General features: G+C 69.9%; 40 protein-coding genes and 5 pseudogenes. 16 read left to right on the top strand and 29 right to left on the bottom strand.

The genetic code is table 11. From position 1 onward, the window contains the following. The 4 genes and pseudogenes from V7793_RS08365 to V7793_RS08350 form a co-directional block, all read left to right on the top strand. Nucleotides 1-1,166, top strand: a 1,166-nt coding sequence (locus V7793_RS08365) for a KR domain-containing protein (RefSeq protein WP_336003775.1), incomplete at its 5' end; no start/stop codon positions are given. Nucleotides 1,167-1,221: 55 nt separating this feature from the next. Beyond that, nucleotides 1,222-4,998 (top strand): annotated as a pseudogene (locus tag V7793_RS08360) (type I polyketide synthase); the annotation flags it as partial. Beyond that, entirely contained in the window at nt 4,995-6,227 is a 1,233-nt protein-coding gene (locus V7793_RS08355; protein WP_336003772.1) for a cytochrome P450, read from the top strand. The pseudogene V7793_RS08360 and the gene V7793_RS08355, both read left to right, overlap by 4 nt. Nucleotides 6,228-6,947: 720 nt before the next feature. Then, a complete protein-coding gene (locus V7793_RS08350) occupies nt 6,948-8,054 on the top strand; it encodes a hypothetical protein (protein WP_336003771.1) in 1,107 nt (368 codons plus the stop codon). A gap of 443 nt (nt 8,055-8,497) precedes the next feature. Here V7793_RS08350 and V7793_RS08345 read toward each other — a convergent pair whose 3' ends face one another. Then, complete coding sequence (locus tag V7793_RS08345) at nt 8,498-9,556, bottom strand: EF-Tu/IF-2/RF-3 family GTPase (protein ID WP_336003770.1); 1,059 nt, start codon at nt 9,554-9,556, stop codon at nt 8,498-8,500. Nucleotides 9,557-9,988: 432 nt separating this feature from the next. On the opposite strand from V7793_RS08345, the gene V7793_RS08340 reads away from it, so the two are divergent. Continuing rightward, nucleotides 9,989-10,846 carry a DUF4231 domain-containing protein gene (locus V7793_RS08340; protein ID WP_336003769.1) on the top strand — a complete coding sequence of 286 codons (858 nt, stop codon included), beginning with the start codon at nt 9,989-9,991 and terminating at the stop codon, nt 10,844-10,846. A gap of 79 nt (nt 10,847-10,925) precedes the next feature. Here the strand turns inward: V7793_RS08340 and V7793_RS08335 are convergent, their stop codons facing one another. The 4 genes from V7793_RS08335 to V7793_RS08320 all read right to left on the bottom strand — a co-directional run bounded on the left by V7793_RS08335 (nt 10,926) and on the right by V7793_RS08320 (nt 12,596). After that, entirely contained in the window at nt 10,926-11,060 is a 135-nt protein-coding gene (locus V7793_RS08335) for a hypothetical protein (RefSeq protein ID WP_336003767.1), read from the bottom strand. A 135-nt stretch (nt 11,061-11,195) separates the two neighbouring features. Then, the gene (locus V7793_RS08330) at nt 11,196-11,636 is read right to left on the bottom strand and encodes a hypothetical protein (protein WP_336003766.1); all 441 of its coding nucleotides are present in this window, start codon (nt 11,634-11,636) and stop codon (nt 11,196-11,198) included. Nucleotides 11,637-11,760: 124 nt separating this feature from the next. Next, nucleotides 11,761-11,901 carry a hypothetical protein gene (locus V7793_RS08325; protein WP_336003765.1) on the bottom strand — a complete coding sequence of 47 codons (141 nt, stop codon included), beginning with the start codon at nt 11,899-11,901 and terminating at the stop codon, nt 11,761-11,763. A 62-nt stretch (nt 11,902-11,963) separates the two neighbouring features. After that, nucleotides 11,964-12,596 (bottom strand): type III effector protein, encoded by a 633-nt coding sequence (locus V7793_RS08320; protein ID WP_336003763.1) that lies wholly within the window; start codon nt 12,594-12,596, stop codon nt 11,964-11,966. Nucleotides 12,597-12,724: 128 nt separating this feature from the next. Here V7793_RS08320 and V7793_RS08315 point away from each other — a divergent pair, with 128 nt between their 5' ends. The 3 genes from V7793_RS08315 (at nt 12,725) to V7793_RS08305 (ending at nt 14,146) form a co-directional block, all read left to right on the top strand. Further along, nucleotides 12,725-13,156, top strand: coding sequence for an Hsp20/alpha crystallin family protein (locus V7793_RS08315; RefSeq protein WP_336003761.1), 432 nt, complete (start codon nt 12,725-12,727; stop codon nt 13,154-13,156). Between the two features lie 101 nt (nt 13,157-13,257). Further along, a complete protein-coding gene (locus V7793_RS08310; protein ID WP_336003760.1) occupies nt 13,258-13,653 on the top strand; it encodes a DUF2267 domain-containing protein in 396 nt (131 codons plus the stop codon). Between the two features lie 55 nt (nt 13,654-13,708). Further along, a complete protein-coding gene (locus V7793_RS08305; protein ID WP_336003759.1) occupies nt 13,709-14,146 on the top strand; it encodes a DUF2267 domain-containing protein in 438 nt (145 codons plus the stop codon). A 133-nt stretch (nt 14,147-14,279) separates the two neighbouring features. On the opposite strand, the gene V7793_RS08300 is transcribed toward V7793_RS08305, so the two are convergent. Next, nucleotides 14,280-15,002, bottom strand: a complete 723-nt coding sequence (locus tag V7793_RS08300; protein WP_336003757.1) for an SDR family NAD(P)-dependent oxidoreductase — start codon at nt 15,000-15,002, stop codon at nt 14,280-14,282. 174 nt (nt 15,003-15,176) lie between these two features. Continuing rightward, on the bottom strand, nt 15,177-15,341 hold the full coding sequence (locus V7793_RS08295; protein WP_336003756.1) for a hypothetical protein: 165 nt from the start codon (nt 15,339-15,341) through the stop codon (nt 15,177-15,179). A 98-nt stretch (nt 15,342-15,439) separates the two neighbouring features. Between V7793_RS08295 and V7793_RS08290 the strand changes: the two genes are divergently transcribed. After that, on the top strand, nt 15,440-16,528 hold the full coding sequence (locus V7793_RS08290; RefSeq protein WP_336003754.1) for a helix-turn-helix domain-containing protein: 1,089 nt from the start codon (nt 15,440-15,442) through the stop codon (nt 16,526-16,528). 133 nt (nt 16,529-16,661) lie between these two features. Further along, the gene (locus tag V7793_RS08285) at nt 16,662-17,213 is read left to right on the top strand and encodes a hypothetical protein (protein ID WP_336003753.1); all 552 of its coding nucleotides are present in this window, start codon (nt 16,662-16,664) and stop codon (nt 17,211-17,213) included. A 610-nt stretch (nt 17,214-17,823) separates the two neighbouring features. On the opposite strand, the gene V7793_RS08280 is transcribed toward V7793_RS08285, so the two are convergent. The 3 genes from V7793_RS08280 to V7793_RS08270 form a co-directional block, all read right to left on the bottom strand. Continuing rightward, a complete protein-coding gene (locus V7793_RS08280) occupies nt 17,824-18,066 on the bottom strand; it encodes a hypothetical protein (RefSeq protein ID WP_336003751.1) in 243 nt (80 codons plus the stop codon). Between the two features lie 2,754 nt (nt 18,067-20,820). Further along, a complete protein-coding gene (locus V7793_RS08275) occupies nt 20,821-21,225 on the bottom strand; it encodes a hypothetical protein (protein WP_336003749.1) in 405 nt (134 codons plus the stop codon). A gap of 1,230 nt (nt 21,226-22,455) precedes the next feature. Then, nucleotides 22,456-24,129 carry a TIGR03767 family metallophosphoesterase gene (locus tag V7793_RS08270; RefSeq protein WP_336003747.1) on the bottom strand — a complete coding sequence of 558 codons (1,674 nt, stop codon included), beginning with the start codon at nt 24,127-24,129 and terminating at the stop codon, nt 22,456-22,458. Nucleotides 24,130-24,452: 323 nt separating this feature from the next. On the opposite strand from V7793_RS08270, the gene V7793_RS08265 reads away from it, so the two are divergent. Further along, nucleotides 24,453-25,073, top strand: coding sequence for a CBS domain-containing protein (locus V7793_RS08265; protein WP_443057866.1), 621 nt, complete (start codon nt 24,453-24,455; stop codon nt 25,071-25,073). Nucleotides 25,074-25,852: 779 nt separating this feature from the next. Here the strand turns inward: V7793_RS08265 and V7793_RS08260 are convergent. Next, nucleotides 25,853-26,437 carry a TetR/AcrR family transcriptional regulator gene (locus tag V7793_RS08260; RefSeq protein ID WP_336003745.1) on the bottom strand — a complete coding sequence of 195 codons (585 nt, stop codon included), beginning with the start codon at nt 26,435-26,437 and terminating at the stop codon, nt 25,853-25,855. A 70-nt stretch (nt 26,438-26,507) separates the two neighbouring features. Here V7793_RS08260 and V7793_RS08255 point away from each other — a divergent pair, with 70 nt between their 5' ends. The 3 genes from V7793_RS08255 (at nt 26,508) to V7793_RS08245 (ending at nt 28,918) form a co-directional block, all read left to right on the top strand. Next, the gene (locus tag V7793_RS08255; protein ID WP_336003744.1) at nt 26,508-27,401 is read left to right on the top strand and encodes an NADP-dependent oxidoreductase; all 894 of its coding nucleotides are present in this window, start codon (nt 26,508-26,510) and stop codon (nt 27,399-27,401) included. An 84-nt stretch (nt 27,402-27,485) separates the two neighbouring features. Then, nucleotides 27,486-28,112, top strand: a complete 627-nt coding sequence (gene ku, locus V7793_RS08250) for a non-homologous end joining protein Ku (RefSeq protein WP_336003777.1) — start codon at nt 27,486-27,488, stop codon at nt 28,110-28,112. Nucleotides 28,113-28,504: 392 nt separating this feature from the next. After that, a complete protein-coding gene (locus tag V7793_RS08245; RefSeq protein WP_336003743.1) occupies nt 28,505-28,918 on the top strand; it encodes a hypothetical protein in 414 nt (137 codons plus the stop codon). Nucleotides 28,919-28,946: 28 nt separating this feature from the next. Here V7793_RS08245 and V7793_RS38155 read toward each other — a convergent pair. The 3 genes and pseudogenes from V7793_RS38155 to V7793_RS08230 form a co-directional block, all read right to left on the bottom strand. After that, nucleotides 28,947-29,111: pseudogene (locus tag V7793_RS38155) on the bottom strand (IS630 family transposase); the annotation flags it as partial. A 624-nt stretch (nt 29,112-29,735) separates the two neighbouring features. After that, nucleotides 29,736-30,719 (bottom strand): hypothetical protein, encoded by a 984-nt coding sequence (locus V7793_RS08235; RefSeq protein ID WP_336003739.1) that lies wholly within the window; start codon nt 30,717-30,719, stop codon nt 29,736-29,738. Nucleotides 30,720-30,722: 3 nt separating this feature from the next. Then, the gene (locus V7793_RS08230) at nt 30,723-30,902 is read right to left on the bottom strand and encodes a hypothetical protein (protein WP_336003737.1); all 180 of its coding nucleotides are present in this window, start codon (nt 30,900-30,902) and stop codon (nt 30,723-30,725) included. Nucleotides 30,903-31,398: 496 nt separating this feature from the next. Here V7793_RS08230 and V7793_RS08225 point away from each other — a divergent pair, with 496 nt between their 5' ends. After that, a complete protein-coding gene (locus V7793_RS08225; protein ID WP_336003735.1) occupies nt 31,399-31,638 on the top strand; it encodes a phosphatase PAP2 family protein in 240 nt (79 codons plus the stop codon). A gap of 332 nt (nt 31,639-31,970) precedes the next feature. Here the strand turns inward: V7793_RS08225 and V7793_RS08220 are convergent, their stop codons facing one another. The 9 genes and pseudogenes from V7793_RS08220 to V7793_RS08180 all read right to left on the bottom strand — a co-directional run. Continuing rightward, nucleotides 31,971-32,843: a hypothetical protein gene (locus V7793_RS08220; RefSeq protein WP_336003734.1), complete on the bottom strand. Its 873-nt coding sequence runs from the start codon at nt 32,841-32,843 to the stop codon at nt 31,971-31,973. 10 nt (nt 32,844-32,853) lie between these two features. Further along, nucleotides 32,854-33,417 (bottom strand): papain-like cysteine protease family protein, encoded by a 564-nt coding sequence (locus V7793_RS08215; protein WP_336003732.1) that lies wholly within the window; start codon nt 33,415-33,417, stop codon nt 32,854-32,856. Between the two features lie 316 nt (nt 33,418-33,733). Next, nucleotides 33,734-33,952 (bottom strand): ATP-binding protein, encoded by a 219-nt coding sequence (locus V7793_RS08210; RefSeq protein ID WP_336003730.1) that lies wholly within the window; start codon nt 33,950-33,952, stop codon nt 33,734-33,736. After that, nucleotides 33,912-34,619: pseudogene (locus V7793_RS08205) on the bottom strand (DUF6518 family protein); the annotation flags it as partial. The gene V7793_RS08210 and the pseudogene V7793_RS08205, both read right to left, overlap by 41 nt. A gap of 537 nt (nt 34,620-35,156) precedes the next feature. Then, nucleotides 35,157-35,309 carry a hypothetical protein gene (locus tag V7793_RS08200; RefSeq protein WP_336003729.1) on the bottom strand — a complete coding sequence of 51 codons (153 nt, stop codon included), beginning with the start codon at nt 35,307-35,309 and terminating at the stop codon, nt 35,157-35,159. Nucleotides 35,310-35,446: 137 nt separating this feature from the next. Next, nucleotides 35,447-35,578 carry a hypothetical protein gene (locus tag V7793_RS08195; protein ID WP_336003728.1) on the bottom strand — a complete coding sequence of 44 codons (132 nt, stop codon included), beginning with the start codon at nt 35,576-35,578 and terminating at the stop codon, nt 35,447-35,449. 250 nt (nt 35,579-35,828) lie between these two features. Further along, a complete protein-coding gene (locus tag V7793_RS08190) occupies nt 35,829-36,134 on the bottom strand; it encodes a resolvase (protein WP_336003784.1) in 306 nt (101 codons plus the stop codon). Nucleotides 36,135-36,313: 179 nt separating this feature from the next. Beyond that, on the bottom strand, nt 36,314-36,547 hold the full coding sequence (locus V7793_RS08185) for a hypothetical protein (protein ID WP_336003782.1): 234 nt from the start codon (nt 36,545-36,547) through the stop codon (nt 36,314-36,316). A 157-nt stretch (nt 36,548-36,704) separates the two neighbouring features. Further along, nucleotides 36,705-37,889 (bottom strand): annotated as a pseudogene (locus V7793_RS08180) (IS110 family transposase); the annotation flags it as partial. Between the two features lie 251 nt (nt 37,890-38,140). On the opposite strand from V7793_RS08180, the gene V7793_RS08175 reads away from it, so the two are divergent. Continuing rightward, nucleotides 38,141-38,752: a DUF4158 domain-containing protein gene (locus V7793_RS08175; RefSeq protein WP_336003726.1), complete on the top strand. Its 612-nt coding sequence runs from the start codon at nt 38,141-38,143 to the stop codon at nt 38,750-38,752. Between the two features lie 131 nt (nt 38,753-38,883). Here the strand turns inward: V7793_RS08175 and V7793_RS08170 are convergent. From V7793_RS08170 to V7793_RS08145, 6 genes and pseudogenes are all read right to left on the bottom strand, one after another. Then, nucleotides 38,884-39,012: pseudogene (locus V7793_RS08170) on the bottom strand (helix-turn-helix domain-containing protein); the annotation flags it as partial. A 96-nt stretch (nt 39,013-39,108) separates the two neighbouring features. Beyond that, nucleotides 39,109-39,990 carry a terpene synthase family protein gene (locus V7793_RS08165; protein ID WP_336003725.1) on the bottom strand — a complete coding sequence of 294 codons (882 nt, stop codon included), beginning with the start codon at nt 39,988-39,990 and terminating at the stop codon, nt 39,109-39,111. 477 nt (nt 39,991-40,467) lie between these two features. Further along, on the bottom strand, nt 40,468-41,640 hold the full coding sequence (locus V7793_RS08160) for an acyltransferase domain-containing protein (protein WP_336003724.1): 1,173 nt from the start codon (nt 41,638-41,640) through the stop codon (nt 40,468-40,470). 225 nt (nt 41,641-41,865) lie between these two features. Next, nucleotides 41,866-42,933: an acyl-CoA dehydrogenase family protein gene (locus V7793_RS08155; RefSeq protein ID WP_336003723.1), complete on the bottom strand. Its 1,068-nt coding sequence runs from the start codon at nt 42,931-42,933 to the stop codon at nt 41,866-41,868. Beyond that, a complete protein-coding gene (locus tag V7793_RS08150; protein ID WP_336003721.1) occupies nt 42,933-44,102 on the bottom strand; it encodes an acyl-CoA dehydrogenase family protein in 1,170 nt (389 codons plus the stop codon). The genes V7793_RS08155 and V7793_RS08150 overlap by 1 nt, the downstream gene beginning before the upstream one ends. 127 nt (nt 44,103-44,229) lie before the next feature. Then, nucleotides 44,230-45,420 (bottom strand): CaiB/BaiF CoA transferase family protein (locus tag V7793_RS08145; protein WP_336003720.1); only part of this gene is annotated, 1,191 nt, incomplete at its 5' end.

Below are 45,420 nucleotides of genomic sequence, written 5' to 3'. Positions count from 1 at the left end.
TCGCCCGGCGGGACGACGTGGCCCGGGTGCTGGCCGAGGTGCCCGCGGCACACCCGCTCACCGCCGTAATCCACGCGGCCGGTGTGCTGGACGACGGTTTGGTGGAGTCACTGACCGATGGGCAAGTGGAGAACGTGCTGGCGCCGAAGGTCGACGGAGCCTGGCACCTGCATGAGCTGACCCGGGAGCTCGACCTCGCCGGGTTCACGTGCTTCTCCTCCGCCGCCGGCGTGTTCGGCACCGCGGGCCAGGGGGCTTACGCCGCGGCGAACGCCTTCCTGGACGCGCTCATGAACCAGCGGGCCGCCGCCGGGCTCCCGGCCCGCTCGCTGGGCTGGGGCCTGTGGGCGCCGGACAGCGGGGCCGGCACGACCGACGGGATGGGCGGCGGGCTGGCCGCCGCGGACCGGGCCCGGATGGACCGCACCGGGATCCGCGCGCTGACCGTCGCGCAGGGCCTGGCCCTCTGGGACACCGCGAACGGCTCGGACAGGGTCCACCTGGTGCCCATCGGGCTGGATCCGGTCACCGTGGCCGGTCTGGGAGAGGAGGGCATTCCGCCGTTGCTGCGCGATCTGGTCCGCCCGGCCCGCCGCCGGCGCTCCGCGCGGTCCGCCGCGCCCGCCGAGTCCCCGGCGGACCTGGCCCGCAGGCTGGGCGGGCTGAGCCCCACCGAACGGGACCGGCAGCTCCTCAACCTGGTGCTCGGGCAGATCGCGGCCGTGCTCGGCTACCCGTCCGCGGACGGGGTGCCCGCGGACGGTCCGTTCGGAGACCTCGGATTCGACTCACTGAGTTCGGTCGAGCTGCGCAACCGGCTCAACACCGCCACAGGCCTGAACCTGCCCGCCACATTGGTGTTCGACCACCCCACTCCCGCCATCCTCGCGGCGCACCTCGGCACGGAGGTCGCGCCGGATGCCACCGGCGCGGAGGAACCGGCGGACGGCCCTGCCGAGCGCGGCCCGGATCAGCTCTCCGGACTCGCGCAGGCGGTCGAGGAGGCGCTGGCCGGCGAGGACGCGCAGCGCGACGCGCTGCGCGGACGACTGCGGGCGGCGCTGCGCGCGCTGGACGGCGAGCCGGGGCCCGGGATGGACGAGCTGAGCTCGGCCTCCGTGGACCAGCTCTACGCCTTCGTGGACCGGGAACTCGGCGATGCGTGAACCAGCAGCCGGGGCCGCCCGGCCGACCGGAGAGGAATCGAAAGCTGTGGGCGAGGATCCGAAGCTCGTCAAGTACTTCCAGCGGGTCACCGCGGAACTCCAGCGCACCCGGGAGCGGTTGCGGGAGCTGGAGAACCCCGTCGACGACCCGGTGGCCGTGGTCGGCATGGGCTGCCGGTTCGGCGGTGGGGTCGGCTCGCCGGAGGAGCTGTGGGACCTGCTCGCCGCGGAGCGGGACGTGATCACCGGGTTCCCGGCCGGCCGCGGCTGGACCGAAGACCAGATCTACCACCCGGAACCGGGCACGCCGGGCCGCTCCTACGTCCGGCACGGTGCCTTCCTCGACGACGCGGCCGACTTCGATGCCGAGTTCTTCGGCATTTCGCCGCGCGAGGCGCTCGGCATGGACCCGCAGCAGCGGATCGCGCTGGAGGTCACCTGGCAGGCGCTGGAGTCCGCCGGCATCGATCCGGCCGGGCTGCGCGGCAGCCGCACCGGCGTGTTCCTCGGACTGTCCAACGCGGACTACGCCACGGCGGTCCGCGAGATGCCCGAGGACATGCTGGGCCAGCTCTCCATCGGCAACGCGGGCAGCGTGACCTCCGGTCGGCTGGCCTATGTGTTCGGCCTTCAGGGACCCGTGCTCACGGTGGACACCGCCTGTTCCTCGTCCCTGGTCGGGATCCACCTGGCCGCGCAGTCGCTGCGCGCGGGCGAGTGCACCCTGGCGCTCGCGGGCGGGGTGACCGTCCTGTCCAGCCCGCTGCTGTTCATCGACTACGCCCGGCAACGCGCCTTGGCGCCGGACGGGCGGTGCAAGCCCTTCTCCTCGGCCGCCGACGGCACCGCGTGGGGCGAGGGTGCCGGGATGCTGGTGCTGGAGAAGCTTTCCGACGCGCGGCGGCACGGCCATCAGGTGCTCGCGCTGCTGCGCGGATCGGCGATCAACTCCGACGGCACCTCTTCCGGGCTGACCGCCCCGAACGGAACCGCCCAGCAGCAGGTGATCGCCGACGCGCTCGCTTCGGCCGGCCTGTCGCCCGCGGACGTCGACGCGGTGGAGGCGCACGGCACGGGTACCGCGCTCGGCGACCCGATCGAGGCGCAGGCGCTGCTGGCCGGGTACGGCCGCCACCGCGGCGACCGGCCGCCGCTGCTGGTCGGCGCGGTGAAGTCGAACCTCGCCCACACCCAGGCCGCAGCCGGAGTCGCCGGCGTGGTGAAGATGGTGCTGGCCATGCGGCACAGCACGCTGCCCAGGACCCTGCACACCGGCACGGTGACCCCCCGGGTCGACTGGGCGCAGGGCGGGGTCGAACTGCTCACCAGCGCAGTCCCGTGGCCGCGCGGCGGGCGTCCCCGGCGGGCGGGCGTGTCCGCGTTCGGAGTCGGCGGCACCAATGCGCACGTGATCCTGGAGGACCCGGGGCCCGACCCGGACACCGAGCCCGGCGACCGGGCCGTCCCGCCACTGCTGGCCTGGACCCTGTCGGGCAGTACCGAACAGGCGCTGTCCGCGCAGGCGGCCGCGCTGCACGAGTACCTCGACCGGGCGCACCCGGATCTGCTGGACCTGTCGTGGTCGCTGGCCACCACCCGGGCGCACCTGCCGCACCGCGCGGTGGTGTTCGGCTCCCGCCCGGCCGACCTCGCCGCCGGCCTGACCGCGCTGAGCACGGGCCGGAACGACACCGGGAGCGCCACGGTGGCGGTCTCCGGCACCGCCGTGCGCAACGGCACCACCGCGTTCCTGTACCCGCACGAGTGCACCCCGGCCGTGGTGCGCGCGCTGGCCACGCAGTACGCCGAGGCCGAGCCGTTCGCCGAGCACCTCTCCGCATGTGCGGCCACGCTGGCCGGGCTGGTCGGCTGGTCGCTGACGGACGTGCTTCGCGGCGCCCCGGACGCGCCACCACTGGACCGGCCGGACGTGCTGGCCCCGGCCACGCTGGCCGTGCTGACCGGCGTGACACGCATGTGGTGCGCGTCCGGGGTGCGCCCGGCGGCGTTGGCGGGACACGGATCCGGCCGGCTGGCCGCGTCCTGGGCGGTCGGATGGCTCTCCCTGTCCTCGGCGCTGCGGATCGCGGCCGGGTGCCCCGCGGGCGTTGAACCCGACGTCGTGGATGTCCCGCCCCCCGCGCCCGGTGTGCCGGTGCTGTGCGGGGACACCGGCCGTTGGCTGCGGGACCGTCCGGCCGAGGACGACTACCGCACGGTGCCGGCTGCCGCATCCGACTCGGTCGCCCGCGAGCTGCGGGCCGACGGTCACCGGCTGCTGCTCGTGTTCGGTGGGGACACCGCGGGCATGGCCGCCACGCTGTCCGACGGTCCCGCCGTGCTGGCCGTGCCGGAGGAGACGGAGAGCGCGGTGACCGGTTCAGCGGCGATCGTGCGCGCACTGGGCCGCGCGTACGTGATGGGCGCGGCGGTGGACTGGCGTGCCGTGCTGGCCGGCGCCGGTGCGCGGCGTATCCCGTTGCCCGGCTACGCCTTCCAGCGCAGCCGGTACTGGATCGAACGCGAGTGGACCATGCCGGTGCTGATCTCCGACGACCCCGGGACGCGCGAGCCCGATCGCCGCTCGCCCGCGGCTCTGCTGTGGGCACTGCCCGAGCAGGAGCGCAACCACCACGTCGAGACGCTGGTTCGTGAGTGCCTGAACCGGGCGCTGGGCAACGGACCGGATGACCAGGTCGACGCCGAGGACACGTTCCGCGATCTCGGGATGGACTCGCTGGGCGCGGAGGATCTGCGCGATCAACTCACCACCGATGCCGGTGTCGAGATCGAACTCGCCGACGTCCTGAACTATCCCACGGTGGCCGACCTCACCGAACGCGTGCTGGAAAAGCTGGCCGCCCGCGCCGAGGAGGGCACGCTCGACGAGATCGCGGGAACCGCCCGGCCCGGGAACAAGGTCCCGGAATCCGGCACCGGGCCGGTGGACCCGGCACCCGAGAACGCCGACGAAAACGACGGCAGCCTGGCCTCGTTCTACATCCGGGCGATCCGCACCGGCCGGATCAACGTCGCCCTCCGCCTGGCCCGCGCGGCCTCCGAGACCCGCGACACGTTCGACCAGGACGATCCGCGCGATCTCGCCGAACTGCGCCAGGTGGGGGCGGGCGCGGGTGGCCCCACGATCGTCGGCCTCACCCCGCCGATCTTCCCCAACCTGGACCTGCCCTACTCCTACCTGCACGCCGGGCTGGACCCCGCGTCCGACGTGTGGTCGCTGTGGTCGCCCGGATTCGCGGGCGAGGCCCCGCTGCCCGCCGACCGTGCCGCCCTGATGCGGATGCTGGCGAAACCGCTGCACCGTGAGCTGGCCGGCACCCCGTTGATCATCGCGGGCTACTCCTCGGGCGGCTGGCTGGCGCACGAGCTGGCCACGCACCTGGAGCAGACCGGCGTCCCCGTCACCGCGCTGCTGCTGCTGGACTCGTACCTGCCGGAGGAGGAGATGGACCAGACCGAGACCCGCAGCGAGTTCATGCGCGAGCAGATCCGGCGACGTGACCTCATGGGCATGTCGCTCGACCGTCCGGACCGGACAGTGACCACCAGCGGCCAGATCGCGGCGATGGGCGGCTACAGCAGGATCTTCAGCGGCTGGCGGCCCGGCCCGCTGAAGGCGCCGATCCTGCACCTGCTCGCCAGCGAGGTCGTCGCGGGCATGCCCACCAGCTCGGAGGACCACCCGTTCCCGGCCGAACTGGCGCACCGCGTGCGCACGCTGCCCGGCGATCACTTCACCATCCTGTCCCAGCACGCCGACCTGATCTCGTCCAACCTGCACGACTGGCTCACGGAGGTGCAGCCCCTATGACGACCGTTCCCGATCTTCCCGACCTACCCGACGCCGCAGAGGCACTGGAGCACTTCCCCTTCGATGAAGGCCGCGGCATCGAGGTCCACGAGCGGTTCCGGGAGCTACGGCAGCGCAAGGGGCTGCTCCGGGTGCGGCTCGCCTACGGTGAACCCACCTGGCTGGTCACCCGCTACGAGGACGCCCGGCTGGTGCTGGGCGATGAGCGCTTCAGCCGCGCGATGTCGGTCGGCCGGGACTATCCGCGCCCGGACGAGGCGACCGACCTGGCCGGGCTGATCACCCTGGACGCCCCCGAACACACCCGGCTGCGCAAGCTGTTGATGAAAGCCCTCAGCAAATCCCGTATGGAAGCGCAGCGCCCGACGGTGCACGCGGCGGCGGACGACCTGCTGTCGTCGGCGATGAACGCCGGGCCGGGCATGGACATCGTGGCGGACTACGCGCAGCAGATGAGCGTGCTGTCCATCTGCGACCTGGTCGGCGTGCCGGCCTCGGACCGGGAGGTCTTCGAGTCGACCAGCGAGGCGCTGATGCCCGGCAGCGCCGTCGGCCCCGAGGACATGATGCGGCGGTTCGGTGCCCTGCGCGCCTGCACCGAGCAGCTCATCGCCGAGCGTCGGGCCCGCCCCCGCGACGACCTGATGTCGGCGATGATCCAGGCCCGGGACGAGGATGACCGGCTCACCGACACCGAGCTGATCGACATGGTCGTCGGCCTGCTGCTGGCCAGGTTCGAGGCGGTCACCACCCAGATTCCGAACTGCGTCTACGTCCTCACGCGGGGCGACCGTGCGCTCTGGAACCGCCTGCGTGCGAATCCGGCCGAGCTGCCGGCGGCGGTCGAGGAACTGCTGCGCTACAACGCCTCCGCCGGGCCCGGCCTGTTCGTCCGCTATGCACGGGAGGACGTCAACGTCGGCGGCACGCTGGTGCGCGCGGGCGAAGCCCTGACCGTCGCCAACGAGTCGGCCAACCACGACCCGGCCCGATTCGAGGACCCCGACGCGATCGACTTCACCCGGCCACCCGGTGGACACCTCAGCTTCGGCCATGGCGCGCACTACTGCGTCGGCGCCCAGCTCGGGCGCATCGACCTCCAGGAGGGACTGCGGGTGCTGCTCACCAGAACCCCGGAACTGACCGTCCGCGACCTCAAGTGGAAGGAACGTCCGCACGTCCGGGGCCCGGAGACGATGCGCGTGACCTGGCAGGGCGGCCCGGAATGACCACCACCGGCACCGGGGGTCCACCGGCTTCCGGTGGGTAGCGGCAGGTCGGCCGGATCCGGCGCGGCTGAGACTTCGACGCTCGGAGGGGGCTTGCTGTAGGTGCCGGTAGGGCGTGAAGGCTCGGCGCATGTTCGTGCCGGTCAGGACCTGTTTGTGTTGACCGGCGGGTGGGGTTGCCGACGGCGGGGGCGGTGGTGGGTTTCGGCGAGGTGGCCGAGGCGGACGGCTTCGAGTGATGCCTGCCGCCCTGAGTACGTCTGAGGGACCGCACCCCCGGCCGACCCAGCTCGAACTCCTCACCGGCCCCCTCCAAGGCCTGTACGACCCGACCCGTCAGGGCATGGCGCCGCCCTGTTCGCGCTTTTCGCCGGCATGGCCCGAGTCCGAGCGCGAGTAGATCCGGGAGAAGTCCCTCGAAGGGCAGGCGTCCGTCCGCGACCGTGGTCGGCACGGTGGACACCCCCCAGGTCGTCGACGACGGCATGACCGCCTATGCCCGCCCCCCCTGCGCGCCAACGGCGAATCCGTGCCTGAGGCCCGCCCAGAAGCTCGTCATGGACCACATCGACAACCGGCGTACTAAGCCGCTTGGGTCCGGCAGATGCGGCCGCTGGCATCCGCCCAGTCTGCGTTGACGCTCCATGACGGATGAGGAAACACGTTGGCAGGCTGCCGCCGAGCTGCGACGATGCAGCTGTTTCCCATACGGAGGGGTTTTTGTTCGTTTTCGTTTGTGCGCGGTGCGATGCCGAGCTGACCGTCCCCTTGTCTGAGGTCTCCCTTCCGGCCCACGCTCGTCAGAAGTACGGGAATGGGGTCCAGCTTCCGGTACTCATGGAGCCGGGGACGTTTGCCGTGGACCTGGACCCCTGGGGAGGGCCGTGGCGGATGTGGGACGAGATCGATCCGCGCGAGGCGGAGGCGCGCGGCATCTACGCACCGGTCTACGCCCTGTCCGACAGCACGCCCGGGGCGATCGTCATCGCGCCCGGCGATATCCGCGGAACCCGGCTCATCCCCGAGAAGCGCGGCGGTGCCTGCTGTGGCCTCGACGGGGCCGACGGGCCCAACATGGCCTGCGAAGCGTGCGACCTGCCCGTGGCAACCAGGGTCGACGACTGCTCGCTCTGGCAGACAGTGCGGCTCAGCTCGGACGCCGTGCGCCGCGTACTCGTCGACGGTGTCCACGCTGCGCCGTTCTCCTGGGCGGAGCTGGCAGAGAGAGGGGAGAGCACGCCCCCTTTCGAGCCGATCACCACATGGGGAGGACGGCTTGGGTCGAGCCACTACTGGTCGTGGAGTCCCCAATGGGAGGCGGCAGCCGGCCAGGCGCTCGCTCACCTGCTGGTGGCCTCCCAAGGGCAGCCGGTGAAGGTTCCCAACGGTCTGACCACAGACGTGTTCCAACGCGCGCTCGACACCCTGCTGCCCGCAGGCCCGCCAACGCGGCGCGCCGCCCTGGCTGGACCAGGAGAACCCTCACCCGACGCAGGCGTTGACATCCTCCTCGTACCGGTCCATCCCCAGACGGGCCAGACCTGGACCCCAGCCGGCCCGGCTGCATCGGCCTACCTCGTGCCTCTGCCGCTGGGGGTGTGGCTGTGGCTGGTCTCTCCCCAGCCGCACTTGCCGACTCCCGCATCGGGCGTCATCCCCCAAGACGTCCTCCGCGACGACCCGCCCCCACCACGCCCCAACTACCTGTTCCGGGCCGACCGGGGAACGTTCCAGCACACCTTGGTCCGGCTACCGGCCGTTCGCAGCCCGTGGATGCGCACCATCCTCGAGAACCTCACGCAGGACAGATCGGCCGACATCTTCTAGCTGGCTGGCTGCTGGCGCTGCGGGCCGGAAAGCGGCCTCGACCGCTGGCAGCCGATGCCAGCAGGGCGACCTCACCGGTGAGGGGATAACGCGGAGCCAAGTCCGGGCCGAGTGGGGATGCGCACTGCCCCCGGCGGGTGCGGGGACGACACTTCGTGTGCGTTGATGCTGGCAAGGGGAACTGGTTTTCATTGGGGAGGGTCGGTGGTTGGGGTATGGGGTCCTGGGGCGCTGTTAGTGATGTTCCTGTACACATCGGCCTGCCCGCGGGTGGAGACTGACCGTGCTCCCCCGGGGACCGCTGAGCACTTGGTGGCTATGCCGGCGCAACGGTGGCGTATCTAGGGCGCTCAGCACGGTGGGACCTGGCTCTGGGCAAGGAGGCGGGATGTGGGGAGAGGCGGATCGGGCCTGCGTCCGAACATCGCTCCCCGGGCGGCGAGCTAGTGCGGGATGGCTGTGACGACTCCGCCGCCGACTGCCTTGCCCGCCTCCCGGATGGAGAACCGCATTCCCCTCTCCATGGCGATCGGCTCGGCGAGCCGAACCTTCAGGAAGGCCGGTCCGCCCCGGGACACGTCGAGGTCCTGGCCACCCTGCCGGAGGACCGTGATCTGCCTGGTGACGTCCGTCGTGCGGAAGCAGAACTGGGCTTGGCGCCCCGCGAAGGTCACGTCGCGGCCGCCGTCTTCCTCCGGGAGGACGTACACCTCCGCTTCGAAGAGGCTGTGCGCCGTGGCCGAGCCGGGGGCGGCGAGGACTTGGCCGCGCCCGACGTCCCGGCGCGTGAGGCCCCGCAGCTCAAGGCCAACGTTTTCCCCGGCCTCCGCCGCTTCGAGGCGCTCACCGAACTTTTCGACGGCGGTGACGGTAGCGGTGCCCGAGGTGCGCAGACCGACGTACTCCACCTCGTCGCCCACCCTCAGGACTCCGCGCTCTATCCGGCCGGTGAGCATCGTGCGTGGGTGGGGACCGGAGAGGGCGAAGACGTCCTCGACCGGCATCAGGAAGGGCATGTCGCGCTCGCGGGGCGCGGCGGGGAAGCCGGCCGTCACGGCCAGCAGTTCCTCGGCGGCTGACGGCTGTCGTGCCGAGCCGAAGATAATCGGTACCTCCTCGGCCGGGTATGCGTGCTGCCGCAGCAGGTCGCGGACCTCCAGCGCCAGGACCTGCTGGAGCTCCCGGTCCGGCAGCAGGTCGGGCTTGTTCACGAACACGGCCACGTGTTCCACGCCGACCGCTCTGACAAGCCGCAGCAGTTCCCCGGTGGCGGGAGTCGCTCCGTCGGTCGCCGACAGCACGAGCACCACGGCGTGGCGATGCCCCTGAGTCAGCTTCTTGACGCTGCTCGTGCGGGGCGGCCAGTCGAGTGCCGTGAAGTGCCGCGCCATGGGGACGTGGCCTATGGCCCGGGCGACCCCCTCGATCAACGTGGTCGTGCCGCTGCCCGGAACGCCGACGTACTCCGTCTCCCGGCCTGCTCTGATCATCGCTTCGTCCATCGGCCCATTCTCGACGGCCGATCATTGACCGGACCAATCGATAGAGTCGTGGATCGTGGGAAACCCGGCTCCGAGTGCGCCAACCTTCGCCGACCGGCCGGAGACCGGGAGTAAGTACCGGATCAACGACGGCGTCACCTCGGCCCCGGCGGCACCGTAGATGCCACCCTCGCGAAGTGGCAGAGGAGAGGTACCTCCCGGGCCCCAGGCGCGGCGGCGGTTTTACACTGCGGTCAGACCGACCCGGCCTTGGACGGTGAGAGGGAGAGATCCAGCCAGCCCAAGAGTCTTTGCGTCATTCCCGCCGAAGGGAAAACTGCTGGCCCGCCGCCCGCGCTACACAAGAGGCTGGGAAGCTCACCTGCTCAGCGACGACCCTGAGCAGGGCGATTGCGCCCATCAGTCCGTTCGGCCCACGGGGGAAGTCCGCACATGCCGCAATCCGGCCTCAGCGCAGACGAGCGCATCGACGCCTTGATAGACCACCGGCGCACCGTCGCCAGCCTTCAGCGCCAGATCAAGCGGACCCGCATCGTCGGTATCGCCAAACTCGTGGGGTTGATCGGCGCTCCGCTGCTGCTGCTCTCGCTTATCGGCGCGACCGCTCTCACCTGGCGCCGCTACAACATGGCACCCATCAACATCTTCGGCTTCTTCGTCCTGGTCACCCTCGTCATTGGGTGCCTCGCCTTCCTCATGTTCTTCGATACCGAACAACCCATGCTTACTCACGAGAACGGGGAACGCACGCAGCAAGTAGATTCAGTCGCGGAGCTGAAGCTCGATCTCGAACTGGCCGAGGAGAAGCGGGTACTGGCCGCCGCTCAGGTCGCGCGCACCGTCTTCGAGCGGCAGTACTCCTACCGGGACATCATCCCCCGGGAGATCGATCGGCTGCGTGCCGAGAGCGCAACCTACCGGCGCCGGCACAACTGGCTCCAGTGGACGCTCATCCTCTGCTCTGCCGCAATCCCTGCGGTCGCCGCCCTCTACGACCCTCCGCAGCCCGGCAAGGGGATCCTCATCGGTCTCGGTGCCGCCGTCTCCGTCATCACCTCGGTGATGGGCTACTTCAAGTTCAAGGAGCGCGGCTTCAACCTCCAGCAGACGGCCGACGCCATCGAGCAGCACACCACCGCTCTCGAACTGGCCATCGCCCCCTACAACCGTCCCGAAGAGAAGGAGAACTTGGAGCTGTTCGCCGAGAACGTCGAATCCCTGCGGATCGAGCAGCGCAAACGCGAGCAGCAGCTCGACCAGCCGCACCAGGGACAGCAGGAGATCGTGTGACGCCGTCCGGCCGATACGGGCTCCACGGCACCGGGCCCCCGTCAACGATCGGCCGGTCCACCGTCAAACACACACCGCGTCACCCCACCAGGGCGAGTCCGGGGCGAGGAGCCGGCGGTGGACCCGGGACGCCCTCGGTGTCGTGAATGGCGGCGAGGTGCGCAGTTCGCACCACCACGCGGCGGCCGGCCTCGACGCCGATCACGAACAGCACAGGGGCATGACCGTGTGCGACAGGCTCCGGGCGGACAGCGTGATACCGCCGTGCGCGGAGCCGTTCAGCACGACGGTGATCGCGGTCATTACGTGCGCGGACAGGCGCCCCTATTGCTCTCACAAACGGTGGTTTTCAGGACTTGGTCGTCTTCCATCGGCTGCAGGTGCTGTCGATGACGTGCTTGTTGCCCCACTCGCCCGCACAGACCCGGAACTCAAGGATCCATCCCGCTTTGAAATCCTTGTTCTTGTACCGATACTTCTGGTAACCGGCTGTGTTCCAGATGGTTCCCTGCCGGATGGTCGCCTGTGACTCGGGATAGATACTGCGCCAGGCGACGAGGGTCGCGTGCCCGTCCTTCTTCTCGTCGACGATCTCGAACCAGTCCCCGTCCTTGCGGAAGCAGGCCTTCCCGACGGAGTTGTTCACGCACGACAGGGAGGTCGGACTGGTCGACCACGGGGCGTCGTCGGCCTCCTCGACGCTGAAGATGACGGCCGAGGCATTGCCGATCGTGAGCATGGTCGCGGCGGCCATACCACCGAGGACCGTGGCTATGCGAGCTATACGCAAGGTAGGTACCTCCTTTGAGGGGTGATCAGGTAGAACGCTGTGAGTGTAGAGCCGTCCAGTGTCTCCCCACGCGAGGAGACACTCCGCCCTCGCAGTCTTGTCACCGTGTGGCCGTCCACGGAGGTCAGGCCACGCCGTGTTCCAGGGAGCCGGCGACGTCGCGGCCGAGGCCGTAGCCGGGGCTGTCGTCTGCGGCGCGGCGCCCGGCGGGGGTGAGTTTCCCATGATCCCCGAGGCTGTCCTCGCTCAGCCGGCTGGTGGGCACTGGGCTGCGCCTTGATCGTCGGTGTGGGTGGTCTCGCGCACGCCCTGGGGCGACGGGTGGGTTCAGGGCGGTGTGAGGGTGTCGAGTTGTGCAGCAAGGTCGGGGTGGGTGGTGCTCAGGTGGGGGCGGGTGGCGTTGAGGGGGCGGATGAGCTCGGCGGGGTCGTCGTGGGCGAGGGCCGCGTGGAGCTGGCTGACCGGGAGGCGGGCTGTGGTGGGCAGGTCGGTGAGGGCGGTGATCTGGCCGGCGATGCGGCGCAGGTCGGCCGCGTTGTGGCGGGCCCAGGCGGCGGTGGTGCGTTCGGCGGCGCGGCGTCCGCGGGTGGCCTGGACGCGTTGTTCGCCGGTGGTTCCGGCGGGGCCGGGGCGGCCGCGCAGGTAGCGGCGTTCGGCGGCCTGGCGGCTGGCGACGCCGAGGGGGTGGGCGAGGTCGGCCCAGCTCGCTCCCGCATCGCGGGCGGTTTCGATCAGGCCGGTCTCCCATCCGGCGAGCTGCTCGCGCACCTGCCGCAGCAGCATCAGGGAGGCCAGCGCCTGCTCCGGCCCGGGGCCGGGCGCATCCCGGGTGTCCGGGGACTCTCGCTGGGCGCCGTGCAGGGCGTCGTCTATGGCGTGCAGGGCCGCCGCGGCAGCGAGGAACGACACCGGGCTGTGGGTATTCGTGCTGGTCGTGGACGGCTGGTCGGCTGCGCTCACGGACACCTCCCTCTCTTTGTCATCACATGGACGACATCGCGCTTGTCATCCATTGGATGACATGTTACAACGGTGCCAGTGAGGCGCATTGGCAGCAACTGCCTGAACCTGCTGGAGGTGTTTTCACGATGTTGATGCGCACTGACCCCTTCCGTGAGCTGGACCGGCTGACACAGCAGCTGATGGGCCCGGGCACCTGGTCGAGGCCGTCGGCGATGCCGATGGACGCCTACCGCGAGGGTGATGAGTACGTGGTGGCCTTCGACCTTCCGGGCGTCACCGCGGAGGCGATCGACATCGACGTCGAGCGGAACATGCTCACCGTCAAGGCCGAGCGCCGGCCGGTGGCGAAGGCCGACGACGTGCAGATGGAGCTGTCCGAGCGGCCGCTGGGTGTCTTCTCCCGCCAGATCGTGCTCGCCGACACCCTCGACACCGAGCACATCCAGGCCGACTACGACGCGGGCGTGCTCATCCTGCGCATCCCGATCGCCGAGCGCGCCAAGCCCCGCAAGATCTCCATCGGCGTCGGATCCGGCCACAAGGAGATCTCCGGCTGACACCGGCCGGACGGGTGCGGAGGGCGAGCACCCGATCTCCCCCTCACCAGCTCTCCGCACCCCCGTGTGCAGTCCGATGAAGAAAGGGGGTGGCGGCCGGCATGACTCTGCGACGCGACGCCTTCCTCGGCCACGTGAAAGAACGCGGCGAGTACGACACTTTGGAGGAAGCCGAGCGTGCGGCCCGTGTGGTGCTCGCCCTCCTCGGCGCACACCTGGTCGGCGACGTCCGCGCCCAGCTGGCGGCGCGCCTGCCTGAGGCGTTCGCCCTGATCCTGCTCAACCCACTGCAGAGCGCCGAGCCGCTGCCCCCGGAGCGGTTCGTCCGCGCAACCGCCGCCTGGATCGAGGGCGCTACCGAGCAGACCGCGGCCTGGGACGTCAGCGCCGTGCTGTCCACCGTCGCCGACGCAGTCGGCGAGGACCTGCTGGACCAGATCCTGCTCCAGCTCCCCGCCGGCTACGACCCGCTCTTCGGCCGCCCCCAGCCCACCTGACCACCCCGCACGCCGGTGCCCGCACACCGGCCACAGCAAGAAAGGCAACCACCCAGTGATCTCCGACCGGCAGGCACTGCCCCAGCAGCCGTACGGGACGGCATACGAGCAGATGCTGGAGAAGGTCCGCTACGAGGGCGCCTACCCCACCCGCGAGAGAGCCGACCAAGCCGTCCGCCTGGTGCTTGCCGGACTGGGGCGCCAGCTGACCAGCGACGAACGCGTCGACCTGGCCGGCTGCCTGCCCTTGGAAGCCGCACGCGTGCTGACCGCGCAGATCCCCGACACCCGGCCACTGACCGGCTGGGCCTTCGTCAAGGACCTCGCCGCCCGCACCGGCGCCTCCCTGGCCACCACCCGCTGGGACACCGGCTCCGTCTTCTCCGCCGTCGCCGCCTACGCCGGCCCCGACCTCACCACCCGCATCCTTCACCAGCTCCCCACCGGCTACGCCCTGCTGTTCGGCCGCGCCGAACTCACCCCGGCCGCGTAGACGGAGACGTGCCTGCTCGGGGCGGGCGCGGCGACCACTGCGTCGCTGTCCGCCCTCTACGCCCCCCGGTGCCCTTGCTGGCGCCGCCAGGGACGCATGGCGACCTCCGGCCGGTAGATGTCGACGAATCTGCCTAGTCGACCACGAGACCGCCGGTGAGGTTGAGCTCCGAGGCGGTCATCGTCCGGGCCCAGTCGGATGCGGCGAAGACCGCAGCGTTGGCGATGTCGTCGTAGTGCGGGCGTGTGGTCAGCAGGGCTCCTTCAGCGGCCCGGTTCTCCTCACCCGGCGCAGGAGAGCCGGGCGAGAGCAGCCAGACGACGCGCACGCCGTGCGGACCGAGCTCTGATGCCAGCTGCCGGCATACACCGGCAAGGGCGGACCAGGCGATATGTGAACCGCCCAGGCTGGGGATGGCCTCGCGTCCTCCGCCCATGACCAGGATGACGCCGTTGCCGCCCTGGACCATGTGCCGCGCCGCTGCCGTAGCCGTGGTGAGGGTGGTCGTCACCGCCTTCGTGACCGGGCGGAGCACATCCGCGACGGCCATGTCGAGGAGGGGGATCCCCTGCAGGTCGTCGTTGGACGTGGCGTTGAAGCAGATATCGATTCCGCGGCCTGGCGCAGCCACCGTGTCGGCATGGTGCTCAACGGCGTCGCGGTCCGTTGCATCCAGCGCCGCGACATGTGCAGTTCCACCGTCGTCCCGGATGCGCCGCGCGACGTCCTCCAGCGGCGGCACCGTCCTTCCGGTGAGATGGACGACGGCGCCCTCGCGCGCGAATCCGCGGGCGACCGCCGCCCCCACCGCTCCGGAACCGCCATGGACGATGGCTGTCCTGTCGGCCAGCAACATGACTCTCTCCTCCTGACGGCGGCAGCTGACCCTGCAGACCCGGGCGAGGAGGAAGCTCATCGCACGACCACCCCGCTCAACCGGCCGAGGGACAGCCTCACTGCACACCGCAGGCATTTTCCTCCGGTCCGCCCGGTGATCCAAACGAAACGCCGTAGCCGGGCGGCGGCAGCGTCACGCAGTGCCCTGCAGGTGATCCGGTCCCTGCCGGCACCGGCCCAGCTTCACCCGCCCGTCCGGCCGGACCTTGATGCTGATCCCGGCCTCGCTGCCGACCGCCCCCAGCCGCTCGGTCGTCTTCTTCCACGTCGCGTCCAGGACCCCGACCAGTTCCCCCAAATGCTCCTCGAAGTCCTCGGCCAGGCTCTCGACGGCGCCCGTATCTCCATGTCACGTTTGAAGCCGTGGGGTGATCGGGGATATGGGGGCGGCCGGGTATGAGGGTGACCGAGTTCAGCACGGATGTCGTGGCGCCGCCGGAGCGGTTCGGGCTGTTTCGGGACGTCACCGCACGGTCGCACATGCCCAACCGACTGCGCAGCAACGACTATGAGAATTTCCGCGCGAGGATGCAGACCGTGGACTTCGGGGAGTTACAGGTGTCCGCGTTGGCCTTTCCGCATCTGGATATCGCCCGAACAGCGAAGCTGATCCGGCAGGCCGACCCAGAAATATGGCAGGTCAACTACATGCTCGGCGCCCAAGGCGGCGTCTCTCTGGACGGCGCTGACGCAAACTTCCAGGTAGGCGACCTCCTGTTCATGGGCAGCAGCCGTCCGTACCGCGGCAACGTCCACACCTGTGACGACAGCTGGTCGCAGCTCGTCCTGCAGTTCCCGCGACGTCTGCTGCCGCTGCCGGAGAGGCTGGTGCAGGGCCTGCTCGCGGTCCCGATCGGCACGCACAGCGGCATGGGCGGCGTGCTCGCCCGGTGGATGGCAGACCTCAATGGGCGGGCTCACGAGTTCACCGATGCCGACGTCAACACTCTGGGCTCGGTCACCCTCGACCTCCTGGCATCCGTAGTCGCCCGCTGCCTGGACTCCGAGGACACGATGGACCCGGAATCCCGCCGTCGCGCTCTGCAGATGCGCATCCACGACTTCATCCGGCAACGGCTGGCCGACCCTAGTCTCACACCTGAGGCCATCGCCGCCGCACACGGCGTTTCGACCCGCCACCTGTACACGCTTTTCCGCGACCAAGGACTCACCGTCGCCGCCTGGATCCGTCAGTGCCGCCTGGAGCAGTGCCGCCACGACCTCGCCGACCCCCAGCTGCGCTCCCGTCACGTTCGGGCCGTCGCCGCCCGCTGGGGCTTCACCGACCCCGCGCACTTCAGCAGAACGTTCCGTGCCGCTTACGCCATGACACCGACGGACTACCGCCACCACGCCCTTGACGACGTCGCGCAGGAACGAACAAGCGCTGTGCAGAGACAGTCAAGGACAGTCCCCCCACACCAGGAGACCCTTGGTCCGGAGGGCCCGACCAGCAAGACGAATCGCGTCTCGCCTCTCTGCTAACGCAAGGGGGGATGATGCGCGCACGCAGTTTTCTCCCCGTCGTCGCTCTGGCAATCGGACGGGCCTTAACCAGCCCGACCACCATGGCCTACGCAGCCACTGCAATCGCCCCTCAAAAGCCGAAGGGACACACATGAGTACACGACGTTTGGTGAGCGTTGGTGCTGTCACCGCGGCACTCGCCAGCAGCCTGGCCGTCATGCCGGCGTCCGCCGCTCCGAATACGCGGGTTTCAAGCACCGACGTGACCGAGGCCTTCCTCCGCCCCATGGAGGACGACATGGCTACGGCAACCTCGGCCAGGCCCTTGCCCGGGGACCACTGCGAAAAGGTCGAAGACGGCGCCGGACCGGGCAACGTCGCTTACGGATGCTTCAAGACATACGGCGACAGCTGGATCATCCAAGACAGCAAAGGCGAAGGGGCGCAAACCTACATCTACTGGGAAAACTGGCTGTACGACGGTGCCAGGTGGAGGCCCTACCGACACGGGCGGTGCAACAACGACCTAGGCGCCCCCAACTGGGGGCAGTGCAATAAGGACTACTACGAGAGCGGCAGCACCAACTATTTCGGCAAAAAGGGCAGCCAAATGCGCTTCCAGGTGTGCGATAGGCACCCCTTCTTGCCAGACATGTGCAGCCCTACCGACATCGTCGGCGCCCCCTGGATCTCCAACTCCTGAAGGAGCGTCGTGTCCTGGCGGACGCGTCTGGGACACTGGGACGACGTCGTGGTCGAGAAGCGTGACGCCACCGCGAACGCTTCCCGCCGGACATCGTGATGCAGCAAACTCCTCCTCCACGGCCTTCGTGCTGGCAGTGCGTCCTTGGCTCGACACCGCAGCCTGCAAGGGCAAGCACGGCGGCCGGCCAAGCGCCTCCACGAGGGTGTCAATCGCCTCCATGGCGTCCTCGACAGCGGCGGTGCTGCCGCCCGTGGGGTGCGCGGCCTCGGCGAGGCGGCAGGCCGCCTTGCCGAGGCATCGGCGTATTCCTGGACCCCGGTGCGGCACCGGTGGAGAGATCCATTGCCTGCTCGGCGACGGGCGTTTCGGGGGCGGGGGTGATGAGAGTGCGAAGTCCCCGGCCGATGGCGCGACGCGGCTGCCCTGTGGTCACGGCAGGAGTCTGCCGTCCGGGCCGGGAGGGGCGGCTTCGAGGTCATCCAGGTGCGAACGAGCGCGTGCACGGAGTCCTTTCGGCGCCGGCGCACGGCAGCGCGGTGACCCGGGTGACGATACGGTCCGCGACGCCCAGGAGTCGCGAGACGCCCGTCCGACCCGCTGGCCGACGTCAGCCCGCCCACCCGATGTCCCGGACCTCGATCGCTCCGGCGTGCGGCATGTACTGGATCCAGCAACGCCGCCCGAACGCTTCCCGGATCTCCTCCACGGAGCCGGGATCACGGACGTCGGGCCAGGCTTGCGGATCCATCCGGGCGACATCCACGAGCGCCATCACTTCCCATCGGGCCTCGTCGCTGGGTAACTGCGCCATGACCTCGACTGCGAGCTCCTCCACCACGCCGTACCGCATCCTGCGCCCCCATGTGATCGACTCGGGCAGCAGGGCACGAAGGAACCGCCGATCACGTTCCGGCCTGTGGACAACCTCGACCGGCGTCCCACACCGGAATTCGACGAGTGGGAGCCGGAGCTGCCCCGGCGCTTGCCCGAACCCGAGTCGCTGCAACCGGTGAGAGCCACCGCCAGAGCAAGGGCGCCTGCCGCTGCCGACTTGGCGCGAGTCCACGTACGCATGTTGTCCCACTTTCCCCGTTCAACGTTCCTGCAGTGACGGAGGCGAACGCCTGTATCACCCGGAACGGCGGCAGGAACGCGGTGGCAAGGACCGCGACAGTGCGACCCACACGTTCGGCATCTGTGACACGGCAACAGCGGTACGGGGCGAGGCGTCGGCTCACGACATCGACGGCGCGACCCAACAGCAGCGACGGAGGGGCCCCGAAATCCCGCCGCACAACTTGGCGTTCTCCGCCAGATACCGGACTTCGGGGCCGGCGGTGCGGTCGGGATTCCGGGAAGCGCAGGCCGGTGACACCGTGCCTTTCCCATCCGGTCCGGGAGGTCGACGTCGGGGCAGTCGGTTCCGGGTGGTCAGACCGGGAAGGCCCCCGCCTGGCTCACTTCGGCGTCCAGGTCGCACCAGACGATGGAGACGCCACCGGAACGGGCGCGGTGGCCCAAGCGCAAGTACAGGGAGCCGTCCGGCCGATGGCAGACGGCGTAGGCGGTGAAGGAACTGCCGTAACAAGTGATCGACGCACCGTGCCCCCTGGTGCCCCTTTCGTACTGCCAGGCGTCGCAGGAGAACGCGGACCCCGCGGTGCTGGATGAAGCCCTGACCGTGCTTTCGGATGCCGAAGCCGAGGCGGGCGCGGCGGCACCTACCGCGCCCCCGCCCGCGAGCGCGAGGGATAGGCTGACGGCCGCGACACGACAGCGGGTACTCATGTTGCCCCCTTGCTGATGTGTGTTCGGATCGATGCGCGGGGTGACGCTACCCGTGGACACGGACACCCGGTAGGCCGGGGGCGGACTTGGCCGGGAACGGGCCATTCCCCTATCGCAGTCAGGTCAGAGCTCAGGGCCTTGCGGGCGGCTCGTCGGCCGACCGTATGGGGACGGATACCCGCTTGAGGTGACAGCAGAAGTCCTCTGGGTCGCCCTTCTTGTCCATCACGCCCGGCAGGACGTCGTCGGTGAGCCGGCGGGAGTGGTCGATGGCAGGCAGCTAGTCGTGGACCATCGCGTAAACGCCTGCTGCAGGGGGTTTGGTTCCTCGAGGGCGTCGGCGAAAGGTTGCCCTGCCTTACAGGGTCGGCGTGGACCCCTACCGGCAAAGAATCTCGGCACTCGGCTTGCGATCTGCGCCACTTCAGGTCGGGTGGTATGCGGCATGTCCGGCGAGAGGTGCCGCCCTGCTTACGCCACAGGCCCCAGTTCGCCTTCGACTGTGCTCCGGACGGTCCGGGGACGGCCCCAGAGGGCCAGGAGTTCGCTGGCGACGGCCACGGTCGCGGAGGTCATCCTGATCGCCGTCCGAGGCGTCGGCGGTTGCCGACAGCGTGCGGGGGACGGCTCCGGCATCCAGGAGAACGCGCCAGGAGGACGCGCCATCCTGCGGGCCGAGCTCAAGGAACTCCAGTCCTGTGACCCGGGCGATTTCCCGGGGGTTGGCGACTGTGCCGGGGCGGCGATGAGGGTGCGCAGGCGGGGCAACTCAAGGACGGGGGCGGTGCTGTACGGCGGCTCGCCGTCGGTCCCCGTCAGGGACAGGACTTCCAGGTCGGGGTGGGCGGTGGCCTCGACGGTCGGCACGCCGCCGTTGCCGGCCCCTGCCACGACCGGCAGTCGGTCCCCGCGAGGGATACAGCTTCTCTCCTCACCCGGCCCCGGATCAGCTCGGTGAGGGAGCCGGCGCCGAGTTCGGCGCCGATGCCTGCTCGTGGTCGGCGAGGACGAGCTGCCCGACGTTTCCACGAGGGCCCGTAGGAGGGGGCAGGCCGACCGCCGGCCCGTCTCCGCCGTTGCTGCCGAAGACGATCCAGCCGGGTGAGCCGGCCGAACCCTGCACTGGCGTCCGGCGGGGGGATGACTGCTTTCGCCGCCGGGAGCGCCCAGTAGGAGTGACGGGCGGCCCCGTCGACGCTGTGCAAGTACTCCAAGGAGGACGGCTCGCAGCCGATCGCCTGGGTGACGCGGTGCGCCGCCTTGCGGTCGTCGGCCCAGTCCTCCGACCGGGCCCGCGTCACGCGGTAGAGCACCTTGAGCTCGTCGGGCAGCGTGACGCCGAGGCGCGCCTGGGCGGCGGCCACCTTTTCGTCGCACCGTTGGAGTCGGGCAACTGCTCGCGCAGCGTCGGCTCCGGCAACTCCAGGTTTGCCGACGGGGCCGGTGCCGCGTCGGGCGTCGGATCGGGGAGGAGGCGCCAGGGCTCGGGAACCGAGCTGTCGGCCAGGACGGGCACTCCCAGGTGCGAGGAGGCCATGACGGTTTTAATGCCGGGCTGGACGAGATCGATGTGAGCGTGGTCCGTCCGGCTGGATGTCCGCCGTGAACGTGACCTCCTCGGCCTTGTCGCGCGCCGGCACATTATGTACGCGCTCCACCGTGGACCGCTCCGCCGACGACATGCGTCCCCGCAGTCCCATGCGCAGGTGTACGCGGCACTGCTGACACTTCGACCTCATGACGGCGGGTGCCGACACCAACGAGGGCACCCGGCGCCGGCCTCCGGCGCCGAGTCGTCCACCGGCTGCCGACTGGTCTACGGCACGGTCTCGGCTCCCGACCACACGTGGCCCTCGCGCCATTGGGACCCGTCCCAGACCATGACGTGGGCCTGTGCTCCGTAGCGACCGGGTCCGCAGGACGCCGATCCGCCGTAGTCGAAAACAATCGAAGGGCCGTAGGGACTGCCCAGGTCACCGCCTGTCTGGCCGGTGGGGCCGAATTTCCAGTCGGAGCTCCGGCACAGCTGCCACTCGGACCCGTTCCAGCGGAACACGTGGACCTGCACGCCGGCTTGGCTGGCCGGCTTGGTGAGTCCGGTGCCACAGCCCTGGGTCAGTGCGTAGGCGTTCCCGTACGCGAGATTGCCGGAGAACACGTTTGGCCGGGCGTGGTCGATGCCCGCGTCGCCCTGGGCGCACAAGCCCGGGCCGTTGTACAAGGCGACTCCCCGGGCCCAGGTGTAGGCGTGCGCGCCGACTGCGTCCAGACGGCCGCAAACAGCAGCGCGAAGACCGCACACACCATGGCTCTCAGCAACGAGCGAATCTTCGTCATGATCCCTCCGTTCCTCGCGTGAACCGAGGTCCGGATCCGGCCACTCCCAGCGTTTCACCGCGCTTTCGACTCGTGCAAACGGGCCGGAACAGCGACTGAATGCCCGGCCGCCGGTTCATGGGCGCTCAGGGAAGAAGGGGACCGTGGCGTCGAGGAACTCCGGCACGGCGACCCCTGCTTCGGGGATCGTCACCACTCGTCCTCATCGAAGACTTGGCGAGCGCCCGGCCCAGGCGGAGGCAGGCGTCGTGACCGGTGGCCAGGAAGAGGTAGAAGTCCGGTATGTCCTTGGTCGCTGGGTTGTGCCTTCGTGCTCCTGGGGGCGTCTCCGCGCGGTCGTGGTTCGTGCGTCATCGCTGCCGCAGTGCGGACCGCTGCCAGGAGTCCGGACAACTCGTTTGCGCTCCTCGGTAGGCGTGGGCCCTGCCCGGGTACACGGGCGCGTAGTGGGTGAGCGTGCCGGGTTTGACGCCGCTACCCGGCTGGCCGTGATGGCAGGGGTGGCTTCGACGCGGTAGGGAAGGGCGGGTGCGTACGTGAGGGAGAGACGGCCGCGGCTGCGGCGGGAGACGATTTCCTGTGTGCGCGGGTGCAACGCAGCCTGAGGGGCTTCAGGATGGGGCAGCCGGCGTTGACCTGCTCGACACGGGGGAGGGGAGGGAGATGCGAATGCAGTCACCGGCGCCTTCGCCGAGCAGGGATTCCCAGGGCGACGGTTGACTTGGCCGAGCCCTGGGCGGCTGCCCCGGCCTCGGTGACGCCTGGGTGGAGTGGTAGTCGCAGTGTCCGGCGGGCAGCCGGTTCGCAGTGAGCATGATCTGCAGTTCGTGGTGCTGAATCGCGATCTCGTGAACGCCGCTACCTGATAAGCGGCTTATAGGTGGAATGCAGTGCACGGTCGTCACCGTTTCGGTGGGGGTACCGGCGTACGGGTGCTTGGCCGGAGCGTGCTTCCGGGCTGCGTGTTTCTGCGCCGGGCGTGAGGAACGTGTCGGCTCCGCGCAAGTACGGTGTCGGCAGGTGCCGGTGCCGCAGGACGCACCGGGTTCGGCCGAAGCCGAAGCCGGAGGTCCGGGGTGCCAGGGGGCCTGTGCGAGATGGCGGCCGTCCGGGCTCATGGCCGGTGCAGGAGAAGTTCTGCGTTCCGGTCCGTCGGTGCTCCGGGGAAGCTCGGGTCGGCGCCCTGGGCGTTGGCCGCGAGCTCCCGGTAGAGGGAGGCGAGGCCGGTCCGTGAGAAGTCATGGTGATAGGAGCGGGGCGGGGCCGCCGACTCGATCAGCGTGGTGAACAGGGACAGCGTTCCGTCATGGTTGTCGGTGACCTCGATGACACGGGCGAGCTGAGGGCTGTCGATGTGGGAGGCAGTGCAGATCTCCCAGAAGGTGCGGCGCGGGCGAATGCGGTTGCAGTGGCTGTGGCCGTTGATCCAGGCCACGACGTTGCGGTGGCTGCCGAGCAGCCGGAGCAACTCGGCACCCGAGTGGCGGGTCTCGGCGGGACGGGCTGGATCGGGGGTTCCGTTGTTCATGCTCCAGCTGGGGTGGTGGCTGAAGACCAGCGCGTATTCGTCCCGGTGCCGGGTCAGGGTCTCGTCGAGCCACTTCAGCTGCCCGTGGCCGATGGACCCGGCCTTGCCGCCGCCGGGATCGGTCGAGTCGAGACTGATGCCGATGACGCCGTCAGCGACGGGGAACGCGTAGTAGAGGGTTCCTTCGGCGAGGTTGGCGGCGGTGTAGCCATGGCCGGCGGGCCCGGGACCGACGTGGTCCGGATCGAGGTGGGTCGCCAGGTACTCCCGCATGCTGAACGGAGCCCGGCGGGCATCGGGAGTGACGGTGCGGGCCTCGTACCCGCGCTTCAGCAGCACCTCGACACAGTGCCCTGCGGGGTCGGTGCCCCGTCCCTCGCCGGCCATGAGGGTCCTGGCCTCACCGGGCGGGACGGTCTGCAGCTTCCGGCTCCCCGTGGCCGCGGCGGCGATGGCGCTGTGACCCGAGGCGTAGCAGCCGCCGGAGAGCCCGTCGTGGTTGCCCAGCGTGGAGTACCAGGGGATGGCAAGGCCGGGGCTGTGCACCGGTTTGGTGGCGGCGCCGAGGAAGCCCTCGAGTTTCGGGAAGCCGGCGAGGCTGTCCAGGTCCCGCAGCAGGCTCTCGGGGTGCCAGAAGAGCTCCAGACCGCTGTCCTGGACGCCTTCGTAGTGGCCGGGCTCGCCCGTGTCCGGGGTGCAGGTGCCGCCGTTCATGGCGGTCAGGAACCAGTCCAGCTCGATCGTGGCGTTGTTGTCCGTGTTGTCGCCCGTGGTCATGACAAAGGACAGTGGGGCCCCGGTGGCCGGTCCGCCGCGCAGGTCGTTGACCCGTTCGACGAGCGACACCGCACCAGCCACGGTCAGGGCCTCCTGCGGCCGCCACGCCTTCGGGCTCCCTGCGCGGAGGAATTCGTAGCGCAGCGGGTGCTGGACGTCGGTGATGTGCAGGTCGGTGAAGTGGACGAAGGCGGCCAGGGGAGTGCGGCGATCGGCGCGGCCGGGCCGAGGGTCGGCGATGTCGCTCCGCACGATGCGCGGCCATCCCGGACCGTCCGCGAGGCGCCGGTAGCCCGGACCGTCCGGCCGGGCGGTGACGGCCATGAGGGTGGTTCCGGCAGCGAACGGCTCCCCGTCCGTCCCCGGCCGGTCGGCGCGCCCGGTGAATCCTGCCCGGACGACTCCTCCGGCGGCCCCCAGTCCTGCGGCGGCCCCGGCGAGGAACACGCGTCGCCGGATGCCGGCGGACGAGGAATGCGGCATTTGCGGACCCTTTCCGACCCGTGCGCTAGTCATCGTAAGCGCGGGGGCGTGACGCGGCCCGGCAACGCACGCGAACGAATTTTCGAATATGGTGGGAGGTGGCCGGAGCGGCACGGGCAGGTGTCCGGGGCCCGGTTCGCGCAGAGGCCGGGAAAACCCGTGCCCTGCACGGTCCGCCGACGGCCTGCGGCGTGTGCGCTGCTCGCTTCCCGGGGAGTGGAGCGCGAGAACGGCGACCGGCGTGCGCGACCCGCGCCGTTGCTCCGTCGGTCAGGGAGGAAACTGGACTGGGACCGGTCGATCCCTGCTGAAAGGAACCACGGATGCTGGAGCACAGGACCGTCGGCCAATTGATGACGCCCAAGGTCGCTCGGGTGCAGCGCGGCACGATGTTCCGGGAAATCGTCGCGGTGCTGAAGGAGAACGACATCACCGCCGTGCCCGTGGTGGACGACGCCGGCCACCCGGTCGGCGTGGTCTCCGAGGCCGACCTGCTGACCGGCGGTGGGGAGGGCGGGCACGCCGCGGCAACGGCCGAGACCCTGATGACGAGCCCCGCCGTCTGCGCGAGACCCGAGTGGAGCTTCGTCGAAGCCGCGCACGTGATGAAGGAGCACCGCGTCAAGCGACTGCCCGTCGTGGACGAGGAGGGACGGCTCGTCGGCATCGTGAGCAGGGGAGACCTCCTGGACGTCTTCCTCCGGCCCGACCACGCCATTCGTGCCGAGATCATCGAGGACGTCGTCGTCCGGGCACTGCACGAGCCACCGTCCGCGGTGGGTGTCGAGGTCGGCGACGGACTGGTCACCCTCAGCGGCTCACTGCGCCGCAAGTCCCTGATCCCCGTACTGGTGCAGATGTGCCGCGGCGTCGACGGGGTCGTCGCCGTCCGGGAACACCTGGCGTTCGACGTCGATGACGCTGCTGACGTTCCCGGGACGTGAGCTCGGCGCGGCCGGTGCGCGCCGGTCCGTCGTCAGGCGTCAACCGTGAGGCCGGCCGCGCCGCAGCGCCTCCCCGGCCGGTCTCACGGTCGATGCCTTTCCGCGCCCGGCGGCCGGGCTCCTGCCGGTTGGTCGCCGCGGGGTGAGGATGCGGGGCCCCTCTAGGTTGCGTCAACCCGTGGGGCCGGCCGGGTTCTGTGTGTGCACCCGGTTCCGCACGGAGACGGCTGCCGCTGTCCGGTTCGACGACAGTGCTCGAGGCACTGTCACGCTCCTTGGAGTGTTCATGTTCGCCGGAGCGAAAGCCGATGGCGCCCGCCGTGCTGGCCGGGGGCGTAGCAGTTGCGGGCATGCTGCTCGGGAGTGGAGTCCTCACTCGCTACCCGGATACATTTGCTGGTCACTGTTGTGCTGTTGACGTGCGCGGTGGTGGGCGGAGCTTGCGTTGGTTTTCTCGCAGGCGGCCTCTTGACGGCGGTGGTGGCTGCGGGTGTGGCCGGTCTGGGAGCGGGGATTGGGCCGTTCCTCGCCCGTCGCCAGGTGGCTTCCTCCTTCAGCCCGAGGCCGCCCTGGCTGACGGGTACGCGGAAGGCATCGAGGACGCGGCCTTGATGAGCATCGCGACGTACCACGCGGCGGCCTTCCCGCTCACCCCGGACGGAGTGAGCCAGGTGTGCCGAACGCCGAGCCCAGATGGCCAAGTCCGTTCAACAGGCGGGCTGAAGCTCCTCGTTGCCGACCGGTCCCTGTGCTGCTTGGTGGAGAGTTCCTCACGCGCGTCAGGAGGGGCCGGCGCTGGCGGCCTTCCAGGCTGCTTCGATCAGCTCGAAGATCTCGTCCACCGCGGCGTCCGGATCGGCCGCGTCGCGGGCCAGCGCGTAGGCGTCGATCACGAATCGCGCGATCGCCCGGCAGGCCGTCGGGGTCGGTGTCAGCCCGGGGTCTGCGGCCATGGCCGCGGCCAGCGAATCCGCGTGGCGTAGTCGCATCGACTCCTCGTACTCCCGCAGGGCGCGTGACGCGTTGATCATGCGGTAGACGGGCGCGGCGCTGTCCGCCGTGCAGTGCCGCACCATGGCCCGGATCTCCTGGCGCAGTGCCGGCATGAGCGGTTCCGCCGGCGCCCGGTCCGTGACTGCGCGGGTGAGGCGCTGCTCGAAGTCCTCGTCCAGCTCGAAGACCAGTGCCTCCTTCGAGGTGAAGTGGGAGAAGAGCGTGGTCACAGCGACGTCGGCCTCGGCGGCCACGTCGCGGATGCCTACGGCGTCGTACCCGCGCTCCAGGAAGAGCCGCAGGGCGGTGTCGGCGATCTTCTGGCGGGTCGCGGCCTTCTTGCGTTCACGGCGTCCAGTCGGCACGGTCATGACCTTATGCTAACAGGTATGAATTCACAACAGTGACTAAAAGCTAACGGTTAGTGCTACGGTCGGCGGCGTGAAGAAGGTGAGCTTCGCCGAGTTCGGCGGTCCTGACGTCCTGCACCTCATAGATGCTGAGGAGCCCCACGCGGGTCCCGGCCGGATACGCATCGCCGTACGCGCGGCGGGCGTGAACCCCGTCGACTGGAGGCTCCGCGAGGGCCAGGTCCTGGGTGCTCACCCCGTCGAGCTGCCTTCCGGGGTCGGCTTGGACGCGGCGGGGGTGGTGGACGAGATCGGCGAGGGGGTCGAAGGGGTCGAGATCGGCGACCATGTGTTCGGCGAAGGGGAAAGCACCTACGCTGAGTTCGCCATCCTCGGGGCCTGGGCCCGGATGCCCGACGGCCTGACGTTCGAGGAGGCGGCCGGATATCCCTCGGTGGTGGAGACCGCGCTGCGGGTCATCAGCGAGACGGGTGTGCGGCCGGGGCAGACGCTCTTGGTGAGCGGCGCGTCCGGGGGCGTGGGCTCGGCGGTGCTGCAGATTGCCCGAGAGCGCGGCATCAAGGTGATCGGCACGGCCGGCGCCGCGAACCAGGACTATCTGCGGAGCCTGGGTGCCCTCGCCACGACGTACGGCGAGGGCTGGGTCGAGCGGGTGCGGCGGCTCGGCACCGTCGACGCGGCGATCGACGTGGCCGGTTCGGGCGTGATCTGCGAACTCGTCGAGTTGACCGGTGACCCGCGGAAGGTGATCTCCACCGCCGATCTCGGTGCGCCGGAGCTGGACGTCCGGTTTTCCGGAGTGGCGGGGAGTGTGCCGGACGCGCTCGCAGAGGCGGTCGACCTCATCTCGCGAGGGAAGCTCCACATTCCGGTTGAGAAGTCGTACGCGCTCGCCGATGCCGCGGCGGCGCACATCGACAGCCAGGCCGGTCACACGCGCGGGCGCCGAGTCGTGGTTATTTGAGCAGATTTCCCACGCGGTTACGCAACGTGCGGGCCGGATGCCGACCGACCCTGCTGCTAGGAGACCGTCCATAGGAGGTCTTTCCTGGCCTTCGTCGACGCCTCCGACATTGACGTCCTGCAACTGGACCGCGTCTACCTGCTGGCGCCGGCCAGTGCCGCGGCGAACAAGCCCTATGTCCTCCTGCGCGACACCCTGCGGCAGACCGACCGTGTCGCCGTCGGCAAGATCACCTTGCGGATGAAGGAGTCCCTGGCCCTGCTGAGGGTCCGCGGGGATCTGATGGCGGTCCATACGATGCTCTGGCCCGACGAGGTCCGCGACCCCGAGGGCCTCGCGCCGCCCGGGTCGGTGAAGGTGCGCCCGCAGGAGATCGAGGTGGCCTCCGGCCTGATGGAGCGGATGTCGAAGGACTTCGACCTCGATGCCCTGAAGGACTCCTACCAGGTGGCGCTGGGGGAGCTGGTGCTGTCGAAGGTCGAGGACCGGCCTGTGAAGGAGCCGGTGGCCCAGGCTGCTGCGCCGTCGAACGTCGTTGACGTGATGGCTGCGCTGCAGGCGTCCTTCGACCGGGCCGACGAGGGCAGCAAGGTAGCAGCAGGGTCGACGGTCGGGAAGCCCGCAGCGAAGAGAGCCCCGGTGAAGAAGACGGCTGCCAGGAAGACCGCGGCGAAGAAGGCGAGCAGTGGGCGCAAGCGCCGCACCGGCTGACCTCACCCTGCATTCATGCGGAACGCCCGTCCTCTATGGCGGTCTCGCGCAGGCCGGCTGCTCGTAACCGCACCGGCAGCTGACAGGTGCCGGGAAGGGCTTCGGGCGTGACGGCCCGGCTGGGTAGAGGAGTCGGCTGAACGGGAGGCGTCTGTCCCGGTGTGCTTGGTGTCAGGGGTAGACGGGGGCATGTATGTGGGGACGGTACTCAACTTGGTTGGGTAATGTCGGGTATTGTGGGCCGCCGGTCACTTGCGCCGGTGGCCGCCGACCCATATGGGCCGGCCCTCGGTGTGCATGCTGTGACCGGCAGAGGGGCTGTCGTCCGACCGGACGGCGATGGGCGAGGCCAATAGGCCACTGGCCGGGCTGGACGATCAAGGAGACCAGCGGTGGATGCCAAGGAAAGCTTGCGCCACTACGGGCTTCGCCCCGTCGGCGCGGATCTCGACGAGGTCCGTGCACTCCTCAGAGAGCACACGGCGCGTGAGCGACGCGCCCAGGGCGAGGGCGACACCGAGCTGATGAGGCTCTGCTGCTTCCAGCTGTTCAACAGCGGCGACGTCGACGACGTGCTCCTGATTTGGAGTGCGAAGCAAGCCAGCTTCGACGCAGCGTGCTCGATCGACATCGAATTCCTGCTTGGGCACGGGCTCGACGCGACGAAGACCCATCTCTCGGCTAACCGTGCACCTGCTGCTGCTGCTGCGCTGGATCGACTGCGCGAGCTCGAGGCGGACGGTGAATTCGAGGGCTTCTCAGCGGAGGAGCGCTCCGCCTCCTACGACCGGTACTACGGCGACTGACGAATCTGCAGCGCAGCGCCGCTCGGTCGTCCGTGATGAGGCCGGTGCCCGCAAGGCAGCTGCCGACGAAATCCGGGCGGTACTGGAGCTGCTTGAGCCTGCGCTTCACGGCCCTGGTGATCTGGCCCAGGTCAGCTGCGGCGAGGTTGCCGATGTCGCGCTTGACCAGCGACCAGATGCCCTCCTGCGGGTCTCACCCTCTCGCCCCCCGGCCATACAGTCCCGAGCACGGCCACTTGCGGTCAGTCCGTGACCGGCCGGTCGCGCCGCAGCAGCATCCCGCTCTGCCAGCGCCTGCACGCCGGGCCGGGGCCGGGCTCCGGCGCGGGCGGGGCGCACCGAGCGGTAGGCGGAGACCGCCCGCGTGGCGTTATGCGCCCACGACAGGGGGCCTTCGGCCAGGCGCCGCCCGCGGCGCCGCAACGCGCGGGCCACCGACGGATTCCCATGCAGCCGCGCGAGCAGGCCCGGGATGTCGGCCATGTCAGGCTGCTCGGAGACCAGCGTGAAAGCCCACGTGCGCGACGTGCGCGGGAACCCGGCCAGCGCCTGAGGCGTGGCGATCACCGGCAGCCCCGCAGCCATGTAGGCCAGGACCTGCGCCCGCATCCTCAAGGCCTCGCTGTGGCAGGCACTCCCGGCCGACGCCCCGGCCAGCACCGTGGCGAGGTCGGGCACCGGCCCGTGCAGCTCGAACCGGGGCACCTCCGGCGGCAGGGACGACGACAGGAAGCGGCCATAGACGGCCACCGGTATGCCCTGCGGCAGGCGTGCGTGGAGCGTCTGGAGGGCCTGGACGTTGCCGGACTGCGTGAAATCAGCGGCCATCACCACCGGCCCCTCTTCCGCCAGTCAGGTACTGGATGGCGCTCATCGCGATGGCGACTTCCCCGACCACTCCGTACGGCGCGAAACCGCCGACACGGACCCACTGGTCCCACATCGCGTCGCCCATCAGGCTCGGGAGAATCTCCTGCGCGTACACCGCATGCTGCAACAGCACCGCCAAAGCCCCGGACGCCTTCGTGCAGGTGCGCACGGCCGCGCACAGGAGCCGGTCGTCGGCGGCCTCCACGGTGCGAAGCATGCCTGGCAGCCCGTACGCCAAGGGCGCCTGTAACATGAGGTCGACGCCGGCGAGCGCGGCTTGGCGGTGTGCTGTACGGATGCGCTCGATCGTCGGTTCCTGGTCTGGCCAAGCGTGCTCCAACACCTCCAGCATGCCCTCGAGCCCGACGTCGGCGCCGCCGCCGACCACCATCCGGGCCCCTGACTCCAGCACGGCTCGGTGGAACATGTTCGGCACCGAGTGGGCTGGCGAACGGGGCAGTTCGACCCCTGCTGCTGAGGCGTGCGACCGCAGAATCCCATCGAAGTCGCGTCGATGAGAGCGCCGGTTGTGCAGCAGCCGGGGCGCAGCCTCCTCCCGTGCCTGGAACGCCTCGTCCGAGTCCCCTGCGGGTACCTGCACGACGCCCGCCCGCGCGAAGGGCCGTTCGAGGGCTCTGAGCAGAGCCGCCCGAAGCCTCTTCGCGGTGGCCGGGGTGTCATCGATCGCCCAGAACACCCAGCCGAGCCACCCCGTACTGCGACCGGGCCACGTGAGGGCCGCAAGGTGCACGGCCCGCTGCACGATCTCGGGGCGAATCGTGCAGGAACCAGCATCGAACCAGTCCGGTGTACTGGGCAGCCACGCCTGGCGACGCCACCTCTCCAACTGGGTCGCGGTCACGGCGTGCCCGTGCTTCTCCACTTCTGCGACCAAGGCGAGTTCGGCCGCGGACGGCTTCGTGCGGGCCATGGTTCAGCTCCTCCGGTCCTGGTTTCCGGTGACGATGACGGAGCAGACGGCGGCCGCCGCTCCCCGGGCGTTCGCCCGTATCTCGCTCTGCGCCGCCGTAGCGCCGACGGCGGCCATCACGAGCAATGCGGGGAGACACGCGCCCCCGTTGCCGGCTGCAAGCAGGTTGGTGGTCAAGTGCATGGCCTTTCCCAGATTCGTCCTGCCGGACACCTCGGCAGTACAGCCCGTGCTGCCCACGAGGCCGGAACGGACTGCACCCCTATCTCGCCATGCCCGCTCAAGGGAACCGGGAGAAACCTCGCGGGGTTCACCCCCCTGGCCACCCGGGCCAGGGGGGTGAACTGGAGAAACCGACAGCTCCGGCTCCGGGCATTGGCAGGGACCGCCCGCGCGCTGGCAGTGCGGACGGCGGCATTGCGCCCGGCTTGGTGCCGCCCTCGCTGGCCGGGGCTTACATGTGCTCGGTGTGGTAGCCGTCGATGGGGACCTTTCTGCGGCGCCGGGTGCTGCGGTCGAACCGCTTCTGCCACTCGCGGGCCGGACGTTCACGGGCTCGGTGCGGCCGTCCTTGGTGGTGCCGGTGAGCGAGATGATGGCGAAGGCGGCCCGGCAGAACATCTTCTAGCGCAGCCAGCGGCCGGGGCAGCGGGGTGAAGCCAGTGATCATCACGCCACGATGGCCTCCTGCTTCCCCTCCGGGCACACCGCCGCAGCCGTCGCGTTCACCGCTGCCGTCACCCCGGCGTGGCTGTGGGTGGGCGCCGCGTGCGCCGTGCCCACGGTCTTGATGGCGGTCGAGCGGGTCCACAGCGGTGCCCACTACCCCTCCGATGTCGCGGCAGGAGCAGTGATCGGGGTAGCCGCAGCCGCCCTGGTGCGGACCGCGCCCCGCCTGCTGCTGCGCCACCTCGCGTGACACACCGGCCCGCAGCGTGCCCGGCCAGCACCGGGTAGGCGCGCCACTGACAGCAGCATGGACATCACAGGGGGTGGACCTGGCCATCTGGGGCCGCAAGGCTCTCGAACCGGTGTGGAGGCTTCGCCCGGCCTTCGAGCGGTGGTCGAAGAAGTAGGAGAGGCCGCGCGTTGGTGACGAGGGGCGCGTGACTGGAGTACCCGGCTTCGCGTCAGGCTGCCCTCCAACTGCGGCCGCTCACCCCAGCTTGCGGGGCCTGTGCCCGCTCGGGACGCTTCGTCCCGCCCCCGGTTGGCTGCCGGGGGCGGGACGAGGGGTATAGGGGGTGCGGCTCAGCCGGTGCTCGCGCGCCGGTGCCGGCGGAGCACGAAGGCCCCGCCCGCGAGAACGAGCGCCGCGCCCGAACTGCCGGCCAGCAGGGGGATGGAGGACGAGGAATGGTCCGCCTCGTGCTCGGTGCCGTAGCCGCTGGAGAAACCCTTAGTGTCGTACTCCGAGCCGGGCAGCTTGTCGGCGTAGCGGGCCTTGACCAGCTTCTGGTAGTCGCTGAGCGACACCGACGCCTGGCCGCCCAGTCCCTGCCGGGCCTGGTCGTTGAGCGGCTCGACGGTGTTGAGCTTGAGCTGGTACCAGCCGCGGATCTGCGGCTCGGTGAAGACCAGCGTGCCCACGGTGGCCTTGCTTGCGTATGAGGCGTCGCTGTCCCCGTCGCGCACGGCCGCCAGGTGCCAGCCGCCGCCCCGGGTGGGGGCGAGCATGACGGTGGCGTTGCGGCCGTTGACGGTGGCGCTCAGCGAGGAGACCAGCTGCGTCAGCTTGACCGCCTCGGTGGGCAGTGGCTGGGAGGTGCCCGCGACGAACCCGGGGGTGATCTCGTTCAGCGCCAACGGGTCCTTGATCGTGAAGGCCGGGAGGCCCTGGCACGGCTCGGCCGTCTCGGGGACCGTCTGAACCGACCCGGGGGTGCCGCCGGTGGGCACCGGAGTGCGCAGGAACCGGCAGACGGCGTTGCGGACGGCCGGGGACTTCACCGCGTCGAGGGCGGCCTGATAGTCCGGGATGTCCGCCGGGAGTGGGTCCTGGGCCGGGGCCGCGTTGGCCGGACCGACGACGGACAGCAGTACGGACGCGCTCAGCGCGAGGACGATGGAAAGGCGGGACAGACGAGAGTCCGCCCGCGTACTGGACGTTCTTGTTTTGCGCATGCCGCCTGCCTCAGGAAGAGATACCGATCCGGGAGTGGGTCCACGTGAACGAGCTGTTGCTCACGTAGTCGTTGTAGTTCCACCACGTGTACGTCTCGGTGTCCGGCCACGGGTCGCCGACGCCAATGGTGTTGTCCGACGTGTCGAAGCCGTAGACCACGTTCATGTGGCCGCCACCGGACGCCCACCCGATGCGGGCACCGACCGGCCGGGCCGCCTTGACGTCGGTGTACACCTGATTGAACGTGGCCGCGCTGTTGAGGCCCGACCCGGTGTGAGCCATACCCAGGCTGCTCCAGCCCTTGGCCATGTCCGCCAGCGTGGCGGGCTGATTGTTGCAGCCGTACTGGGGCTGCGCCCGGTTGCAGAAGTCCGTCTGCGTGCTGCCGTAGCCATGGTATTTGGCGATCGTCAGCCCGGAGGCGACCCAGCACCACTGGGTCTTCTCCTGCTTCAGCATGTCGATGTCGTCGTAGGCCGCTTCCGCGTGAGCCGTGCCTCCCGCGGCCACAAGCAACCCCGAGGCGGCCAGGGTGATGGCCGATGCTGCGGTTCCGTACCTGAATCTGCCCATGATTCTGCCTTCCCCTAAGGGGTGCGACGAGATGAGCGGGGCGATTGACACGAATATGACAGCGCACCACGCCGATACATTAAAGAACCCTCACAGAAAAGAACCCATACAGCTCATTTGTCACACAAATGCGATGTTCGGGTTGGCCTATCCCCTCCGGGCCGCCGATGAGGCGACCGGCCCCCTCTCACCCGTGCAGCGCCTTACCGCCGCCACGCGATTCCGGGGTGCCACTGCGGCATCGCGATACCTCGGAGTGCGGCCAGCCTCTCCACCCCGTTTCGGCCTTGGCTCAGGTGCCGGTGCAATGGGCCCGCTAACGCCGCTTCTTCTTTCTGGGCTCTGATGGCAGGGCGCACTGGAACCAGACGGTTTTGCCCAGGGGCTCGACGTTGACGGCCCACCGGTCGGCAAGGGTGTCGACCAGGAACAACCCCCGTCCGGTGAGGTGGAACGCCTGGGCGGGCACGAGGCACGGCAGCGCACGGGAGGGGTCACGGACCTCGACGCTGATCCAGTCCGGGCAGCGGGACATCCGCAAGCCGACCGTACGGGCGCCGGTGTGCTGGATGGCGTTTGCCGGCCAGTTCGGACACCAGCAGGCACACGGTGTCCGCCACGTCCTCTCCCAGCGCCCAGTGATCGGTCACCGCCCAGCGGGCCAAGCCGCGGGCCGTCCGCATCGCGCACGGGCCTGCTGGCACGCGTGCGTTCGCGGAGAAGTGCTGGAGAGGAAGCTCGATGGCTGTATAGGCGAGGAGGGAGAATGCAGCGGCAGCACCGAGGGTCGGCGCCCGCTCCTTGTGGCTGCGGGCCATCAGCAGCGAGGCCAGGAGCATCATCGCCAGGCACGCCCACGCCTGGGAGGTGTAGTGCAAGATCCACGCGTAGAGGATGCCCGCCATGCCGAAAACGCCCGCGAACGAGGCCAGCCCGATCACACGGCGCCGCACGGTGCGGCCTTTCTGCCACCAGGCGCCCGCAAGACCGAAGAGCGGTCCGGCGACGAAGGCCAGCGCCGGCCATAGCAGCGGATAGGTGAGATCGCCCATGCCGTCGCGGCCGAACTCCGCGTAGCCGTAGTACCCGACTACCAGGCCGGCCTCGGCCAGCAGGCCGGCCGCAGATACCACACGCAGGGACACCCTCCCAGCCAGCAGGGCACCGACGGCGAACGCGACGGCAGACCAGACGGCACCGGAATTAGGGAGCTGATCTCAGGGAGCGGGGAGCCAGCCCTGGACGAGGTTGGTCAGGACCCCGAGAAGCCCCGCGCACAGCGCCCCCCACCGTCGCGTATGTCCACCCTCGCGCGACCGTGACAGGGGCGCCTGCAGGGAAAGGCGTCTCGTTCATGGCAGCGATTCTCGCTGCTGGTACGCCATCGCGATAACGCCCGTACGTGCTTTGGAGATTGTCGCGTTTGCGCCACGGCAGGTGTGGCCGTTACTGGCCCCACAGGTCCGGCTGCCCCACGGCCTGCCCGTGCCGGACACGACGACCCCCGCGCCGCGTGAGCACTACCGGCTCACCACCCCCGACAGCATCGTCGACGGTACATACGCGAAGGTGGCCGACGATGCCCCGGCTGTCGTCTCCGCCGATCAGCAACGGGGCTTCGCCGACATCGGGATCACCGACGCCTCGTTCGTCACCAGCACCTACCAGACCCGGGGCAGGGCTGAGGAATCACCGCCCTGCCCCACCCGCCCATGCATGTCCTGGCCCGTGTTGCCCGACTACGCCGAAGCCTCGGCCCTTGCGCTGGGGGCGAACCCGCTCCCCTGCTCGGCGAACACCTTGATCGCGGCGCCCAGAAACTCCACCATCCCAGGGTGGTAGGAATCGTGGAACGCCCTCATGGCCTCGTCCTCGGCGTAGAAGAGCGACATGCCGACGTAAGCCTCCCTGGAGGGGTGTAGAACCGGCAGACGATGTCGAAGTGCCTGCGGACGAGCTCCTGGATCTGCTGATCCCCGGGCAGGGAGCCGTCGTCCAGGAAAGCCGTGATCTCCCGGTACAGGACGTCCTAGTCCTGGTGGACCCGCTCCCTGTCCACATGCTCCCAGTCGTTGGTCCCGGCAAGGCTCTTCGCCTGCTCCTCGGCCCACGACCGGCGACATTCGTCCTCGTAACTGTTCCCCACGGCACCGGTTCCCATCGTTTCGTCACCTCTCCGGTGGATCCCCGAGAGGCCGCCGACATGTCGACATCGACCGGCCGCCGATGATCAACTGCCGGTCCAGGCCGAACGGTGACACACAGCCACCGGGTCGGCAAACCATTTCTTGGACCCTCCGGCGCTCCTGGTGAGGTCCCGGTGGATGGTCAGGCATATCTTTCTGGTGTCCTGGTAGTTCTCGCGGAAAAAACAACGCTAAGGGGCTGCGGCCCAGCTCAGGGGGTCGGTATCACTGGCCGAGAGCGTTGACGCGGTTGGCGTACTCGCGGCGGGCCTTGCGCTGCGTAGGGATGGTCGTGGCGGCGTCGAGGGGCTGGCAGCGGTCGAGGAGTTGGCGGTGGACCGCGGGCGCGGCGGTGATGCGGAGGGTGTAGCCCGTGCCGCGTCGTACGGTCACGCCCTGGTCGAGCGTGGCCCGTTCGGCGGGGTCCAGGTCGGCCGTGCGGAGGAAGTCGGCGACCTTGCCCGGCATGTCGACGACGACCCGCAGCTCCGGAGTCGAGGCGTCCTGGTGACCCGCGACGTGCTCGGGCATGAGGTCGGCAACGGCCGTGCGGATGGCGCCGCGGCTGACGCTGTGTTCGCGGGCGAGAGCGGCGATGGACCGGCCTTCCCGGTACGCGGTGCGTACGGCGTCGGCCTTCTGGGCCTTGATGGCCGGGCGGCGTCCGCCCTTGTTGCCCTTGGCCTCGGCGGCCCGCAGCCCGTCGTAGGTCAGCTCGCGTTGAAGATCACGCTGGAGCTCCCCGGCGGCGGCGCGAGGGTCTGCACCATGAACTTCACCGTGGACAGCAGCTCGCCGGTGCGTGAGTGGCGCGCGGTGAGCTCCATCACGGAGAACGCGCCGTCGTGGATGCGCAGGGCGAGACGGTCCCGGTGCAGGACGTCGAGCACGTCGAGGATGTGCCCGGTACCGCGCACCAGGCGGAACATCTCGGAGATGTGCACGACATCGCCCGACCGCGCATAGGGTGAGCAGCTCGCCGAACCTCGGCCGCTCCAGCGGATGGAGGCGGCCCTGTTCTCCCGACGCTACGGCGAAGTGATTCCCAATGTAGTTGTCAAGGCGTCCTGGCCCGCTGAGAAGGTGCGGACGGTTCATGCCGGCTGGGTGATTTGGGGGCGCCTGGGTGAAGCAGCGTCCGTCGCGCAGTAACGCCCAGAGGACGTTCACACGCCGTCGGGCGAGCGCGAGCACGGCCTGGGTGTGGCGTTTTCCTTCGGCGCGCTTGCGGTCGTAGAACGCCCGGGAGACGGGACACGTGCGGATACTGATCAGGGCCGATCGGTAGAAGACTCGTTGCAGGCCGCGGTGGTAGCGCCGGGGCCGGTGGAGGTTGCCGCTGATGCGACCGGAGTCCCTTGGGGCGGGAGCGACTCCGGCGAACCCCGCGAGGCGGTCCGGTGTGCCGAAGACGACTATGTCGCCGCCGGTGGCGGCCAGGAACTCGGCTCCGAGGAGTGGACCGATCCCGGGCATGCTGGTCAGGACTTCTGCGTGGTGATGCTGCCGGAAGCGGTCCTCGATGTCCTTGCCGACGTCCGCAATCTCCTGGCTGAGGCTGATCACCCGCTTCGCGAGTGTGCGCACGAGCTGGGCGGTCAGCTTCTCCCCGGTGATCGCGGTCTGCTGACGTCCCGCCGCTTCCACGGCCAGGGCGGCGAGCGTGCCGGCGCTTCGTACCTTTCGGTTGTGCAGCCAGGACTCCAGCCGGCGAACGCCGGTCCGGCGGATCGCTGCCGGCGTCTGGTAGCCCGTCAGCAGGACCAGGGGACCCATGCTGGTGAGATCCAGCTGGCGCTCAAGGGCGGGGAAAATGCTGTTGAGCAGTCCCCGAATCCTGTTGATCGTCCGGGTACGGTCAGCCACGAGGTCGGAGCGATGGGCGGTGAGCAGTTTCAGCTCTACCGTGCTTTCGTCACCGGGCCGCATGGGGTGCAAGTCACGGCGCATCCGAGCCTGGTCGGCGATGACCGCTGCGTCGCGGGCGTCGGTCTTACCTTCGCCGCGGTACCCGCCGGCGGCACGGTTCACCGTGCGGCCCGGGATGTACAACAAGTGCTGATCATGGTTGAGCAGCAGGCCGATCAGGAGTGCCGCAGCACCGTCCGCCAGGTCAACGGCCCAGGTCGCGTCGCTGCTGAGGCGGAGGACGTCCGCGAGCAGCTGGAGCAGGTCCGGTTCATCGTTGGTCACGCGGCGCGAAAGAAGCCGACGGCCTTCCGCGTCGATCACCACGCAGTGGTGATGCGTCTTCCCGGCGTCGATCCCGGCCCATATCTGATCCACTGTGCCTCCGACGGTCGTAGGTGCGGTCCCGCAGACGACCTCGCCGTCGTGTCCCTACACAGCGATCTGATCGCACATCCCAATTGGCGGCCGAGTCGTCGTGGGGCGCCGGGCGGCCAGTCACTTCGAGCCATGGTCGGCAGACAAGTAGCAGCCACACCCGGTGCCCCCCCGGGCACTGAGACCCTACGAATGGCCTGAGCTACCCGGAAAGAAGGTAGGGACAAGTAGCTCTCTGTAGCGGATCAGGGGTGGCTTGTCAGAGTTTCGGGGGCGAACCGGTTGGGTTCGCATTGTTGCTGAAGTTCTTCGAGGTGGAGGCCCCGTTTCCGGAAGACGCTGGGGAAATCCCGGTGCCGGTGGTGTCGTACGTCGCTCAGCAGGTGAGGGTACCCGCGGAGGAGTGGGCCGCGTACGACTGGTCAGGGCGGGCGATCAAGCGGCACCGGATGGAGATCCGGGGCGCGTTCGGCTTCCATGAGTGCACCGAGGAGGACCAGTCCCAGCTCGCCGAGTGGCTGGCGGTGGAGCTGTGCGGGGTGGAGCTGAACCGGGACCGGCTGGCGGAGGCGGTGGTGGCCCGCTGCCGCAAGAATCGGCTGGAGCCGCCGGGCCTGCGGGCCTTGCCGTCGACATCGACCAGCACCGGGACCTGCATGTGGTCGGTCTCCCACACCTGGTTCCGCCAGCCCCGCGGCCGGGCCAGGAACACATCATGTTTACGCGCCGCCCGCTCCCCACCCGCGAGCCCCGCCCGCTCCCCCGGAGTCAGATCACGGCGGATCGCCCGGTGCAGCGTCGGAATCGACGGTGCATCCGCAGGCGGGGACTGCCGAGCGGCGCGGAGGACCAGCTCGCGGTGAACCGCCCGCACGTTCCCCTTCCACAAGGCCAACAGTCCACGGACCTCGGGCGTGATCACGAACCTCACATCGGCCCGGGACCGTGCGCCAGGGTAGGCAGCTGCGGTCTCATCGCCCTGAGCGGCGGCCAGCCAGCGCCACACAGTGCGCTCCGACACCCCCAGCGCGTCTGCAGCCACTCGTACATGGCCTGCTGCCAGCTTCTTCCCTGCCCGTAGTACGAGCAGCCGCCGCACGGCAGGGCCGCGCAGGGACCGCATCTCGACCTTGAGCTTCTCGGCGGGCTCGGGCTTGCTGATGGTGGTGCGGGCGGCAGTGGCCGCGGCCGCGTGAGGGGGCGCACAGCCGCGAGATTTTCAGGGTTCGCGGACCGGCCGGCGCGCCGTGTCCGCTCCGGGCCAGTCCCCGGGCGGCCAGTGGGGCTGGTACCGGCCGCTGTTGATCATCCAGTCGTAGGTGCCCTGGAGCCAGGCGGCGAGGGCGTGCAGGTAGGTCCTGGTGAGGGCATCAACGGCAGGGATCGCATGCTCGTAGAGCTCGTAGAAGACCTGGATCCGCTCGTTGGTCAGCGCGGCCGCCTGTGCCAAGCCGTCCTGGATGCCGGAGTTCTCGGCGTGGGCGCAGACCAGGGCGAGGTTGAAGATGAAGTCGGTGGGGCAGTTGCTGATTTCCCGTGGGAGGGAGAAGACATCGTTGGCCATGGCGATGATGTAGGCGGCGTGGGTGGTGAGGGCCTGGACGTGCGGGTGGTGCAACTGCCGGCTGGTCAGTTCCGGGCCTCCGCAGGCCGGCTCTACGAGGGCGAGGCAGGTGTAGTCCGCCGAGGCCTGGACGCGCAGGGCCAGGTAGTCCTTCACTGCAGGGGAGTGCTGGGTGGCCCGGCAGGCCGACTCGGCCAGGCAGCCGAGCAGGTATCCGCGGACTTTGTCATGGAACCTCGCGGTTTGCGCGAGCGAGCCCAGCCGGGTGAGGCGGGTGGAGATGTCGGCCAGAGCGCGGGCCAGCGGGGTGGTGGCGGAGCCGCCGTCCATCACCCGTAAAAGCGCCGCGGTTTGGGTGGTGACCACGACGGGGCTGGGCCGGGACTCGTCGACGAACCCGTCGTCGAGAGCGTAGAGCCAGGTCATCCAGTCCGCAGCGACGTGCAGGGCCTCCTTGCCGGCGGAGGGATACGCGTAGGCGGCCAGGTGACCGAAGGCGTGAGAGCTGTTGCTGAGGCGCGCGGCCTCATCGAACAACTGCTGCTCGACGAGCCACTGGCGGGTGTGCCGCTCAGCTCCCTCAGCGTCGCCGTGGCAGCCGTGCGGGAGATCCAGTGATATCGGGGGAAGGCGTAACGGGGCTGGCTGGCCCGGGCGAAGGCGGGCAGCTTGTGTGGCGTCCTGCGGTGCCGTGAACGGTTCGGAAGTTCCGGGCATGTCGGAGACGGATCCCATTCCAAGGAGAACCGAGCGGCCGTGGCACACCGCTCGGCTGGACTGCTGACAGCAGCACTGTGCCCCTTCGCGCGCACTGTGCCAGGAGCTGTATGGAAAGTCACCCAGGTAAGCGAAGTTGAGGCGCCGCACAGCAGCTCTGGCGAACCAGTCACAGACCGTCCACAACTGCGCTTGTCAGCGGCCGGTTACTGGGGAGATGGCTGGCCGCCGACGTGACCATGTGTGACTGCCGCTGGGCTGGCCGGTGGTCCGCTTCGGTTCGCGGTTCCGTTGGCGTCAGTAGACGGTTGACACGATCTGGCAGGCGGCTTCGGTCAGGTCACGGTCTCCGTCGATACGGGCGCGAGCCAGGGCCGTGCCGCGGTCCGCACTCGCCCTGCCAGACGTGGCGTTCGGGGGTATCGGGAAGGCGGACGTGTGAGCCGAGCAGCGTGTGCCCGCCGGATGCCGGGGCGGGCCCGGCGAGGGAGAGCAGCAACGGGGTCCGGGTCCACGTCGGCAAGGGGACGTCCACCAGCCGGCCCTGGGACAGGAGAGTGCCGAAGTCGACGGCAGCGCCCGCCGTGTGCAGGCCGCGACCACGGCCAGCAGCCCGCGGGGCAGCGCACCGTCGCGCACCATGCACGGCAGCGCCTCGGCGTACGCCCCGGCGGCATGCGCGGTCTCCTCGGCCGACAGGATCAGGAGCGGGTGCGGGGCGAGTTCCAGGAAGACCCGGTACCCGTCGTCCAAAGCTGCCCGCACCGCACGCGCGAACCGTACCGGCTCACGCAGATTGGCCGTCCAGCAGGAGGCGTCGGCGATGACCGTCGCCCGGTGGTCCGTCAGGGTCGGCGAGTAGTACGGAACCCGCGGCGGGGACGACGTTAAACCGCCGAGCAGTGCAGTGAGTTCGGTGAGGACCGGCTCCACCTGAGGCGTGTGCGAGGCGACGTCCACCGCCACCTCCCGGGCCGGAACGCCACGCTGTTCCCATCCGGCGAGAAGCGCGCGGACCGTATGGGCAGGCCCGCCGATGACGGTGTTCTGCGGCGACGCCATCACCGCGACCACCACGTCCCGGTCCACTCCGGCCTCGGCCAGCTCTCTGCGCACCTCGGTCGCCGGCGGCCGCACCGAGGCCACGGCCCCGCGCCCGGCCAGCCGGAGACGCAGCCGGGACCGCCGGCAGATGACCCGTACCCCGTCCGCCGGCGGCTGCATCCCCGCGACCACGGCGGCGCCGATCTCGCCCAGCGAGTGGCCGATCACCGCGCCCGGCCGCACCCCGTGCTCCGCCAGTGACGCGGCCAGCGCGATCTGCGTCGGGAAGAGGGTCGGCTGCACCCGGTCGATCCCGGTGACCGTCTTCGGAGCGGTCAGCGCCTCGGTCACCGAGAACCCGGAGTCGGCCGCGATGAGCGGCTCGGCCTCCGCGATCGTCGCGGCGAAGGCCTGCCCCTTTCTCATTGACCGTGGCCTTTGTCCGGCCTCAAGGACGGCGTGGTGAGATGAATTCCCGCCTGATCGTTCACTCGTCGCAGTGCTGATCCTGGTCTCGACCTTTGCAGTGATGCTCGCCAACCTGATCGTGATCCACCGCGCCTGTCGCCATTCGGGCGAATGGCGACAGGCGCGGGGATAGCGGTCGCCCACCAGAGCCCTGAAGGCGCGGTGGCGAGGCGGGGCGTGGGGTCAGGGTGCGGTAGTGAGGGCGGGCCAGAGGGTGGTGGCGGTGAGGGGCTGGGCCAGGCGGAGGGCCCAGTAGGTTTCATCGCCGTCTTCGTCGCGCCAGGACCACAGGCGGGTGGTGGCGAGGTGGAGCGGGCTGAGCCGGGTGATGCCGATGGCGCCGTGCAGTTGGTGGGCGATACGGGCGATCTCGGCAGCCGAGGCGGATGCCTGGGTCTTGGCTGCGGCGACGGCGAGCTGTGCGGCCGGGCCGCCGGTGTCCAGCGGGGCGGCGGCGGCCCGGACCACGGTGCGGACCAGTGCGGTCTCCTCGATCAGCCGCGCTTCTTCCTGCTTGACGGCCTGGAAGCGGCTGAGCGGACGGCCGAACTGGGTGCGGGCGGTGGTGTGGGCGACCGTCAGGTCGACGCAGCGTTCGGCGGCGCCGGCGATCAGGGCAGAGCGGGCCAGGGCCGCGCGGAGCCGGGCCTCGTCGAGCAGTTCGGGGGAGACCCGGCGGACGTGGGAGGCGGGGATCTCCAGGGCGGCGAGGTGCAGGTCGTCGCGGGGTTCCTCGGCGAGGTTGCCGCCGGGGGTGAGGACGGCCTGGTCGGGGGTCACGGTGAACAGGACGGGGCCGAAGGGGGCGGTGGCCAGGACGGCCACCGCGGTGGCGGCTCGGGCCCAGGGAACGCGGCGCAGGGTACCGGTGACCAGCAGGGTGTCGTCGTCGCCCAGGCAGCCGGGCGAGCCGACGGGAGAGGCGGTCGGATGTGCGTATCGGATCGTCAGCTCGGGGGCGATCGCGTAGCTGAGCGGGCCGTCGGGGACGGGGAGCCCGGCGCGGCGCAGCAGGGGGCGGGCGACCAGGGCGGTCTCGGCAAGGGGGGCGGGGACGGCGCGGTGTCCTGCCTCCCGGGCGGCGGCGAGGAGGTCGGCGGTGGAAGCGTCCTCGGAGGGGAGGGCCACGGCGTCGGGAGCGGTGGTGTTGGTGACGACGGCGATGGCGCCCGCAGCGGCGTGGAAGGCAGCGGTGTCGTAGGCGTCGGCGGAGATGACAGGGGCGCTGGTGTCGATCGTGTGGGTTTTCATCAATGCTGCTCCAGACCTCGAGTGATGATGCCGCGAAGGATTTCGTTGGTGCCGCCGCGCAGGGTGTAGCCGGGGCTGTGCAGCAGGGCGAAGGCGAGCAGTTCGGGGTGGCTGCCGGGAGTGGCGTGCGGGTCGGCCGGGGTCGGCAGGACGCTGCGAACGGTGTCGACCAGCGTGCCCTCCAGGCGGGTGCCGAGGTCCTTGACCAGGGCGGCCTGGATGTCGGGCGAGGCACCCGCGTCCAGTGCGGCCGCCACCCCGAGGGACAGTCGGCGGACACTGTGCAGACGGGCCGTCAGGATGCCGACCTGGGTGAGCTGTTCGGCCGTGGCCGAGCCTTTCTCCAGTTCGCGGAGCATGGAGACCAGCAGGGGGAAGGTGGACAGGTAACGTTCCGGGCCGCTGCGCTCGAAGGCGAGTTCGCCGGTGACCTGCTTCCAGCCGTCGCCCCGCTGCCCGAGCAACATGCCGTCGGGAACGTCGACGCCTTCGAGATGGAAGGCGTTGAAGCGGTGCTCGCCGGTCATCAGCCGGATCGGCTCGATCCGCACACCCGACGCGCGCAGGTCGACGATGAACTGGCTGAGCCCTGCATGCTTGTCCTCGGTGTCGTCGGTGCGGGCCAGGACGATGGCGTAGTCGTTGACGTGAGCGCCGCCGGTCCACATCTTGGTGCCGGTCAACCGCCATCCGTCGGCGGTGCGTTCGGCGCGGGTGGCGACCGAGGCCAGGTCGGAGCCGCTGCTCTTCTCGCTCATGCCGATGGAGAAGAAGCACCGCCCGGCGGCGATCCTGGGCAGAAAGAAGCGACGCTGCTCCTCGGTGCCGTGCCGGAGGATGGAGGGGCCGGCTTGCCGGTCGGAGACCCAGTGGGCGCTGACCGGGGCGCCGGCCGCGAGCAGTTCCTCGATCACCACGTAGCGTTCCAGGAAGCCGCGGCCCGCGCCGCCGTACTCGGTGGGCAGGGCCATGCCGACCCAGCCGCGCACGGCGAGGCGGCGGCTGAAGGCGGGGTCCCAGCCGGCCAGCCAGGAGTCGGGGCGGCCGAGGACAGTGCCGCGGGCGCGTTCTTCATCGAGAAAGGCGCGGACCTCGTGGCGAAGCCGTCGGGCCGATTCAGGCAGGACGACATCGGGGAAGGCAATCGGAGAAAGCGTCGAAGGAGACATGGTTCATCCGCTCCCGGAGTTGGTGAGTGGGCGGTGCATTTCTTCTCGGTACGCGAATTCAGTACGCCAATTCAGTTCGGGAACTCGGTACGCGAATTCAGTACGGGAACTCGGTACGGGAACTCGGTCAGTTCGCGGGGTGCAGCAAGGAAGGGTCGAAGCCGACTTCGCGGAGCACCTGGTCGGTGTGCTGGCCGATGCGCGGGCAGGGCCGCAGCTCCGGCTCCGGGTCGGCCGAGTAGCGGACCGGGCGGCCGATGACCCGGTAAGGACCCTCGGTAGGGTGTTCGGCCTCGGACAGCAGGCCGCCCTCCTGGGCGTAGGCGGTGGTGGCGGCGGACTCCAGGTCGAGCACCGGGGCGGCGGCGATGCCCGCCCGGTCGCAGAACTCCTGCCATTCGGCGCTGGTGTGCCGCAGCGCCAGCTCCGCGAGCAGCGGGTGGAACGCGTCGGCGTTGCGGGCCCGCTCGGGTCCGGTGGCGAAGCGCGGGTCGGCGGCCAGTTCGGGGCGGTTGACGAAGGCGGTGAAGTCCCGCCAGTTGCGGTCGCTGTGCGGCAGGATGCACATCCAGCCGTCGGCGGTGCGCAGGGCGCGGCGCTGTGGGCTGAGTGAGCGGGCCGAGCCGAACTCCCCGTCGGCCTCCAGGGCGGCCGCTCCCAGGTGCTCGACCAGGTTGAAGGCGAGCATGGTGTCGGCCATGGGGACCTCGATGTGCTGTCCGGTGCCGCCGTGTTCCCGGTAGTGCAGCGCGGCCAGGACCGACTGGGCGATCTGCATGCCGCAGATCTTGTCGGCAAGGACCGTGGGGACGTAGTGGGGCTGGCCGGAGACCTGGTGGTTGAGCCAGACCAGGCCGCTGGCCGCCTGGATGATGTCGTCGTAGGCGGCACGGGTGCCGTAGCGGCTGTCGCTGCGGAAGCCCTGGGCACTCGCGTAGATCAGACCGGGGTTGACGGCCGCGACCTCGCCGTAGCCGAGGCGGAGCTTCTCCAGGGCCTGCGGGCGCAGGTTGGTGATGAGGACGTCGGCGGTGCGCAGCAGGGCGAGCAGGGCGTCGAGGCCGTGCGGGGCCTTGAGGTCGATGGTGACGCTGCGCTTGTTGCGGTTCAGGTTGAGTGCCGGGCCGCCCATGCCGGGGTGGCGCTGCGGCGGGTAATGACGCGTCATGTCGCCGGTGGGCGGCTCGACCTTGATCACGTCCGCGCCCAGGTCGCCGAGTTGCTGGGCGGCGTAGGGGCCCATGATCACGCTGGCGAGTTCGATGACGCGGACTCCGGCGAGGAGTCCGCGGCGGGAGGGGCCGCTCGGCTTCTGGGA

Source organism: Streptomyces sp. KLMMK (genome assembly GCF_036961605.1).
Lineage (GTDB): Bacteria > Actinomycetota > Actinomycetes > Streptomycetales > Streptomycetaceae > Streptomyces > Streptomyces telluris.
Note: the sequence above shows the minus strand (reverse complement) of the source record. Positions and strands in the feature narration are given on the sequence as shown.

Bases quoted from the DNA above. Each gene is read 5' to 3' on its own strand.
- V7793_RS08215 (WP_336003732.1), bottom strand. From the start codon at position 33,417: ATGGGCAGATTCAGGTACGGAACCGCAGCATCGGCCATCACCCTGGCC.
- V7793_RS08340 (WP_336003769.1), top strand. From the start codon at position 9,989: ATGCCGCAATCCGGCCTCAGCGCAGACGAGCGCATCGACGCCTTGATA.
- V7793_RS08235 (WP_336003739.1), bottom strand. From the start codon at position 30,719: ATGGCCCGCACGAAGCCGTCCGCGGCCGAACTCGCCTTGGTCGCAGAA.
- V7793_RS08260 (WP_336003745.1), bottom strand. From the start codon at position 26,437: ATGACCGTGCCGACTGGACGCCGTGAACGCAAGAAGGCCGCGACCCGC.
- V7793_RS08220 (WP_336003734.1), bottom strand. From the start codon at position 32,843: ATGCGCAAAACAAGAACGTCCAGTACGCGGGCGGACTCTCGTCTGTCC.
- V7793_RS08195 (WP_336003728.1), bottom strand. From the start codon at position 35,578: ATGGGAACCGGTGCCGTGGGGAACAGTTACGAGGACGAATGTCGCCGG.
- V7793_RS08310 (WP_336003760.1), top strand. From the start codon at position 13,258: ATGACTCTGCGACGCGACGCCTTCCTCGGCCACGTGAAAGAACGCGGC.
- V7793_RS08230 (WP_336003737.1), bottom strand. From the start codon at position 30,902: ATGCACTTGACCACCAACCTGCTTGCAGCCGGCAACGGGGGCGCGTGT.
- V7793_RS08290 (WP_336003754.1), top strand. From the start codon at position 15,440: ATGAGGGTGACCGAGTTCAGCACGGATGTCGTGGCGCCGCCGGAGCGG.
- V7793_RS08150 (WP_336003721.1), bottom strand. From the start codon at position 44,102: ATGTCTCCTTCGACGCTTTCTCCGATTGCCTTCCCCGATGTCGTCCTG.
- V7793_RS08190 (WP_336003784.1), bottom strand. From the start codon at position 36,134: ATGCCCGAGCACGTCGCGGGTCACCAGGACGCCTCGACTCCGGAGCTG.
- V7793_RS08355 (WP_336003772.1), top strand. From the start codon at position 4,995: ATGACGACCGTTCCCGATCTTCCCGACCTACCCGACGCCGCAGAGGCA.
- V7793_RS08280 (WP_336003751.1), bottom strand. From the start codon at position 18,066: ATGCGGTACGGCGTGGTGGAGGAGCTCGCAGTCGAGGTCATGGCGCAG.
- V7793_RS08160 (WP_336003724.1), bottom strand. From the start codon at position 41,640: ATGAGAAAGGGGCAGGCCTTCGCCGCGACGATCGCGGAGGCCGAGCCG.
- V7793_RS08285 (WP_336003753.1), top strand. From the start codon at position 16,662: ATGAGTACACGACGTTTGGTGAGCGTTGGTGCTGTCACCGCGGCACTC.
- V7793_RS08300 (WP_336003757.1), bottom strand. From the start codon at position 15,002: ATGTTGCTGGCCGACAGGACAGCCATCGTCCATGGCGGTTCCGGAGCG.
- V7793_RS08315 (WP_336003761.1), top strand. From the start codon at position 12,725: ATGTTGATGCGCACTGACCCCTTCCGTGAGCTGGACCGGCTGACACAG.
- V7793_RS08265 (WP_443057866.1), top strand. From the start codon at position 24,453: ATGCTGGAGCACAGGACCGTCGGCCAATTGATGACGCCCAAGGTCGCT.
- V7793_RS08225 (WP_336003735.1), top strand. From the start codon at position 31,399: ATGGCCTCCTGCTTCCCCTCCGGGCACACCGCCGCAGCCGTCGCGTTC.
- V7793_RS08345 (WP_336003770.1), bottom strand. From the start codon at position 9,556: ATGGACGAAGCGATGATCAGAGCAGGCCGGGAGACGGAGTACGTCGGC.
- V7793_RS08210 (WP_336003730.1), bottom strand. From the start codon at position 33,952: ATGTCCCGCTGCCCGGACTGGATCAGCGTCGAGGTCCGTGACCCCTCC.
- V7793_RS08200 (WP_336003729.1), bottom strand. From the start codon at position 35,309: ATGTCGCTCTTCTACGCCGAGGACGAGGCCATGAGGGCGTTCCACGAT.
- V7793_RS08270 (WP_336003747.1), bottom strand. From the start codon at position 24,129: ATGCCGCATTCCTCGTCCGCCGGCATCCGGCGACGCGTGTTCCTCGCC.
- V7793_RS08155 (WP_336003723.1), bottom strand. From the start codon at position 42,933: ATGAAAACCCACACGATCGACACCAGCGCCCCTGTCATCTCCGCCGAC.